Origin of the sequence: Streptomyces albofaciens JCM 4342, from assembly GCF_008634025.1 — a bacterium.
Lineage (GTDB): Bacteria > Actinomycetota > Actinomycetes > Streptomycetales > Streptomycetaceae > Streptomyces > Streptomyces albofaciens.
The window spans coordinates 3,947,501-4,003,601 of sequence record NZ_PDCM01000002.1; the positions used below are offsets into that span (position 1 = coordinate 3,947,501).

51 protein-coding genes (2 of these 51 cut by a window edge) are annotated in these 56,101 nt (G+C 72.8%); 19 read left to right on the top strand and 32 right to left on the bottom strand.

Translation table 11 applies throughout. The features are described 5' to 3' along the window. On the top strand, positions 1–491 hold the final stretch of the coding sequence (trpS, locus tag CP973_RS37220; protein WP_150248842.1) for a tryptophan--tRNA ligase. 508 nt of this gene lie to the left of the window's left edge; the window shows 491 of its 999 coding nt (coding positions 509–999); its start codon lies beyond the left edge, outside the window; the stop codon is at positions 489–491. A gap of 85 nt (positions 492–576) precedes the next feature. On the opposite strand, the gene proC is transcribed toward trpS, so the two are convergent. The 3 genes from proC to CP973_RS37235 all read right to left on the bottom strand — a co-directional run bounded on the left by proC (position 577) and on the right by CP973_RS37235 (position 3,464). Beyond that, positions 577–1,386 carry a pyrroline-5-carboxylate reductase gene (proC, locus tag CP973_RS37225; RefSeq protein ID WP_150248844.1) on the bottom strand — a complete coding sequence of 270 codons (810 nt, stop codon included), beginning with the start codon at positions 1,384–1,386 and terminating at the stop codon, positions 577–579. Between the two features lie 373 nt (positions 1,387–1,759). Then, positions 1,760–2,518 carry an ABC transporter permease gene (locus tag CP973_RS37230; protein ID WP_150248847.1) on the bottom strand — a complete coding sequence of 253 codons (759 nt, stop codon included), beginning with the start codon at positions 2,516–2,518 and terminating at the stop codon, positions 1,760–1,762. A 118-nt stretch (positions 2,519–2,636) separates the two neighbouring features. Next, positions 2,637–3,464: an ABC transporter ATP-binding protein gene (locus CP973_RS37235; RefSeq protein ID WP_150248850.1), complete on the bottom strand. Its 828-nt coding sequence runs from the start codon at positions 3,462–3,464 to the stop codon at positions 2,637–2,639. A gap of 212 nt (positions 3,465–3,676) precedes the next feature. Between CP973_RS37235 and CP973_RS37240 the strand changes: the two genes are divergently transcribed. The 3 genes from CP973_RS37240 (at position 3,677) to CP973_RS37250 (ending at position 7,360) form a co-directional block, all read left to right on the top strand. Then, complete coding sequence (locus CP973_RS37240) at positions 3,677–4,090, top strand: hypothetical protein (protein ID WP_150248853.1); 414 nt, start codon at positions 3,677–3,679, stop codon at positions 4,088–4,090. Between the two features lie 167 nt (positions 4,091–4,257). Continuing rightward, the gene (locus tag CP973_RS37245) at positions 4,258–5,745 is read left to right on the top strand and encodes a SulP family inorganic anion transporter (RefSeq protein WP_150248856.1); all 1,488 of its coding nucleotides are present in this window, start codon (positions 4,258–4,260) and stop codon (positions 5,743–5,745) included. 205 nt (positions 5,746–5,950) lie between these two features. After that, complete coding sequence (locus CP973_RS37250; RefSeq protein WP_150248859.1) at positions 5,951–7,360, top strand: M1 family metallopeptidase; 1,410 nt, start codon at positions 5,951–5,953, stop codon at positions 7,358–7,360. A 91-nt stretch (positions 7,361–7,451) separates the two neighbouring features. On the opposite strand, the gene CP973_RS37255 is transcribed toward CP973_RS37250, so the two are convergent. Next, positions 7,452–8,267 carry a class I SAM-dependent methyltransferase gene (locus CP973_RS37255; RefSeq protein WP_150248863.1) on the bottom strand — a complete coding sequence of 272 codons (816 nt, stop codon included), beginning with the start codon at positions 8,265–8,267 and terminating at the stop codon, positions 7,452–7,454. Between the two features lie 105 nt (positions 8,268–8,372). On the opposite strand from CP973_RS37255, the gene CP973_RS37260 reads away from it, so the two are divergent. Beyond that, entirely contained in the window at positions 8,373–8,894 is a 522-nt protein-coding gene (locus CP973_RS37260) for a nuclear transport factor 2 family protein (protein ID WP_425282059.1), read from the top strand. Between the two features lie 84 nt (positions 8,895–8,978). On the opposite strand, the gene CP973_RS37265 is transcribed toward CP973_RS37260, so the two are convergent. Beyond that, entirely contained in the window at positions 8,979–9,497 is a 519-nt protein-coding gene (locus CP973_RS37265) for a hypothetical protein (RefSeq protein ID WP_150248866.1), read from the bottom strand. A gap of 75 nt (positions 9,498–9,572) precedes the next feature. Then, positions 9,573–9,968 (bottom strand): SH3 domain-containing protein, encoded by a 396-nt coding sequence (locus CP973_RS37270; protein WP_208853373.1) that lies wholly within the window; start codon positions 9,966–9,968, stop codon positions 9,573–9,575. 159 nt (positions 9,969–10,127) lie between these two features. Here CP973_RS37270 and CP973_RS37275 point away from each other — a divergent pair, with 159 nt between their 5' ends. Then, complete coding sequence (locus CP973_RS37275; protein WP_150248869.1) at positions 10,128–12,524, top strand: protein kinase domain-containing protein; 2,397 nt, start codon at positions 10,128–10,130, stop codon at positions 12,522–12,524. 34 nt (positions 12,525–12,558) lie between these two features. On the opposite strand, the gene ilvD is transcribed toward CP973_RS37275, so the two are convergent. The 4 genes from ilvD to CP973_RS37295 all read right to left on the bottom strand — a co-directional run bounded on the left by ilvD (position 12,559) and on the right by CP973_RS37295 (position 17,003). Beyond that, complete coding sequence (gene ilvD, locus CP973_RS37280) at positions 12,559–14,409, bottom strand: dihydroxy-acid dehydratase (protein WP_150248872.1); 1,851 nt, start codon at positions 14,407–14,409, stop codon at positions 12,559–12,561. A 165-nt stretch (positions 14,410–14,574) separates the two neighbouring features. After that, a complete protein-coding gene (locus tag CP973_RS37285; protein ID WP_150250809.1) occupies positions 14,575–15,204 on the bottom strand; it encodes a TetR/AcrR family transcriptional regulator in 630 nt (209 codons plus the stop codon). Next, positions 15,201–16,013 (bottom strand): sugar phosphate isomerase/epimerase family protein, encoded by an 813-nt coding sequence (locus tag CP973_RS37290; RefSeq protein ID WP_150250806.1) that lies wholly within the window; start codon positions 16,011–16,013, stop codon positions 15,201–15,203. Before CP973_RS37290 ends, CP973_RS37285 begins: the two co-directional genes overlap by 4 nt. Before the next feature lie 57 nt (positions 16,014–16,070). Next, entirely contained in the window at positions 16,071–17,003 is a 933-nt protein-coding gene (locus CP973_RS37295; RefSeq protein ID WP_150248875.1) for a Ppx/GppA family phosphatase, read from the bottom strand. 92 nt (positions 17,004–17,095) lie between these two features. Here CP973_RS37295 and CP973_RS37300 point away from each other — a divergent pair, with 92 nt between their 5' ends. Then, positions 17,096–17,929 (top strand): DUF3109 family protein, encoded by an 834-nt coding sequence (locus CP973_RS37300; RefSeq protein WP_150248878.1) that lies wholly within the window; start codon positions 17,096–17,098, stop codon positions 17,927–17,929. A gap of 65 nt (positions 17,930–17,994) precedes the next feature. Here the strand turns inward: CP973_RS37300 and CP973_RS37305 are convergent, their stop codons facing one another. After that, a complete protein-coding gene (locus CP973_RS37305; RefSeq protein ID WP_150248881.1) occupies positions 17,995–19,839 on the bottom strand; it encodes a sigma-70 family RNA polymerase sigma factor in 1,845 nt (614 codons plus the stop codon). A gap of 239 nt (positions 19,840–20,078) precedes the next feature. Here CP973_RS37305 and radA point away from each other — a divergent pair, with 239 nt between their 5' ends. Both radA and disA read left to right on the top strand, forming a co-directional pair. Further along, positions 20,079–21,539 (top strand): DNA repair protein RadA, encoded by a 1,461-nt coding sequence (gene radA / locus CP973_RS37310; RefSeq protein ID WP_150248884.1) that lies wholly within the window; start codon positions 20,079–20,081, stop codon positions 21,537–21,539. A gap of 208 nt (positions 21,540–21,747) precedes the next feature. Next, on the top strand, positions 21,748–22,902 hold the full coding sequence (gene disA, locus CP973_RS37315) for a DNA integrity scanning diadenylate cyclase DisA (RefSeq protein ID WP_425282060.1): 1,155 nt from the start codon (positions 21,748–21,750) through the stop codon (positions 22,900–22,902). A gap of 221 nt (positions 22,903–23,123) precedes the next feature. On the opposite strand, the gene CP973_RS37320 is transcribed toward disA, so the two are convergent. Both CP973_RS37320 and CP973_RS37325 read right to left on the bottom strand, forming a co-directional pair. Further along, complete coding sequence (locus CP973_RS37320; protein WP_150248889.1) at positions 23,124–24,107, bottom strand: NAD-dependent epimerase/dehydratase family protein; 984 nt, start codon at positions 24,105–24,107, stop codon at positions 23,124–23,126. Positions 24,108–24,228: 121 nt separating this feature from the next. Next, positions 24,229–25,056, bottom strand: coding sequence for a hypothetical protein (locus CP973_RS37325; RefSeq protein WP_150248891.1), 828 nt, complete (start codon positions 25,054–25,056; stop codon positions 24,229–24,231). Positions 25,057–25,285: 229 nt separating this feature from the next. Here CP973_RS37325 and CP973_RS37330 point away from each other — a divergent pair, with 229 nt between their 5' ends. Continuing rightward, complete coding sequence (locus CP973_RS37330) at positions 25,286–25,870, top strand: phosphatase PAP2 family protein (RefSeq protein ID WP_150248894.1); 585 nt, start codon at positions 25,286–25,288, stop codon at positions 25,868–25,870. Positions 25,871–25,959: 89 nt separating this feature from the next. Here the strand turns inward: CP973_RS37330 and CP973_RS37335 are convergent, their stop codons facing one another. Further along, a complete protein-coding gene (locus CP973_RS37335) occupies positions 25,960–26,442 on the bottom strand; it encodes a pyridoxamine 5'-phosphate oxidase (protein ID WP_150248897.1) in 483 nt (160 codons plus the stop codon). 205 nt (positions 26,443–26,647) lie between these two features. Here CP973_RS37335 and CP973_RS37340 point away from each other — a divergent pair, with 205 nt between their 5' ends. From CP973_RS37340 to cseC, 5 genes are all read left to right on the top strand, one after another. Further along, positions 26,648–27,595, top strand: a complete 948-nt coding sequence (locus CP973_RS37340; RefSeq protein WP_150248900.1) for an HhH-GPD family protein — start codon at positions 26,648–26,650, stop codon at positions 27,593–27,595. 454 nt (positions 27,596–28,049) lie between these two features. Beyond that, positions 28,050–28,622 carry a SigE family RNA polymerase sigma factor gene (locus tag CP973_RS37345; protein ID WP_234440678.1) on the top strand — a complete coding sequence of 191 codons (573 nt, stop codon included), beginning with the start codon at positions 28,050–28,052 and terminating at the stop codon, positions 28,620–28,622. Between the two features lie 239 nt (positions 28,623–28,861). Beyond that, the gene (locus CP973_RS37350; RefSeq protein ID WP_150248903.1) at positions 28,862–29,467 is read left to right on the top strand and encodes a hypothetical protein; all 606 of its coding nucleotides are present in this window, start codon (positions 28,862–28,864) and stop codon (positions 29,465–29,467) included. A 9-nt stretch (positions 29,468–29,476) separates the two neighbouring features. Then, the gene (gene cseB / locus CP973_RS37355; RefSeq protein ID WP_150248906.1) at positions 29,477–30,187 is read left to right on the top strand and encodes a two-component system response regulator CseB; all 711 of its coding nucleotides are present in this window, start codon (positions 29,477–29,479) and stop codon (positions 30,185–30,187) included. Between the two features lie 8 nt (positions 30,188–30,195). After that, a complete protein-coding gene (cseC, locus tag CP973_RS37360; RefSeq protein WP_150248909.1) occupies positions 30,196–31,497 on the top strand; it encodes a two-component system sensor histidine kinase CseC in 1,302 nt (433 codons plus the stop codon). Between the two features lie 232 nt (positions 31,498–31,729). Here cseC and CP973_RS37365 read toward each other — a convergent pair whose 3' ends face one another. From CP973_RS37365 to CP973_RS37375, 3 genes are all read right to left on the bottom strand, one after another. Continuing rightward, a complete protein-coding gene (locus tag CP973_RS37365) occupies positions 31,730–32,185 on the bottom strand; it encodes a VOC family protein (RefSeq protein WP_150248912.1) in 456 nt (151 codons plus the stop codon). Between the two features lie 69 nt (positions 32,186–32,254). After that, positions 32,255–32,719, bottom strand: a complete 465-nt coding sequence (locus CP973_RS37370) for a helix-turn-helix transcriptional regulator (protein WP_150250811.1) — start codon at positions 32,717–32,719, stop codon at positions 32,255–32,257. Positions 32,720–33,043: 324 nt separating this feature from the next. Further along, the gene (locus tag CP973_RS37375) at positions 33,044–34,657 is read right to left on the bottom strand and encodes an MDR family MFS transporter (protein WP_425282061.1); all 1,614 of its coding nucleotides are present in this window, start codon (positions 34,655–34,657) and stop codon (positions 33,044–33,046) included. A gap of 136 nt (positions 34,658–34,793) precedes the next feature. Between CP973_RS37375 and CP973_RS37380 the strand changes: the two genes are divergently transcribed. Next, positions 34,794–35,372 (top strand): TetR/AcrR family transcriptional regulator, encoded by a 579-nt coding sequence (locus tag CP973_RS37380; protein ID WP_150248917.1) that lies wholly within the window; start codon positions 34,794–34,796, stop codon positions 35,370–35,372. A gap of 29 nt (positions 35,373–35,401) precedes the next feature. On the opposite strand, the gene CP973_RS37385 is transcribed toward CP973_RS37380, so the two are convergent. Continuing rightward, positions 35,402–36,091, bottom strand: a complete 690-nt coding sequence (locus CP973_RS37385; RefSeq protein WP_150248919.1) for a M23 family metallopeptidase — start codon at positions 36,089–36,091, stop codon at positions 35,402–35,404. Positions 36,092–36,724: 633 nt separating this feature from the next. Between CP973_RS37385 and CP973_RS37390 the strand changes: the two genes are divergently transcribed. Beyond that, positions 36,725–39,337, top strand: a complete 2,613-nt coding sequence (locus tag CP973_RS37390) for an NACHT domain-containing protein (protein ID WP_167538588.1) — start codon at positions 36,725–36,727, stop codon at positions 39,335–39,337. A gap of 355 nt (positions 39,338–39,692) precedes the next feature. Here the strand turns inward: CP973_RS37390 and CP973_RS37395 are convergent, their stop codons facing one another. Further along, entirely contained in the window at positions 39,693–42,212 is a 2,520-nt protein-coding gene (locus CP973_RS37395) for an ATP-dependent Clp protease ATP-binding subunit (protein ID WP_003982979.1), read from the bottom strand. A 509-nt stretch (positions 42,213–42,721) separates the two neighbouring features. Here CP973_RS37395 and CP973_RS37405 point away from each other — a divergent pair. Beyond that, positions 42,722–43,420 carry an SCO3374 family protein gene (locus tag CP973_RS37405; protein ID WP_150248920.1) on the top strand — a complete coding sequence of 233 codons (699 nt, stop codon included), beginning with the start codon at positions 42,722–42,724 and terminating at the stop codon, positions 43,418–43,420. Here the strand turns inward: CP973_RS37405 and CP973_RS37410 are convergent. The 11 genes from CP973_RS37410 to CP973_RS37460 all read right to left on the bottom strand — a co-directional run bounded on the left by CP973_RS37410 (position 43,351) and on the right by CP973_RS37460 (position 52,537). Further along, positions 43,351–43,683 carry a histone-like nucleoid-structuring protein Lsr2 gene (locus CP973_RS37410; protein WP_150248923.1) on the bottom strand — a complete coding sequence of 111 codons (333 nt, stop codon included), beginning with the start codon at positions 43,681–43,683 and terminating at the stop codon, positions 43,351–43,353. The two genes, CP973_RS37405 and CP973_RS37410, sit on opposite strands and share 70 nt — an antisense overlap. 156 nt (positions 43,684–43,839) lie before the next feature. Next, positions 43,840–44,358: an amino-acid N-acetyltransferase gene (locus CP973_RS37415; protein ID WP_150248927.1), complete on the bottom strand. Its 519-nt coding sequence runs from the start codon at positions 44,356–44,358 to the stop codon at positions 43,840–43,842. A 9-nt stretch (positions 44,359–44,367) separates the two neighbouring features. Next, positions 44,368–44,820 (bottom strand): BlaI/MecI/CopY family transcriptional regulator, encoded by a 453-nt coding sequence (locus CP973_RS37420; RefSeq protein WP_244410215.1) that lies wholly within the window; start codon positions 44,818–44,820, stop codon positions 44,368–44,370. Between the two features lie 245 nt (positions 44,821–45,065). Next, on the bottom strand, positions 45,066–45,245 hold the full coding sequence (locus CP973_RS37425; RefSeq protein ID WP_003982975.1) for a hypothetical protein: 180 nt from the start codon (positions 45,243–45,245) through the stop codon (positions 45,066–45,068). 46 nt (positions 45,246–45,291) lie between these two features. Next, entirely contained in the window at positions 45,292–45,888 is a 597-nt protein-coding gene (locus CP973_RS37430; protein ID WP_150250814.1) for a hypothetical protein, read from the bottom strand. Positions 45,889–46,125: 237 nt separating this feature from the next. Continuing rightward, complete coding sequence (locus CP973_RS37435) at positions 46,126–46,923, bottom strand: type III pantothenate kinase (protein WP_003982973.1); 798 nt, start codon at positions 46,921–46,923, stop codon at positions 46,126–46,128. Between the two features lie 5 nt (positions 46,924–46,928). Further along, positions 46,929–47,969, bottom strand: a complete 1,041-nt coding sequence (gene nadC / locus CP973_RS37440; protein WP_150248933.1) for a carboxylating nicotinate-nucleotide diphosphorylase — start codon at positions 47,967–47,969, stop codon at positions 46,929–46,931. Continuing rightward, entirely contained in the window at positions 47,966–49,930 is a 1,965-nt protein-coding gene (locus CP973_RS37445) for an L-aspartate oxidase (protein WP_150248936.1), read from the bottom strand. Before CP973_RS37445 ends, nadC begins: the two co-directional genes overlap by 4 nt. Next, the gene (panC, locus tag CP973_RS37450; protein WP_150248938.1) at positions 49,927–50,952 is read right to left on the bottom strand and encodes a pantoate--beta-alanine ligase; all 1,026 of its coding nucleotides are present in this window, start codon (positions 50,950–50,952) and stop codon (positions 49,927–49,929) included. The genes CP973_RS37445 and panC overlap by 4 nt, the downstream gene beginning before the upstream one ends. Further along, a complete protein-coding gene (locus tag CP973_RS37455; protein ID WP_150248943.1) occupies positions 50,949–52,031 on the bottom strand; it encodes a Rossmann-like and DUF2520 domain-containing protein in 1,083 nt (360 codons plus the stop codon). The genes panC and CP973_RS37455 overlap by 4 nt, the downstream gene beginning before the upstream one ends. A 305-nt stretch (positions 52,032–52,336) precedes the next feature. Continuing rightward, positions 52,337–52,537, bottom strand: coding sequence for a hypothetical protein (locus CP973_RS37460; RefSeq protein WP_030653169.1), 201 nt, complete (start codon positions 52,535–52,537; stop codon positions 52,337–52,339). Positions 52,538–53,064: 527 nt separating this feature from the next. On the opposite strand from CP973_RS37460, the gene CP973_RS37475 reads away from it, so the two are divergent. Further along, positions 53,065–54,177, top strand: coding sequence for a DUF5937 family protein (locus CP973_RS37475; protein WP_150250816.1), 1,113 nt, complete (start codon positions 53,065–53,067; stop codon positions 54,175–54,177). Between the two features lie 183 nt (positions 54,178–54,360). On the opposite strand, the gene CP973_RS37480 is transcribed toward CP973_RS37475, so the two are convergent. Further along, positions 54,361–55,068 carry a glycoside hydrolase family 75 protein gene (locus CP973_RS37480; RefSeq protein ID WP_150248946.1) on the bottom strand — a complete coding sequence of 236 codons (708 nt, stop codon included), beginning with the start codon at positions 55,066–55,068 and terminating at the stop codon, positions 54,361–54,363. Between the two features lie 274 nt (positions 55,069–55,342). Further along, on the bottom strand, positions 55,343–56,101 hold the 3' portion of the coding sequence (locus tag CP973_RS37485) for a methyltransferase (RefSeq protein ID WP_150248948.1). Its footprint extends 279 nt past the window's final position; only the last 759 of its 1,038 coding nucleotides appear in the window; the start codon falls outside the window, past its right edge; the stop codon is at positions 55,343–55,345.

Here is a 56,101-nt window from a genome sequence, read left to right on the forward strand (position 1 = left end):
ACGGACGGACCTTCGTGGTGCCGAAGGCGACGCGTCCGGTGGTGGGCGTGCGGGTGCGGGATCTCCAGGATCCGACTTCGGCGATGGGCACGTCGCACGCCCGCGGGGCGGGGGTCGTCCATCTGCTCGACGAGGCGGAAGCGGTGCGCGAGAAGGTCATGGGTGCGGTGGCGGATGCCGGGCCGGACCTCGTGTACGACCCGGCCGGGCGGCCCGGGACGGCGAACCTCCTGGACGTACTGGCGGCGTGCGGTGGGGGCGATCCGGAGAAGCTGGCGGGTGCGTACGACTCGTACGGCGCGCTCAAGAAGGACACGGCCGAGGCGGTGGTGGAGCTGTTGCGGCCGGTGCGGGAGCGGCACGCGGAGCTGGTGGCGGACCCGGGGTACGTGGATTCCGTCCTGCGGGACGGGGCCGGGCGGGCGCGGGAGATGGCGCGGCCGCGGGTGGACGCGGCGTATCGGGGGGTGGGGTTGCTGCCGGTGGGGTGAGCCCGGGTCCCGGTGGGGTGGAGGCCGGCCTTGGGCGTACTGCGCGTAGTAGGCGCAAGGCCGGTTCCCGGGCGTACGGAGTGGGTCAGCCGTTGCCGGAGGCGAGTTCGCGGCTGCGGTCGCGGGCCGCTTCGAGGGCGGCGATCAGGGCGGCCCGTACGCCGTGGTTCTCCAGCTCGCGGATGGCGTTGATGGTGGTGCCGGCGGGCGATGTGACGTTCTCGCGGAGGGTGACCGGGTGCTCGCCGCTGTCCCGGAGCATGGTCGCCGCGCCGATCGCGGCCTGCACGATCAGGTCGTGGGCCTTGTCCCGCGGCAGGCCGAGCAGGATGCCGGCGTCGGTCATCGCCTCGACCAGGAAATAGAAGTACGCCGGGCCCGAGCCGGAGAGGGCGGTCGCGGCGTCCTGCTGGGACTCCGGGACCCGCAGCGTCTTGCCGACGGTGGCGAAGATCTCCTCGGCTCGGGTGAGGTGCGCGGCGGTGGCATGGGTGCCGGCCGAGATGACGGACATGGCCTCGTCGACGAGGGCGGGGGTGTTCGTCATGACGCGTACGACGGGGGTGGCCGCGGGCAGCCGCTCCTCGAAGAAGGCGGTCGGGATGCCGGCGGCGCCGCTGATGACGAGGCGGTCGGCCGGGACGTGCGGGGCCAGCTCGGTGAGGAGGGCGCCCATGTCCTGCGGCTTCACGGTCAGGATGAGGGTGTCCGCGGACTTGGCCGCCTCGGCGTTGGTCACGGGGGTGACGCCGTAGCGGGTACGGAGCTGGTCGGCGCGTTCGGGGCGGCGGGCGGTGACCATGAGGTCGGTGGGGGCCCAGCCGCCACGGATCATGCCGCTGAGGAGGGCTTCGCCGATTTTTCCGGTGCCTAGTACGGCGACCTTCTGGGTCATGTTGCGGTTCACCTCGCCGGTGGGGCTTCGGGGGTCTGGTGGCCGCGGGGCGGCCGGCCTTCTGTTGGTGCTCGGTCATCGTCGCATCGTGGGGGTTTGCTGGGCGGGGGTGTTCACGTTGTGGGCACGGTGGAGCGGGGGTGGGATTGAACGCCGTGATCGCCCGGCGGGCTCGTCCTCAAACGCCGGACGGGCTGGTTTTGGCTGGGATGGCCCCCAACCGCAGCGGGTTTTGGCTGGGGTGGTCCCCAAACCGCGGCTTGATCTGACTGAGGGCCCCCGAGCCGCAGCTTGATGTGGCCGGGATGATTCCCCCCCCCGGCGAATTCCGACCGGATGAGCCCGGGCGGTCCGTACCTCGTACGGACCGCCCTCACCCCGTACGCCGCCGCAACGTAGTCGTCCCCAAAGCCAGGATCGCGAATGTGCAGGCGGTGACGATGGTGATGTCGCGGAGGAATGTGGTGGTGATGGTGGGGTGGGTGAGGAGTTCGGTCATGCCGTCCACCGCGTAGGACATCGGGAGGATGTCCGAGAGGGTTTTGAGGGCCGGCTGCATCGTGTCGCGTGGGGTGAACAGGCCGCACAAAAGGAGCTGCGGCATCAGGATGGCGGGCATGAACTGGACGGCCTGGAATTCGGACGAGGCGAAGGCCGAGACGAAGAGGCCGAGGGCGGTGCCGAGGAGGGCGTCCAGGACGGCGACCAGGAGGAGCAGCCAGGGGGAACCGCTGACGTCCAGGTCCAGCAGCCATATCGACAGGGCGGTGGCGAGGGCGGACTGGACGACGGCGAGGGCGCCGAAGGCCAGGGCGTAGCCGCCGAGGAGGTCGGCCTTGCCGAGGGGCATGGCGAGGAGGCGTTCGAGGGTGCCCGAGGTGCGTTCGCGGAGGGTGGCGATGGAGGTCACCAGGAACATCGTGATCATCGGGAAGACGCCGAGCAGCGAGGCGCCGACGCTGTCGAACGTCCGGGGACGCGCGTCGAAGACGTAGCGCAGCAGGGCGATCATCACGCAGGGGACGATCAGCATCAGGGCGATGGTGCGCGGGTCGTGGCGCAGCTGGCGCAGCACGCGGGCGGCGGTGGCCAGGGCGCGGGCCCCGGAGAAGGGCGGCGCTGCCGTGGTCATGCGGGCGCTCCTCGGGTGGTCATGCCGGGCGGTCGTACGGGGTGGCCGTGTGGGGTGGTCATGCGGGCCGGTCCCCGGTGTGGGGCGGCCATGAGAGCCGGTCCTCGGTGTGGGGTGGTCATGCGGGCCGGTCCCCGGTGTGGGCGGTGGCGTGTTCGGCCGCGGTGGCCGCGTCGACCAGGTGGAGGAAGGCCGCCTCGACGGTGTCCGTACGGGTACGGGCCCGCAGCGCGTCGGGGGTGTCCTCGGCGAGGATGCGGCCCTCGCGCATCAGGAGGAGCCGGTCGCAGCGCTCGGCCTCGTCCATGACGTGGGAGGAGACCAGGAGCGTGGCGCCGCGTTCGGTGGCGAGGCGGTGGAAGAGCTGCCACAGGTCACGGCGGAGCACCGGGTCCAGGCCGACGGTGGGTTCGTCGAGGACGAGGAGTTCCGGCGTGCCGAGGAGGGCGACGGCGAGGGAGACGCGGCTGCGCTGGCCGCCGGAGAGGTTGCCGGCCAGGGCGTCGGCGTGCCGTGTCAGGGCGACGTCCTCGATGGCGCGGCGCACCTGCTCCCGGCGGGTGGCGCGGGCGGCCCGTCCCGGGTGCAGGACGGCGGCGAAGTAGTCGAGGTTCTGGCGGACGGTGAGGTCGCCGTATACGGACGGGGCCTGGGTGACGTAGCCGATGCGGGGGCGCAGACCGGCGTGCCCCGCGGGGCGGCCGAGTACGTCGAGGGTGCCGCCGACCTTGGCCTGGGTGCCGACGACGGCGCGCATCAGGGTGGTTTTGCCGCAGCCGGAGGGGCCGAGGAGCCCGGTGATCAGGCCGTGCGGGACGTCGAAGGCGAGGTCGTCCAGGACGGTGCGGCGGCCGCGTACGACGGTGAGGGCGCGGGCCCGGACGGCGGCGGGGGCGGTCGGGGCGGCGGAGGCCGTACCGGCCGGGGCACGACCGTAATTCATCATGTGTTGAATATTGCGCGGACGGCCCGGGGCGTCAAGGTGTCCGCGCGGCGGGCGCACTCCGGCGGGCGCCGTAGCGATCGGAATCGACCGCTCCTTATCGCTGACTCAGCGTTTACATGACGGTTACACAGCGACTCGCGCAAAGTCATGACCCCCTGGACAGAATGAAGTTGACCGCCCAACCATCCGTGCCGGAAGAGAGGGCTGACGCCATGCGCCGCGTGCTGCTGTTCGTCGTGGCAGCGCTGCTGGCGTTCCCGGTCGGTGGCGAGTGGGTGTACGGGCGGATGGCCGAGAGCCGGACCACGGTGACGGCCGGGGGCGCGGAGGCTGTCCGGGGCGGCGTACGGGCGGCTGTGGCGTCGTACGCGTACGAAGACGGCGGCCCGGCGGACCCGGAGGACCCGGCGGCCGAGCGCTGCCCGACCGGACGCGCCGCCCGCACCGCCCGCTCCACAGCCGGCGTACCGGTCTCCCGGCCCGGCGGCCGGACCAGGTGCACGAGCGACCCGACGGTTCCGCCCGCCGAGCGGCCGTCGCCGACCGCGCCGGTCACCGGCAACCGCGCCGTCCCCCTGACGAGGTCGGGCCAACTGCCCGTCAGTCACCACGCCTTCCGCTGCTGAGCGCACCCGCCGGCCGCCGGACACCGGCTCGCCAGGCACCCCACGGGCCGTCCCCCTGCCCGCACGCGCAGCACACAGTTCACGGACCGATCCGGACACCCGTCCCTTTCCCCGCACGGCGCACGTCCGCGCCGTGCGGTCCACCGCAACGCGCTGGAGGCAGCAGCATGCGAAAAATCATGGCCATACGCCCCGACTTCACCGCTTCCCTCGTCGTCTTCCTGGTCGCCGTGCCGCTGTGCGTCGGCGTGGCCGTCGCCTCCGGCGTCCCGGCCGAACTCGGACTCGTCACCGGCATCGTCGGCGGGCTGCTCACCGGCCTCCTGCCCGGCAGCAGCCTTCAGGTGAGCGGTCCGGCGGCCGGTCTGACCGTCCTCGTGTACGAGGCGGTGCGGGAGTTCGGGCTGAGCGCGCTGGGCGCGCTGGTGCTGGCGGCCGGGGTGCTGCAGCTCGTCATGGGGGCGCTGCGGCTGGGGCGGTGGTTCCGCGCGATCTCCGTGGCCGTCGTGCAGGGCATGCTCGCGGGCATCGGGCTGGTGCTGATCGCCGGTCAGCTGTACGCGCTCACCGACGCCGAGGCGCCCGGCAGCGGCCTGGCCAACCTCGGGGGCCTGCCGGAGCTGGCGGCCGACACGATCTGGTCGGACCAGGCGCTGACCGCGGCGGCGATCGGCGTCGGCACCATCGCCGTACTGGCACTGTGGCCGCGCTGGCGGCGGGCGGCCCGTGTCCTGCCCGCGCCGCTCGCGGCCGTGCTCCTGGCCACCGTCGCCGTCGCCGTGCTCCGGCTGCCGGTGGCGCGGGTGGAGGTCGCGGGGCTGCTGTCCGCCGTACAGCCGCCGGGCGGTGCGGACTTCGCCCGGCTGGCGGAGGTGGGCGCGGTCGGCACCGTGCTGGCCTTCGCGCTCATCGCGTCCGCCGAGTCGCTGTTCAGCGCGGCGGCCGTGGACCGGCTGCACGACGGGCCGCGTACGGACTACGACAAGGAGCTGATGGCGCAGGGGGCGGGCAACGCGGCGTGCGGGCTGCTCGGCGCGCTGCCGATGACCGCGGTCATCGTGCGCAGTTCCGCGAACGTGCGGGCAGGCGCGCGCACCAAGGCTTCGCGGGTGCTGCACGGCGTGTGGCTGCTGCTGTTCGCGGCGGCGTTCCCGGCGGCGCTGGGCGTCGTGCCGCTGGCTGCGCTGGCGGGGGTGCTCGTGCACGCGGGCTGGAAGCTCGTTCCCGTACGGGATTTCGTGCCGCTGTGGCGGGAGCACCGGGGCGAGGCCGTCGTGCTCGTGGGAACGGCGGTGGCGATCGTGGTGACCAACATGTTCGAGGGTGTCGTCATCGGGCTGCTGATGGCGGTCGCGAAGACCGCCTGGGAGACCTCGCACGCGCACCTGGAGGTGTCCGGGCTGGAGGACCGCGGGCCCGGGGCGGGGCCCATCCGTGTGCGCGCCCTGGGTAACGCCACGTTCCTGCGCCTACCCAGGCTGCTGGACCAGTTGGAGGCGCTGCCGCGCGATCGTGCCGTGGTGCTGGACCTCTCCGGGCTGCGCCATCTGGACCGTGCCTGCGCGGCGGCGCTCGGCAGCTGGGCGGAGCGGCGGCGGCCGGGGGACGGGCCGGAAACGGTGGACGCCGGAACCGGCACCGACATCCGAACATAAGGCATCCGGACATAAGGCATCCGGACATAAGCCATCGGACATAAGCCGTTCGGACATAAGCCGTTCGGACACAAGGCATCCGGACATAAGGCATCCGAAACACCAGCGCGGACAATCATCGTCAAGCGGAAGGGGGCGGCGTTGCGGGGCCAAAAAGCCTAAGGTCGGAGAGCTTGATCCATCGTCCGACGACCTGAGGAGCCCCGTGATCCGCCGGCCTCTCCGCTCCTGCGGTGCGACCGCAGCGCTCTCCGTCGCCCTGCTGCTGTCCTCCTGTACGAGCGCGTCCCGGCTGGACGGCACGGAGGGCGCGGGCAGCGTGCACGACCCGCTCTTCCCCGCCCTCGGCAACAGCGGGTACGACGTCGGCCACTACGGGCTCGACCTGGCCTACGACGTACGCGGCGGCACCCTCGACGCCACCGCCGAGATCGGCGCCACCGCACAGGCCGACCTCGCCTCCTTCAAGCTGGACCTCCAGGGGATGAAGGTGCGGGGCGTGCGGGTGGACGGCAAGGACGCCGAGTTCTCGCGCAAGGGCCACAAGCTGACCGTCCGGCCGCCGAAGACGGTGAAGAAGGGCGCCGCGTTCCGTACGACCGTCGAGTACGACGGCACGCCGGAGGAGATGACGGACGAGGACGGCGCCACCGAGGGCTGGGTGCGCACGGAGGACGGGGCGTTCGTGGCGGGCCAGCCGGCCGGGTCCATGACGTGGTTCCCCGGCAACAACCACCCGGGCGACAAGGCGGCGTACGACTTCCGGATCACCGTGCCGGACGGGTACACCGCCGTCGCCAACGGCGAGCTGCGCGGCCGGAAGTCCGCGAAGGGGCGGACGACCTTCGAGTGGCACAACGGCGAGCCGATGGCCTCCTACCTCGCCACCGCGACCATCGGGAAGTTCACCGTCAAGGAGTCGCGGACGAAGAGCGGGCTGCCCGTGTACACGGCGGTGGACCCGGCGGAGGCCAAGGAGAGCGCGGGGCCGCTGGAGCGGCTGGACGCGATCCTGGACTGGTCGGTGAAACGGTTCGGCCCGTATCCGTTCTCCAGCGCCGGGGCGATCGTCGACCACACGCCCGAACGGGTCGACTGGGGCGCGCTGGAGACCCAGACCAAGCCGGTCTACGCCGGGGCGCCGGACGAGGGCACGCTCGTGCACGAGACCGCGCACCAGTGGTTCGGCGATTCGGTGACGCCGAAGACCTGGCGGGACATCTGGCTCAATGAGGGGTTCGCGCAGTACGCGGAGTGGCTGTGGGAGGAGGACAAGGGCGGTCGTACGGCACAGCAGCAGTTCGACGCGCTGTACGAGACGGACGAGGACGACGAGAAGGTCTGGGGCTTCCCGCCCGGCGACCCCGGCGGCCCGGAGAACGTGACCGGCGACCCCGTCTACAAGCGCGGGGGCATGGTCCTCCAGCAGCTCCGCAAGGCCGTCGGCGACAAGGTCTTCTTCTCGATCCTGAAGGACTGGCCGGCGGAGCACCGGCACGGCAGCGCCGACACCCAGCAGTTCATCGACTTCTGCGCGGACCGTACGGACGTCGACCTGACGGACCTCTTCGACGACTGGCTGTACGGGGACGGGAAGCCGGACTGGGAGTACTGAGGTGGGCGGGGCGGCCTTACGGGAGGCAGCCCTACGGTGGCGGCCCTACGGGGCTCGGCCTTAGGGGGGACGGCCTTACGGGGGGACGGCCTTACGGGAGGGGCCGTCCGCCGGGCTGTCCGGCGGGCCGGAGCGTGACGGTCACATCGAGGGCGTACCGTTCCTCGACCGTTCCGTCGGGGAACACCCGGAGCAGTTCGGCGCGCTCGGCCGCCAGGATGGGCCGGGCGGCCTCGGGGCCGATCGCCGCGAAGTAGGAGCGGCTGCCGAGCATCCGGAGGTGGGTCTCCAGCGGCACCCGGCGGCTCCAGCTCAGCTCGCGCAGTACGGGTTCGAGGCCCAGGCCGAGGCCGGTGATCAGGCCCGGGGCCTCGGGGGCGACGCTGTGCGCGTGGTAGCCGGGCAGTGCGCGCTTGAGCCGGGCCTCCTGCTCCCCGACCCACTCCACGCGCGGGTCCGGCACGTTCCACCAGACGGCGAGCGCGCCACCGGGCCGCAGCACCCGCATCGCCTCGGGGACGGAGCGGGCCGGGTCGGTCCAGTGCCAGGACTGGGCGTACGTGACGAGGTCGAATCCCGCGTCGTCCGCGAACGGCAGGGCGTCGCCGAGGGCGCGGACGAGAGGCGTGCCGGGGCGTGCGGAGCGCAGTTCGCGGGCCATCGCGGCCCCCGGCTCCACCGCCGTGACACGGGCGCCGCGCGCCGCCAGCAGCCGGGTCGCGATGCCCGTACCGGCGCCCACGTCCAGGACCCGGGAGCCGGAGAGCGGGTGGCCGGTCAGTTCTTCGAGGGCGTCGAACAGGGCGGGCGGGTAGCCGGGGCGGGCGGCGGCGTACTGCGCGGCGACGGTGTCGAAGGACCGGGCCAGATCCGGGTGCGCCGGAGGGCGGGACGTCGGCTGAGGCATACGGGCATGGTGCCGGGCCGGGCGGAGCCATGGCCATGACCATGACCTGCCGCATTACCTGTGACGTAATCGACGGGGAGCCGGGCGGGCGGCAGCATCGCCCGCATGAACAGCACTGAAGCCCCGGAAACCACAGAAACCGGCGTCCCGGCGGGAACGATGAACACGGGAACGAAGAACGCGGCAACAGAGCACGCCGGAACGGAGCACGAGAGCGCCGCGACGCGCGCCGCCGTCGACGCCTATCTCGCCACGGTCGCCGACTCCGGAGCGACACCCGAGCGCATCGCCGCGCACTACGCGGAGCAGGTCGACTGGATGTGTGCCGACAACCCGGTGGTGCCGTGGCTGCGGCCGCGCGCGACGCGGGACGACGTCGCCGCGCACTGGCGTGAACTGCGCGAGCACACCGTGCCGGGCGCGGGCGGCGCGTCCGTCGACGCGCTCGTGGTCTCGGGGCCGGAGGCGGTGCTGACCGGACACCTGTGGGGGACGGTCCGGGCCACCGGCAAGGCCTTCCGGTCGCCGTTCGCGCTGCGTTTCACCGTGCGGGACGGGGCGATCGTGCGGCATCACGTCTACGAGGACAGCCTGGCCATCGCCGCGGCCTGCACTCCCGGGAGCTGAGCCGGGCGCGCACTGCCCTGGTCGCGGCCCACCCTGGCCCCGCCCTGGCCGCCCGCCGTCCCGGCCGCGCCGTCCCGGCCGCGACTAGCCGCGCTTCTTCTTCGTCTTCTTGGCCGCCGGGTTGCCCGTACGCGCTTTCTGGCGGCGCTCGTAACGCGCGCGTTCCTCCTCGTACTCGGCGCGCCGTACCTTCTCCCCCGGCGCCTCGACGAGGGCGCGGCAGAAGTAGGCGAGCAGCGAGCCGATGAAACCGATGAGCTGCAGGCTCTGCGCGGAGCGGTCGGCCGGGCGGTTGGCGGCCACCTCGGCGGCGGGGCGGGTCAGGCGCTCCCACGTACGGCGGAAGGCGACCGTGCTGCACACCGCGAAGCAGGCCACGACCAGGGCGTTCAGGAACGAGCCGACCTCGGCGATCTCCAGGCCCTGGAAGGCGAAGCGCAGCACCGCGGCGCCGGCGGCGGCGAGCACCAGGGAGCCCGCGGCGACCCCGGCCCGGCGCAGGCCGTAGCCGCCGTCGTGGTGCACCCAGGTCGTCCCGAAGAAGCGGATCGGGGCCGGCTCGGGGCCGGACCGGTCCGGGGCGGGCCGTGTGTCGTCGCTCATGGGGTCGATTATCCCTGGTGGACCGGGGTGCCCGGGGAGGCGGTGGGCCGGGCGGTCGCCGCCCGGCCCGGGCGCTCAGTTCGCGCAGTTCGGCGCCACGAAGCCGTCGCTGCCGGTGTGCACGTAGCTGTCCGAGACGTACTGGCCGGGCGCGATGCAGTCCCAGATGTCGGTGGTGCCGTACGGGCCGCTGACGCGCTGGCCGCGGCGCTGGCAGCGGATGGCGACCCGTGCGCCGTACGGGAGCTGCCGTACGAGGGAGGCGCCGGTGCTCGGGCCGCTGCGGACGTTGACACGGTGGCCGGGCGCGACCTGGTAGGTGGCCGCGGTCGCCGCCATCGCCTCGGCGGCCACGCCCTCGGCCTCGGTGACCGCCTCCGCCTCCGCGACCACCGCGGCCCCGTCCGCGCCGGTGCCGACGCCGCCGGTGCCGCCTGCCGTGCCGACGGTGTTCTCCTGTGTGCCGCTCATGCGTGCTCCCCCGTTGGATGCTCTGGTTCCGGTGTCGCGGACCGGGCCGCGGGCCGCGGCCGGTGCAACGCGCACGCTAGCAAGCCTCACCTGTCCCGTACGCACCATCGACTAGGCTCCGTGCGTCGCATCCGCGGCTCATGGACACGGGGGTGGAAGATGCCGCCGCTGCGCGGTTCCGAGGCGGACCCGGAAGCGGAACGTCCGCAGTACGCCGGCCGGTACCGCCTGGACGCGCGCCTGGGCTCCGGCGGGATGGGCGTGGTGCACCTGGCGCGGTCGTCGTCGGGGCTGCGCCTGGCGGTGAAGGTCGTGCACGCCGAGTTCGCCCAGGACCCCGAGTTCCGCGGCCGGTTCCGGCAGGAGGTGGCGGCGGCGCGGCGGGTGAGCGGCGCGTTCACCGCGCCGGTCGTGGACGCCGACCCGGACGCCGAGCGCCCCTGGATGGCCACCCTCTACATCCCCGGCCCGACCCTCGGCGAGCACGTCAAGCGCAACGGGCCGCTGGCGCCCGCCGAGGTGCGGCGGCTGGCCGCGGGCCTGGCCGAGGCGCTGCGCGACATCCACCGGGCGGGCGTGGTGCACCGCGACCTCAAGCCCGGCAACGTGCTGCTCGCCGCGGACGGCCCCAAGGTCATCGACTTCGGTATCTCGCGCCCCTCGGACAGCGAGATGCGCACCGAGACCGGCAAGCTCATCGGTACGCCGCCGTTCATGGCGCCCGAGCAGTTCCAGCGCCCGCGCGAGGTGGGCCCGGCGGCGGATGTCTTCGCGCTGGGGTCGGTGCTGGTGCACGCGGCGACCGGGCGGGGGCCGTTCGACTCGGAGAGTCCGTACATCGTCGCGTACCAGGTGGTGCACGACGAGGCGGATCTGACGGGTGTTCCGGAGGATCTGGCGCCGCTGATCCGCACGTGCCTGGCGAAGCGGCCGTCCGACCGGCCGACGCCGGACGTGCTGATGCGGATGCTGCACACCGAGGTGCCCACGGAGATCCACGACGATCTGGGCGTTCTGTTCGCGGACGCCGCCGCTCCGGAGGGCGTGCGCGTACCGGCTCAGCGGGAGTCCGTGGGCGGGGCCGCGCCGGAGTCCGTGGGCGGGGCCGCACAGGAGCCGGTACGGGTCGTCCCGGCGCCCGTGCCGTCCGCCGCGCCGGAGCGGGATGAGGCGACGCACGTACGGGGCCGGAAGCCGCCAGCGGAACCCGAAGCGCCGGAAGCGGAATCCGAAGCGGAGGCGGGGAAGACGGCGGACGCGGGGGCCGCGCAGCCGGTCGCCGCCGCCCCTCCGGAGGACGAGGACGCGGGCCGCGCCGGGCGTGGCGTCCGCCGCCGCTGGGCCGCCTGGGCCGCCGTGGCGGCGGTGCTGGCCGGTGCGGGGATCTTCGCGGGCGTGCGGATGCTGGGCCCCGACGACGAGCCGGCCCTCCAGACGCACACCACCGGCGGCACCGCCGCGGCCTTCCGCCCCTGGCACACTCCACTGGTCCAGCGGCCCGCCGGCCACCCGGCCGAGATGCCCTTCTGCGCGTACGGCGCCTCCGCCGACACCTCCGCCCTCTTCTGTGTCGAGCGGGGCCTGAAGGCCGCGCGGGTCGATCCGGGGAACGGCACCGTGACATGGCGCCGCGCGAGCGAGCCGGTGCGCGAGAGCGACACCCCGCCGAGCGCCCCGGTCCTCTCCGGCGGGCTGCTCTACGTACGGTCCCCCGACGGCAAGCGGCTGGAAGCGCTCGATCCGTCGCCCGGCGGGCGGGGCGCGACGCGCTGGAGCAAGGGGCTGGCCGGGTACGACCCCGAAGTCCGGTTCGTGGGCGGCGCGGTGCTGCTGACGTCGGCGGACGGCATGGTCACCGCCCTGGACAGCGCCACGCACCGGGAGCTGTGGCACCAGCGCTTCCCGGCGCAGCCGCTGGGGCAGTTCACCGCGTACGGGGACGGCCGTACCGCCTACGCGGCCACCGTCGCGGCCGACGGCGCCACCACCATGGTCACCGCGATCGACCCGGCGCACGGCACGGTCCGCTGGGAGCGGCGGCTGCCCGGCTCGCTCACCGTGGTGGGCTCGGGCGCGTCCGGCTCGGTGTACCTGACCGCCGCCGACCCGCTGATCGTCACCCGTACCGCGGCCGTCGTCCGCTACGACCCCGGTACGCACCGGGTACGGCGGCTGCCGCTGGCCGCCCCGGTGGACGACGCGGCGGCCGTGGTGCGCGGCGAGACGGCGTACGTGCTCGCGGCCGGCGGCACCCTCCAGGCGGTCGGCGACCGGCACTGGACCATGGAGACCTCGGTCAGCCGGGCCTCCGCGCCGGTGCTCGCCCCGCGGGGCGACCGGCTGTACTTCACCGGCGCCGACGGCCGGCTGCTGGCCGTGGACACCCGGCGCGGCGCGCTGCTCGGCCAGACGCCGCCCCGGCTGGCCACCGGACGCAGCGGCTACCTGGAGAAGCTGCCCGCGCCGCTGCCGGACCCGCGGCACGGCCGGATCTACGCGGCCGCGCCGGACGGCTCGGTGTTCGCCGCGGACGCGGAGAACCCCGCCCGCTGGTGAGGCGGACGGGGCTCCCGACGCGTCGTTACGCCGGTCAGCCCAGCTTCGTCACGTCGCGCACCGCGCCCTTGTCGGCGCTGGTGGCCATCGCCGCGTAGGCGCGCAGCGCCTGCGAGACCTTGCGCTCGCGCTGCTTCGGCGCGTACACCCCGCCGAGCGCCTCCCGGCGGGCCGTCAGCTCGGCCTCCGGGACGAGGAGTTCGATGGCGCGGTTCGGGATGTCGATACGGATCCGGTCGCCGTCCTCGACCAGGGCGATGGTGCCCCCGGAGGCCGCCTCGGGCGAGGCGTGGCCGATGGACAGGCCGGAGGTGCCGCCGGAGAACCGGCCGTCGGTGACCAGCGCGCACACCTTGCCCAGGCCGCGGCCCTTGAGGAAGGACGTCGGGTAGAGCATCTCCTGCATGCCGGGGCCGCCCTTGGGGCCCTCGTAGCGGATGACGACCACGTCACCCGGCCGGACCTGCTTGCCGAGGATCTTCTCGACGGCCTCCTCCTGCGACTCGCAGACCACGGCCGGGCCCTCGAACGTCCAGATCGACTCGTCGACGCCCGCGGTCTTCACCACGCAGCCGTCCTCGGCGAGGTTGCCCTTGAGGACCGCCAGGCCGCCGTCGGCGGAGTAGGCGTGGGCGAAGTCGCGGATGCAGCCGCCCTCGGCGTCCAGGTCGAGGCTGTCCCAGCGCTCGGACTGGGAGAAGGCGGTGGCGGAGCGCTTGCAGCCGGGGGCCGCGTGCCACAGCTCGACGGCCTCGGGGGACGGCGAGCCGCCGCGCACGTCCCAGGTCTTGAGCCAGTCGGCGAGCGAGGCGCTGTGCACGGTGTGCACGTCCTCGTTGAGCAGCCCGGCCCGGTACAGCTCGCCCAGGATGGCGGGGATGCCGCCGGCCCGGTGCACGTCCTCCATGTAGTACGTGCCGCCCGGCGCGACGTTCGGCGCGACCTTGGCCAGGCAGGGCACCCGGCGCGAGACCGCGTTGATGTCCTCCAGGCCGTAGTCGAGACCGGCCTCCTGGGCGGCGGCCAGCAGGTGCAGGATCGTGTTGGTGGAGCCGCCCATGGCGATGTCCAGGGCCATGGCGTTCTCGAAGGAGGCGCGGGAGCCGATGCTGCGGGGCAGCACGGTCGCGTCGTCCTGGTCGTAGTACCGCTTGGTGATCTCCACGACCGTACGGCCGGCGTTCTCGTACAGCGCCCGGCGGGCGGTGTGGGTGGCCAGCACCGTGCCGTTGCCGGGCAGCGACAGGCCGATGGCCTCGGTCAGGCAGTTCATCGAGTTGGCGGTGAACATGCCGGAACAGGAGCCGCAGGTCGGGCAGGCGTTGTCCTCGATACGGAGGATGTCCTCGTCCGAGACGTTCTCGTCGACCGCGTCGGCGATGGCGTTGACCAGGTCCAGCTTGCGGACCGTGCCGTCGACGAGGGTGGCGCGGCCGGCCTCCATGGGCCCGCCGGAGACGAAGACGGTGGGGATGTTCAGCCGCATCGCGGCCATCAGCATCCCCGGGGTGATCTTGTCGCAGTTGGAGATGCAGATCAGCGCGTCCGCGCAGTGCGCCTCGACCATGTACTCGACGGAGTCGGCGATCAGGTCGCGGGACGGCAGCGAGTAGAGCATGCCGCCGTGGCCCATGGCGATGCCGTCGTCCACCGCGATGGTGTTGAACTCGCGGGCGATGCCGCCGGCCTCCTTGATCGCCTCGCTGACGATCCGGCCGACCGGCTGGAGGTGGGTGTGGCCCGGCACGAACTCGGTGAAGCTGTTGGCCACCGCGATCACGGGCTTGCCGAAGTCCTCGCGCGCTACGCCCGACGCCTGCATGAGCGCGCGGGCGCCGGCCATGTTGCGGCCATGGGTGACGGTGCGGGACCTCAGCTCGGGCACGTGGATCCACTCCCTCGGGTGCGTGTACGTCTCTCGTACGCCCAGTGCGCGTACGTACGTGAATCAGTCGAGACTACGCCCCGGCTCCAAGATCTGGACAGTGAATCCGGCATGTGAGACGGATGACCGCTGTGCGGACAGTTCGCGCGCGGTGGGACCGTACGGTCAGGGGCCGGTCAGATGGGCCTGCACCACGGGGGCGACCCGGGCGATGATCCGTTCCGGGTCCGCCGACGCCAGCGGCTCCAGCTTGATCACGTACCGCAGCAGGGCCGTGCCGACCAGCTGCGCGGCCGCCAGCTCGGCCCGCAGGGCGGGGTCCGGGACGGTCAGCTCGCCGGCGATCCGGCGCAGCAGCTGGCGGGCGATGAGCTTGCGGAAGACCGCGGCGGCCACGTCGTTGGTCAGGGCGCTGCGCACGATCGCCAGCAGGGGTTCGCGGGTGATCGGGTTCTCCCAGACGCCGAAGACGAAGCGGGTCAGCCGCTCGCCCACACCGTCCAGGCCGCCGTCGAGCACGGCCTCGGGCGCGTTCAGGGCGGGCGCGAAGGACAGCTCGACCGCCGCCTCGAAGACCCGCTCCTTGGTGCCGTAGTAGTGGTGGACCAGGGCCGGGTCCACGTCCGCGGCCTTGGCGATGCCGCGGATCGAGGCCTTCTCGTAGCCGCGCGCGGCGAACTCGGCGCGGGCCGCCGCCAGGATGCGCTCACGCGCCCCGGGGCCGTCCACGGAGTCCGTACGGGAAGGGCGGCCGCGCCGCCGGGTCCCCCCGGTCCCGGCCGGGACGCCCGTCACGACCCCGGCACCCACGTCGGCGACGCCAGGTGGAGCCGCGTGAAGGCCAGCGCCTCCGCGAGATCGGCCTCGCGCTCGGCGCCGGACATCGCCCGCCGGGTGTTGACCTCGACCACGATGTGCCCGCCGAAGCCGGTGGCGGCCAGCCGCTCCAGCAGCTCGGCGCAGGGCTGCGAGCCGCGCCCCGGCACCAGGTGCTCGTCCTTATTGGAGCCGTTGCCGTCGGCGAGGTGGATGTGCGCCAGGCGCTCGCCCATCCGGTCGACCATGTGCAGCGCGTCGCTGCGGGAGGTGGCGGTGTGCGACAGGTCGACGGTGAAGTGCCGGTAGTCGTCCTTGGTCGGGTCCCAGTCCGGCGCGTACGCCAGCATCTCGCGGTCCCGGTAGCGCCACGGGTACATGTTCTCGACGGCGAATCTGACGTCCGTCTCGCTCTCCATCCGCCACACTCCGCGGACGAACTCGCGGGCGTAACTGCGCTGCCACCGGAAGGGCGGATGGACGACCACCGTCGACGCGCCGAGCTTCTCCGCGGCGTTGCGAGCGCGCTGCAGCTTCACCCAGGGGTCCGTGGACCACACCCGCTGCGTGATCAGCAGGCACGGCGCGTGCACGGCCAGGATCGGCACCCCGTGGTAGTCGGAGAGCCGGCGCAGCGCCTCGATGTCCTGGCTGACCGGGTCGGTCCACACCATGACCTCGACGCCGTCGTAGCCCAGGCGCGCGGCGATCTCGAAGGCCGTCGCCGTCGACTCCGGATACACCGAGGCCGTGGACAGGGCGACCTTCGCATCCGGGATGCGCACCACTGGCTCCGTCACGAGGGACAGGGTACGGGCCGCCGCCCCCGGGCGGGGGCCGCGCCCCTACGCCGGAGGCAGGTGGTCCAGATGGCGCAGGATCACGCCTTCGCGCAGCGCCCACGGGCAGATCTCCAGCGTGCGCACGCCGAACAGGTCCATCGCGCCCTCCGCCACCAGCGCCCCGGCCACCAGCTGGCGCGAGCGTCCCTCGGAGACGCCGGGCAGCTTGGCGCGCTCCGCGCCGGTCATCGCGGCCAGCTTCGGCACCCACTCCTCCAGCGCCTTGCGGTCCAGCTCACGCTGGGCGTAGAGGCCCTCGGCGGACCGGGCGGCGCCGGCGATGCGGGCCAGCTGCTTGAAGGTCTTGGAGGTGCCGACGACGTGGTCGGGCGTACCGAAGCGCGTGAAATCGCTCACCACCCGTCCGATTTCGGCCCGTACGCGCTTGCGCAGCGCCCGTATGTCCTCCGGCTCCGGCGGGTCGCCCGGCAGGTCGGCCGCGGTCAGCCGGCCCGCGCCGAGCGGCAGCGAGACCGCCGCGTCCGGCTCCTCGTCCAGCCCGTACGCGATCTCCAGCGAGCCGCCGCCGATGTCCAGCACCAGCAGCCGCCCCGCCGACCAGCCGAACCAGCGGCGGGCCGCGAGGAACGTCAGCCGGGCCTCGTCCTCACCGGACAGCACCCGCAGCCGTACGCCGGTCTCCCGCTCGACCCGGCCCAGTACGTCCTCCCCGTTGGCCGCCTCGCGGACCGCGGAGGTGGCGAACGGCAGCACGTCCTCGACGCCCTTGTCCTCCGCGACCTGCACCGCCGAGCGGACCGTGGCCACCAGCCGCTCCACGCCCGCCTCACCGACCGTGCCGTCCTCGTCGAGGAGTTCGGCCAGCCGCAGCTCCGCCTTGTGGGAGTAGGCGGGCAGCGGGCGCGCGCCCGGGTGCGCGTCCATCACCAGCAGATGAACCGTGTTCGAACCCACATCGAGGACACCGAGTCTCATACGTTGAACCTACTGCGCGTGGCCGGGAACCGACGGCGGGGCCCCGGCCCCGGGAGGGCCGATCCGCGTACCGGCCGTCTTACGCTGGAGCAGTGGCTAAGACGAACAAGGCGAAGCAGAACAAAGCCCTGAAGAAAGCGGAAAAGCAGCGCGCGGCACTGGAGGCGCAAGGGGCTCGGGCCGACGAGGTCGGCGGTCTGGACTTCGCCCGCGCCTGGGTCACCTTCCCCGACCCCGCCGACGACGAGCAGGTCTTCCGCTGTGACCTGACCTGGCTCACCTCCCGCTGGACGTGCATCTTCGGCAGCGGCTGCAAGGGCATCGAGGCGGGGCGCGCGGACGACGGGTGCTGCACGCTCGGCGCGCACTTCTCGGACGAGGAGGACGAGCAGCGGGTCGCGGAGCACGTGGCGCGGCTCACACCCGACCTGTGGCAGTTCCACGATGTCGGCACCTCCACCGGCTGGACCCAGGAGGACGAGGACGGCGACCGCCAGACCCGGCGCTGGAAGGGCTCGTGCATCTTCCAGAACCGCCCCGGATTCCCGGCCGGCGCCGGCTGCTCGCTGCACATCCTCGCGCTGCGCGAGGGCCGCGAGCCGCTGGAGACCAAGCCGGACGTGTGCTGGCAGCTGCCGGTCCGGCGCACCTACGACTGGATCGACCGCCCCGACGACACCCGCGTCCTCCAGGTCACCATCGGCGAGTACGACCGCCGCGGCTGGGGCCCCGGCGGCCACGACCTGCACTGGTGGTGCACGTCGGCGACCTCGGCACACGGCGCCGGCGAGCCGGTGTACGTGTCCTACGGGCCGGAGCTCACCGAGCTGATGGGCAAGGAGGGCTACGACCGGCTCGTGGAACTCTGCGAGGAGCGCCTGGCGGCGACCCTGCCGATGGCGCCGCATCCGGCGGATCCGAAGTAACGGGCGCGTGGGGGCCGGACCCGGGGTGTACGCGCCGGTCTTTTGATCAGCCCGTCGATCGACGATCAGCCCGCCGGCCCGGCCGTACCGGACGGTGACGGGCTCGGTCCCGTCGTCGGCTCCCCCGCCGTGGGCGCCGGCGTCGGTGCGGAACTGGGTGTGGGCGACGCGGTCGGGTGGTGCGTCGGGTCCGGCGCCGGTGAGGCCGGCCTCGGGCCGGGGTGGTGTCCGGGGCCGGGCTCCGGGGGGTGCCCGCCGGGCCCCGGCCGGTGGTCGCCGCCCGCGCCCCACCCCTCCAGCGTCACCGTCGTGCCGCCGGGCGCGAGCGTGATCCGCGCGTTCCAGTAGCCGTCCGGTTCGCGGCCGTGGTCCACGGTCACCACGAGCGTGCCGGACTCTCCGGGGACGAGCACCCCGGCCGTGCCGCTCAGCCGCAGCCACGGCGCGCCCGACCGCGCCGTCCAGTGCACCGGCTCGCCGCCGGACGCGGTGAGCGTGATGACCGTACCGGCGCCGCTCGGCCGGGCCGTGACGGTCAGCCGTCCGGGGCCGGTGCGGGAGCGGTCCGGCTCGCCGGGGCGCAGCGGCATCCCGTCAGCACCGACGACCTGCACCGACACGGCGGGCAGACCGCTCGCGGCGGGCGGCCCGGCGGAGGTCCGCGCGCTGCCCGCGTTCTCGTACGGGGCGCCGTCGAGCGCGCCGGAGCCGTCCGCCTCGCCGGCCGTCACCGCCGGTCCCTCCCCCTCTCCGGTCGACGGCGCGCCCCGGTAGGCGGCCCACAGGGCGAGCACCGGCGCCACCAGCACGGTGGCGAGCACGGTCGTGGTCACGGCCCGGGTCCGCGCCCGGCGGCGGGTCGCCGGATCCTTGGGGCGGACGGGGAAGCCACGCCGGTCGTAGCGAGGAGAACCGTTTACGCCCGCGGAGCGGCCCGTGCGCCCCGAGCGCGGCGGGACGCCCGCGCCCGCCACGCCCTCGGCACGCCCCGAACGCGAGCCGCGCGCCGCCGCCATGGCCGTGCACACGGCCGTACGGGGAGCGGTGACCATCGGCAGCGCGCCGTGGCCGAGGGGCGCGGTGCCCGGCCAGGGGCCGTGCGCGGTGGCCCGCTCGGCCGTACGGCGGCACTCGGCACAGTCGTCCACGTGCCGGACCAGCTCCCGGCGCAGCGCGCCCCCCAGCAGCATCTGGTGGTCGCCGGCGAGCTGGGCGACGTCCGGGCAGCGGCCGAACTCGACGACGGCGAGCGCGGCGCGGGTGCGCTCGACCTCGCAGGAGGCGGCCGCCAGGAGGGTGCGGGTGGCGGTGAGGTCGCCGCCGAGGACGGCGGCGACCTCTTCCGTGGACAGGCGGTGGCGTACCGACAGCTCCAGCGCCTCGCGCTGCTCGGGGGTCGTGCCGGCGGCCTCCGGCCAGGCCAGGGAGGCCAGTTCGCGGCGGCGGCGCGCCGCGTCGGGGGTGCCGCCGGGAGCGGCCGGGGCTCCGAAGGCGGCGGACGCGCCCATGCCGAAGGTGGTGACGCCTTGGTTCGTGGCGGGGGCCGTACCGGCCCCGGCGGGCGGGGCCGCCGGTTCCGCGGGAACTCCGGTACCGTGGTCCGTTCCGCCGTCCGGGGCCCGGTCCGAGAGCCGCCGCAGGCAGGCCCACCGGGCCAGCGCGTACAGCCAGGAGCGGTAGAGGGCGGCGTCGGGGGGCCGCCGGCCGTGGTGCCGCTCGGCGACGGCGAGCACCTCGCCGAGGACGGCGGTGGCCGCGTCGTGCTCGCACAGGACGGACAGGCAGTAGGTGAACAGGCCGTCCAGGTGGGGTGCGTAGCGCTCGGGGAGGCTCGGCACGACGCGGCGGCCGTCGTCGTGCGCCTGATGTGCGCCGGTGGCGTGCGTGGGGTGATCGGACCTGCTGCTCATCACCCGGCGACGGTAGGCGGGGGATGCGGGGCCTATCGCGCCGCATGGCCTCTTTTAATCCGTACGGGTGGTCTTCTCCCTCGAAAGGGGACCCAAGGCCCTGGTTTCCCACTCGACGACCGTGTGCACATCCCGTACCGGCCGCCCGCACGCGCCCCACCGGCCCCCGCCCGTTCACCTCGAAACTGATCGGCGGCCGCCCGCCCGCGTTGTCACACCCCACGGCTACGGTGAACCCCATGGCGACTCGTAAATCCTCGGCCAAGGAGCGGCCCTCGTACCGCTGCACCGAATGCGGCTGGACCACCGCGAAGTGGCTCGGCCGCTGCCCGGAGTGCCAGGCGTGGGGCACGGTCGAGGAGTTCGGCGGCGCCCCCGCCGTCCGGACGACCGCGCCCGGCCGCGTCACGACGGCCGCGCTGCCCATCGGCCAGGTGGACGGCCGCCAGGCCACCGCCCGCTCCACGGGCGTGGACGAGCTGGACCGGGTGCTCGGCGGCGGCCTGGTCCCCGGCGCCGTGGTGCTGCTCGCCGGCGAGCCCGGCGTCGGCAAGTCCACCCTGCTGCTGGACGTGGCCGCCAAGGCCGCGAGCGACGACCATCGCACGCTGTATGTGACGGGCGAGGAGTCCGCGAGCCAGGTGCGGCTGCGCGCCGACCGCATCGGCGCCATCGACGACCACCTCTACCTCGCCGCCGAGACCGACCTGTCCGCCGTCCTGGGCCACCTGGACTCGGTCAAGCCGTCCCTGCTGATCGTGGACTCCGTCCAGACCGTCGCCTCCCCCGAGATCGACGGCGCGCCCGGCGGCATGGCGCAGGTCCGCGAGGTGGCCGGCGCCCTGATCCGCGCGTCCAAGGAGCGCGGCATGGCCACCCTGCTGGTCGGCCACGTCACCAAGGACGGCGCCATCGCGGGCCCCCGCCTCCTGGAGCACCTGGTCGATGTCGTACTGAATTTCGAAGGGGACCGGCACGCCCGCCTGCGCCTGGTGCGCGGTGTGAAGAACCGCTACGGCACCACCGACGAGGTCGGCTGCTTCGAGCTGCACGACGAGGGCATCACCGGCCTCGCCGACCCGTCCGGCCTCTTCCTCACCCGCCGCGACGAGCCCGTGCCCGGCACGTGCCTCACGGTCACCCTGGAGGGCCGCCGCCCGCTGGTCGCCGAGGTGCAGGCGCTGACCGTCGACACCCAGATCCCGTCCCCCCGCCGCACCACCTCCGGCCTGGAGACCTCCCGCGTCTCGATGATGCTGGCCGTGCTGGAGCAGCGCGGGCGCATCGCCGCCCTGGGCAAGCGCGACATCTACAGCGCCACGGTCGGCGGTGTGAAGCTGACCGAGCCGGCCGCGGACCTCGCCGTGGCGCTCGCGCTGGCCAGCGCCGCCAGCGACACCCCGCTGCCGAAGAACCTGGTCGCGATCGGCGAGGTGGGCCTGGCGGGCGAGGTCCGGCGGGTGACGGGCGTGCAGCGCCGACTGGCCGAAGCGGCCCGCCTCGGCTTCACCCACGCCCTGGTCCCGGCCGACCCGGGCAGGATCCCGGCGGGCATGCGGGTGCTGGAGGTGGCCGATGTGGGCGAGGCGCTGCGCGTGCTGCCCAGGCGCCCGCGCCGCGAGGCGCCGCGCGAGAAGGCCTCCGCCGGGAAGTCCCCGGCCGGGCAGGCGGGTCCGGGTGGTGACGCCCCTGCCTCGTGAGGCGGTGCCCGCCGCGCGGGCGGCAGCCCGTCCCCGGGCGGACGGCGGGCTTTTACAGACAGCCTCTAGCCTGGGCGCCGGTAGACTTTGCCCCGGTCTCGCCTGTCAATGAAGTCATGCCGTCGGCCCACGCAGCCCGTGAGCTGCGTGACCAAGGCATCTGCCGGGCGGCCTGCGGCACCGACAGACCTTGCGACGGAGGAGTGCAGTGGCAGCCAACGACCGGGCATCGTCGTCTGGTGGCAGGTCCGGTTGGGGGCCGCCCACCCGGAGGTCGGGCGACGGCGGCGGTACGGACGGCCTGATGCGGGCCTCGCTGAGCGCCGTCGCGCCCGGTACGGCGCTGCGCGACGGCCTGGAGCGCATTCTGCGCGGCAACACCGGCGGTCTGATCGTCCTGGGCTTCGACAAGACCGTCGAGTCGATGTGCACCGGCGGCTTCGTGCTGGACGTGGAGTTCTCCGCGACCCGGCTGCGCGAGCTGTGCAAGCTGGACGGCGCCCTGGTCCTGGACAAGGACATCACCAAGATCCTGCGGGCCGGTGTGCAGCTGGTCCCGGACGCCTCCATCCCCACCGAGGAGACCGGCACCCGCCACCGCACCGCCCAGCGCGTCTCGATACAGGCCGGTTTCCCGGTCGTCTCGGTCAGCCAGTCGATGCGCCTGATCGCGCTGTACGTGGACGGTGAGCGCCGCGTCCTGGAGGAGTCGGCGGCCATCCTCTCCCGCGCCAACCAGGCCCTGGCCACCCTGGAGCGCTACAAGCTCCGCCTGGACGAGGTCGCCGGCACGCTGTCCGCGCTGGAGATCGAGGACCTGGTCACGGTCCGGGACGTCACCGCGGTCGCGCAGCGCCTGGAGATGGTGCGCCGCATCGCGACCGAGATCGCCGAGTACGTGGTCGAGCTGGGCACCGACGGCCGGCTGCTCTCCCTCCAGCTGGACGAGCTGATCGCGGGCGTCGAGCCGGAGCGCGAGCTGGTCGCCCGCGACTACGTCCCCGAGCCGACGGCCAAGCGCTCCCGTACGGTGCCCGAGGCACTGTCCGAGCTGGACGCGCTCAGCCACGCCGAGCTGCTGGAACTGCCCATCGTGGCACGCGCCCTGGGCTACAGCGGCTCGCCCGAGACGCTGGACTCGGCGGTCTCGCCGCGCGGCTTCCGGCTGCTGGCGAAGGTGCCGCGGCTGCCGGGCGCCGTCATCGACCGGCTGGTCGACCACTTCGGCGGCCTCCAGAAGCTGCTCGCGGCCAGCGTGGACGACCTCCAGGCGGTGGACGGGGTCGGCGAGGCCCGCGCCCGGTCCGTCCGGGAAGGCCTGTCCCGGCTGGCGGAGTCGTCGATCCTCGAACGGTACGTGTAAGGCTCCCGGCCCTCGGACCGTACGCGCGGCCCGAAACGGCGTACACGCGCGGGCGTCCACCCCGCGTTCGGGCACCCGTGCCACATGTGGGCGCCCGTGCCACGTGCGGGCACCCGTGCCACGTGCGGGCACCCGTGCCACGTGCGGGCACCCGTGCCACGTGCAGGCGTCCAATGCCGGGTGCGGGCGTCCGTACGCCCGCACGCCGCCGACCGCTCACCTCACCCGCGCAGGAACGCCTCCTCCTTCTCCGGCGCCAGCCCGATCGGCTGCCGGGGCCGCGTCGGGGGCGGCCCGTCCAGCTTCCGGAGCCACTCCCAGGTGTCGGCCACCGTCCGGGCCACCGGCCGGCAGCGCAGCCCGGCCCCGTGCGCCTTGGCCGGGTTGCCGCGGTGGATGGCGTCGTACAGCTCGCCCGGCGGCAGCCAGACGGGCAGTTCCGTCCAGGGGGTCAGGCCCGCCGCCAGGATCTCTTCCGGCCCGCTCCAGCGCAGTTCCGCGTCCGACCCGGTGACCTCCACACACGCCTCCAGCAGCTCGCCCATCGTGGCGTGCCCGGGCTCGCTGATGAGGTTGTACGGGCCGGACAGCCCGGTCTCGGCGGCGTGCAGGACCCACTCGGCCAGGTCGCGGACGTCGATGTACTGAAGGCCCAGGTCCCGCGGGCCCGGCGCGAGCACCGGGCCGCCGCGGGCGATGCGCGTCAGCCACCAGGGGAGCCGGCCGATGTTCTCCCACGGGCCGAGGATCAGTCCGGCGCGCGCCAGTACCGTACGGTCCTCGCCGAAGGCCGCCAGCGCGGCCAGTTCCCCGCCGCGCTTGTCCTCCGCGTACGCCACCGCGTCGGCGTCCGGGGAGCCCTCCACCAGCGGGCTGGCCTCGGTGTGCCCGGGTCCGGCCGGGTGCCGGTACACCGAGCCGGTGGACACGTACACATACCGCCCGGCCCGGTCCGCCAGCAGCCGGGCCGCGTCGCGCACCGCGGTCGGCGCCCAGGCCCAGGTGTCCACGACGACGTCCCAGGTGCCGTCGGCGAGCGCGGCGAGGGTGGCCGCGTCGGTGCGGTCGCCGTGCACGACGGCCGTTCCCGGGACCGGTGCGTGCTGCCCCCGGTGGAAGACCGTGACCTGCCAGCCGCGGGCCAGCGCGGCCTCGGTGACCGCGCGCCCCACGAACTCCGTTCCGCCCAGCATCAAAAGCTTCATGACACCGACTGTGCCGGATCATGGCGGGGCGGGGCCATGGATGCACGCTCTCGGCGCAATCGCCGTCGGCGCGGGGGGCGTTGTCCGGCCACGTTCGAACGCCCGTCTTCGGGGTGGCGGTTCAGTCCTTGGCCAGTACGAACGACGTCCGTACCGCGGCCAGCCCGCCCACCTTGGCCTCGACCCGGTACTCACCGGGCCCGACCGGATCGGCCTGCGGTGTCGCGCACTCCGAGGTGCTGGGCCTGCGGTCCCACTCCACGGTCCGGGTGACCGAGCCGCCCGCCGGCACCTGTACGGGCGCGCTGCCGCCGCTGCCGGGCGGGCAGTCGCCGGAGGACCAGACCCGCTCGTCCTCGGAGGTCCCGGTTATGGTCAGCGCCGCGTAACCGCGGCCGAGGTCGACCTTGCAGGCGCTGTCGGCCGTGTTCTCGACGGTGACCTCGAACTTGGGCTTCTCGCCGGGCCCATAGGTGTCCTTCAGGCTGCGCAGCTTCAACTTGGTGTCGTCCTGCGCGCAGTTCGGGAGCGCGGAGCCGGCCGGTACGGTGACGGCGCCGCCGCCCTCTCCTATGGGACCGCCGCCGGAGCCCGAGGTGCCGCCGCTGCCGCCCGTGCCACCGCCGGAACCGGCGGCACCGCCGCCCGAGTCGCCGGCGCCGCCGGAGCCCGGTCCGGACCCGCCGCTGCCACCGCCCGACTCGTCGCGGCCGCCCGGCTTTTGGCTGATCCCGGAATCCGTGGCGTTCGGACCCGGTGTGATGGACGTGGCGGGCCCCGGCGCACCCTGGCCCTTGCCCTCGCCGCCGGTCTTCCCGTCGTCGCCGCTCCAGTTGAGGGCCCACACCACCAACAGGACGAGCAGGGCGAGGATGGCCAGCGCAACGGCCCTCCGCCGCCAGTAGATGGAGGAGGGAAGCGGCCCGATCGGATTGCGCAGAGATCCCACGCGGAAACTCTACGAGAGATCAGCTGTCACACCGGCCAGTACCCGCCGCACGAAGCTGCAACTTTTCAGATCATCGGCACGGAAGCGGGGTGCGGCGGCGTCCCCGGCCATGATCCCTTCGTGCTCGCCGGCCGCCCGCACCCCTCGCCGGCCACCCACTTTCGTCGGGGGGACCCCTTGACGTTCGCCAGATGCGGCTTTGACGTAACAGTCCGTACCGTATGCGTTCATGTACAGCACCGATCTCTATCGCGTCGTCACCGACTTCGCGCACGACACCCCTGGCTGGATTCATTCGCTGGCCGCCGGCGGCACGGAAGGCGGCATCCTGCTGCTCATGGCTCTGGCCGTGTTCGGCTGGTGGCGGTCCAGGAAGGGCGAGGAGCGGCTGGTCGCGCTGGCGATCCTGGTACCGATCGGCACGGCCGTCGCCTATCTGGTGAGTGAGATCGTCAAGAGCCTGGTGGACGAGGAGCGGCCCTGCCGGGCCGTGGCCGGCGCCGCCACGTCCATCGTCCAGTGCCCGCCCCAGGGCGACTGGTCCTTCCCCAGCAACCACTCGACGATCGCGGCGGCACTGGCCGTCGGCATCGTGTTCGCCTGGCGCGCGGCGGCCTGGCTGGTGCTGCCGATCGCGCTGCTGACCGGCTTCTCCCGGGTGTTCGTCGGCGTCCACTACCCGCACGACGTGGTGGCCGGTCTGGCCCTCGGCACCCTGACCGCCACGCTGTGCGTGACGCTGTTCGCCGGGCCGCTGACCTCGCTGGTCGTCCGGCTGGGGGCGGGGCGCTGGAAGATATTGGTGCGGGCGTAGCCCGCTGTCCGGCCGCTCACCGGCCCGGGGGCGTCTCCCTGGACGCCCCCGCCGGCCCCATGATCACGGACGCCCCGCCGGCCCCGTGGTCACGGCGCGTGCCACTCCTCCTTGTGCCCGAAGCCGCGCCCGTTGTCGATCAACCGCAGCCAGTCCGGGCGGACTTCCCAAAGTGCGGTACGTTCCAGCGCCCCCGCGAGCCGGTCGTCGGCCGCGACGAAGGGGAAGCGCTCCAGGTACGTACGCCACCCGGCCGCGCGGTCCGCGCCCGTCAGCCGGCGGCAGACGCCCCGGCCCTGCACCCCGGTCAGCCCGGTCCACTCCTGTCCGTCGCGCTGGGCCGTGAAGGCGACGCGGGCGCCGGGGCCCGTCTCGGCGGCCCGCGCGAAGGCGCGGCCGTGCCGGGTGGACTCGGCGGTGACGAGGACGAGCGAGGGCGCCGGCCCGTCGGCGGTGGCGTAGAGCACGGCGCACGCCTGCGGCCCCTCGTCGTCGGCGTAGGCCAGCGTCAGCGTCGTGTGCGCGGCCAGCGCCCGGCGGATCGTGGCCGGGCAGTCGCTTGCGGTGGTCATCGCGGCTCTCCCGCCGGTCCGGTCGGCATCCACATCATGTGGACATCCTCACCCCGCGCGCCCTACGGGCCGCGCACCGGGCCCCATCGCGCCTCGTGGGAGGGGGCGGGTCCGGCCGGGCGTTCCGGCGAGCGGGTGGGCGCATCGTGGCGCGCGCCCGGTGCGTTTCACGGCGGAGCGCCGTCGTGCCAGGATCGGCAGTGCCATGACTTCCACTCCCGCCGCCACCGGCGCCGCCCCTGCCACCGCCGCCGACGAAGCCGCCGAAGGGGCCCGGCTGCACGGCCCCGTCACCGACTGGTTCGACGAGCACGCCCGCGATCTGCCCTGGCGCCGCCCCGAGGCGGGCGCCTGGGGCGTGATGGTGAGCGAGTTCATGCTGCAGCAGACGCCAGTCAGCAGAGTGCTGCCGGTGTACGAACAGTGGCTGGCGCGCTGGCCGCGCCCCGCCGACCTGGCGGCCGAGCCGCCCGGCGAGGCGGTGCGCGCCTGGGGCCGCCTGGGCTACCCGCGCCGCGCGCTGCGCCTGCACGCCGCCGCCTCCGCTATACAGGAGCGCCACGGAGGCGACGTACCGCGCGAGCACGCCCAGCTCCTCGCGCTGCCCGGCGTCGGCGAGTACACGGCGGCGGCCGTGGCCTCCTTCGCGTACGGGCAGCGGCACGCCGTACTGGACACCAACGTCCGCCGGGTCTTCGCGCGCGCCGTCACCGGCCGGCAGTACCCGCCGAACGCCACCACCGCCGCCGAACGCAAGCTGGCCCGCGCGCTGCTGCCCGAGGACGAGCCGCTGGCGGCGAAGTGGGCCGCCGCCACGATGGAGCTGGGCGCGCTGGTGTGCACCGCCCGCGGCCCGGAGTGTGTGCGCTGCCCGATCTCGTCGCAGTGCGCGTGGCGGCTGGCGGGTTCACCGGCGCACGACGGCCCCCCGCGCCGCGGCCAGACGTACGCCGGTACGGACCGCCAGGTGCGCGGCAAGCTCCTCGCCGTCCTCCGCGAAGCCGTCGGCCCCGTGCCGCAGGCCGTACTGGACGCGGTGTGGGACGAGCCGGTGCAGCGCGCGCGGGCACTGGACGGCCTGGTGGCGGACGGCCTCGTGGAACCGCTGGCGGGCGGCCTGTACCGCCTGCCGCTCGGGCCCGGCGCATCGTGATGACGGCTGTGTGACCACCGGCTGCCGAGTAACGGGGGCTGCTGGGTGACGGCCGTGTGACGGCCGACTGCCGCGTAACGGGTGGCTGCTGTGTGACAGCCGCTGGCTGTGCGGCAGGTGACAACCGCGTGACAGCCGCTGGCTGTGTGACGGATGACGGCTTTGTGACAGCCGGCTGCCGTGCGGCGGATGACGGCTCCGTGACGCCCGGTGCCCTGCCGCCCGTGCGGCCCGCGGCCCATGGCTCTTCCGGCCGCCCCCGCCGTCCCTCGCAAGAATGACGCGCCCCGGTCCACGGTCCGTCGCAGGTATGACGCCCGTCCCGCTGTTACACAACCGACGGTTTTCCGTGCACTGCCTGTGGGGCCGACGCACATTACGCCGCAACACCCCCTCCGTAGCGTCTTCCTCGTGCTGGAGGTGACCACCAGCGCGGACAACGTGGGGAATCGCAATGCGGATCGGAGGCGTCGGGATGGCGACCAGCGGCGGCAAGGTACTGGACTTCGAAGAGTACGTGCGTACGCGGCAGGAGGCCCTGCTGCGCAGCGCCCGGCGCCTGGTGCCCGACCCCGTGGACGCCCAGGACCTGCTCCAGACGGCCCTGGTCCGCACCTACGGGCGCTGGGACGGCATCGCCGACAAGTCGCTCGCCGACGCGTATCTGCGCCGGGTCATGATCAACACCCGTACGGAGTGGTGGCGCGCCCGCAAGCTGGAGGAGGTGCCCACCGAGCAGCTCCCGGACGCCAGCGTCGACGACGGCACCGAGCAGCGCGCCGACCGGGCCCTGCTGATGGACATCCTCGGGGTGCTCGCGCCCAAGCAGCGCAGCGTCGTCGTGCTGCGACACTGGGAGCAGATGAGCACCGAGGAGACCGCGGCGGCGCTGGGCATGTCCACCGGTACGGTCAAGAGCACGCTGCACCGGGCCCTGGCCCGGCTGCGCCAGGAACTGGAGAATCGCGACATCGACGCGCGGATGCTGGAGCGCGGCGAGCAGGAGCGGGAGCGGTGCGCGGCCTGACCGGCTGCGACACCGGCGGCTTGGTCAGAGGGACTGTGAGCGGGAGCGGTTTGACCAGGAAAAGGTTGGCCGGAGGCGGGACGGCCGGGAGCGCGCCGGCCGCCCGACTCCGGCCCAAAGGGCCGGGACCGGGCCCGGGATGCCCGGCCCCGGCACGGCTCCGCCCGAAACACACGGCACGGCTCCGGTCCCGGCGGACCGGAGCCTTCCGCACGAGCACCGGAGCGGCCATCGCGTCGATGGCCGCCCTCTCGCTGTTGCTGGCCGGGTGCAATCCGGGCGGCGAGGGCGTACGGACCGAGGGCACGGCCAGCAGCACCCCGGCGCCCAAGGACCGCTCCGCCCAGGCGGCGTCCCCCTCCCCCTCGGCCTCGGTCGCGTACCAGAAGGTCGACGCGGTGAACCTGATGAAGCACGACCCCAAGGTCGGCGCGGACGTCAAGAAGTCCCTCGCCAAGCCCTGCGCGGCGGACGAGTACCCGGTCGAGGTGACCTACGCCAAGCTCACCGGCGGCAAGGACCCCGACGTGGTGGTCAACGTGATGACCTGCGCGGACTCGGTCGGCATCGGCAGTTACGTCTACCGCAGGAACGGCGGGGGCTACGACAATGTCTTCGCCAACGAGCAGCCCTCGGTCTACGCCGGCGTCAACAAGGGCGAGCTGGAGGTCTCCAAGCAGACCTACAACTCGGACGACAACCTGTGCTGCGCTTCCGGCGAGGATGTGATGACCTACCGCTGGACGGGTAGCCGCTTCGTCGAGTACGCCCGGTACCACACTGATTACAGCAAGACCGGGGGCACGGAGCCCGCGCCCGCGGACCCGACGGGACCGGAGGATTGAGAACACCGCATGGCCGATACGCATGTCCTGTTCGTCGAGGACGACGATGTCATCCGCGAGGCGACACAGCTCGCCCTGGAGCGGGACGGCTTCGTGGTCACCGCCATGCCCGACGGCCTGGCGGGGCTGGAGGCGTTCCGCGCCAACCGGCCGGACATCGCCCTGCTGGACGTGATGGTGCCGGGCCTGGACGGGGTCAGCCTGTGCCGCCGCATCCGTGACGAGTCGACCGTGCCGGTGATCATGCTGTCGGCGCGCGCCGACTCCATCGACGTGGTGCTCGGCCTGGAGGCCGGCGCCGACGACTATGTGACCAAGCCGTTCGACGGCGCCGTACTGGTGGCCCGGATCCGCGCGGTGCTGCGCCGCTTCGGTCACGCCTCCGGGCCGGACGGCTCGAACGCCGCCGCGTCGGACGCGGCCGAGCCCGCCGAGGCCGTGCTGCGCTTCGGTGACCTGGAGGTCGACACGGAGGGCATGGAGGTGCGCAAAGGCGGCCGGCCGGTCGCGCTGACGCCCACCGAGATGCGGCTGCTGCTGGAGTTCTCGAACTCGCCCGGCACGGTCCTCTCCCGCGACCGGCTGCTGGAGCGGGTGTGGGACTACGGCTGGGGCGGTGACACCCGGGTCGTGGACGTCCATGTGCAGCGGCTGCGCGGCAAGATCGGCCAGGACCGGATCGAGACCGTCCGCGGCTTCGGTTACAAGCTGAGAGGCTGACTCCTGCGGTGGTCAGGCTCGCCCTGCGGACGGGGCTGAGGTGGAAGCTCAGCGCCGCGATCGCGCTCGTCGGAGCGCTGGTCGCGATCGCGCTGAGCCTCGTCGTGCACAACGCGGCCCGCGGCTCGATGCTGGACAACAGCCGCGATGTGCAGACCGAACGCCTCAACTTCACGCAGAAGATCTACGAAACCACGCACCAGCTGCGCTTCGGCGCCAAGCTGGACGACCCGGCACTGCCGAAGGCGCTGCGTGACGAGGTCGCCAGGGGAAAGCGGGCGACCTATCTGGAGGACACCGGCCAGACCACGCCCAAGGTGTGGGCGGCGGCGCCGGTCGCGGGCGGCCGGGTGCTGTCCATCCAGGGCTACTTCCCCGACCGGTTCGCCGTGCTGGACGATCTCGACCAGGCGCTGCTGATCGGTTCGACGGCGGTCGTGGTCGGCGGCTGCGCGCTCGGCGTGCTGATCGGCGGGCGGCTGTCCAAGCGGCTGCGCAAGGCCGCGGCGGCGGCCGGCAAGCTGGCCGACGGCGACACCTCCGTACGGATCCGGGACGAGGTCGGCGGGCGCATCCGGGACGAGACGGACGACCTGGCCTGGGCGGTGGACGCGATGTCCGACGCGCTCCAGAAGCGCATCGAGGCGGAGCGCCGGGTGACCGCCGACATCGCCCACGAGCTGCGCACCCCGGTGACCGGGCTGCTCACCGCGGCCGAGCTGCTGCCGCCGGGCCGCCCCTCGGAGCTGGTACGGGACCGGGCGCAGGCGATGCGCACGCTCGTCGAGGACGTGCTGGAGGTGGCCCGGCTGGACGGCTACGCGGAGCGGGCCGAACTCCAGGACGTGGCGCTGGGCGAGTTCGTCACCCGGCGGGTGCGGGCGCTGAACCCCGACATCAAGATCGAGATCCTGCGGGACGCGGAGGTCTCCACCGACCCGCGGCGCCTGGAACGCATCCTGGGCAACCTGATCGCCAACGCGGCCCGGCACGGCAAGCCGCCGATCGAGGTGACCGTCGAGGGGCGTGTGGTGCGCGTGCGCGACCACGGCACCGGCTTCCCGGAGGCGCTGCTGCGCGAGGGCCCGAGCCGGTTCCGTACGGGCAGCAGCGACCGGGCCGGGCGCGGCCACGGGCTCGGCCTGACCATCGCGGCGGGCCAGGCACGGGTGCTGGGCGCCCGGCTGACCTTCCGCAACGCGGACGAGCTGACGGACGGCTCGACCGGCGCGGTGTCCGTGCTGTGGCTGCCGGAGAACGCGCCGACGAGCACCGGCAGCTTCCCGGTCATCCAGCTGCCGGACCGGTGACCGGCGGCCACCCCGTGCGGCCGGGTCCGCCGTTCTGGCCCGATCCGCTGTCCGGCCCGACCCGCCGTCCTGGCCCGATCCGCCGTTCTCACCCCATCCGCCGACCGCCCGATCCGCCGTCCGGCCCGATCCACCGTCCAGCCAGGTTCACCGCCCGGCCCGATCCGCCGACCTGGCCAGGTCCGCCGTCCTGATCCGGTGGCCGCTCCGCGCGGCCCTGTCGCCCTGTCGGCTACTCCACGCAGTCCCCCCACCCCTTGCTCATGTCGAGCTGTTCGCTGGGCTGGGTCAGCGAGAACCAGTTGCCGGAGTCGTCGCGGAAGATCGCTTCGGTGCCGTACGGGCGCTCCTGCGGCTCCTGGAGGAACTCCACGCCCTTGGCCTTCAGCGCCGCGTAGTCGCCCTTGACGTCGTCCGTCCGGAGCACCCCGGCGCCCATCAGCCCCTTGCTCACCAGCTGCTTCAGGCTTTCCCCGGCCTCCGGGTCCATGCCGGGCGGGCCGGGGACCATCAGCGTCAGCTCCACCTCCGGCTGGTCCTTGGCGCCGACGGTCAGCCAGCGCATGCCGTCCTCGCCGCCCATCCGCATGTCCGTCCGGACCTCCATGCCGAGCTTCTCGGTGTAGAACTCCTTCGCCCGGTCCTGGTCGAGGACCCATACGGTCGTGATGGCCAAACCCTTGATCATGACGTTGCCTCTCGCTCTTCGCGCGCGGTGGCCCGCGCGGTCTCGGCTTCACCGTAGGCAGCCCGCCGGCTACCCGCCTTCTCCGGAATTGCGGTGTCCCGGCCCGGCCCCGGCCGCCTTTCCGTCCCCCTGCTCGTCCCCCCGCTCGTCCCCCTTCGCGTCGCCTTCCCCCGCCCGGTTCCCGAAGGACTTGAAGCCGCCGGACCACAGCAGGGCATAGCAGCCCGGTATCAGCCCGGCGCCCTGCCCGACGTGCCGTTCCCGATAGGCGCTCGGTGTCAGGCCGGTCTGCTTCTTGAAGCGCGCGGAGAAGGTGCCCAGGCTGCCGAAACCGACCAGCCAGCAGATCTCCGTGACGGAGAGATCGGCCGTACGCAGCAGTTCCTCGGCGCGCTCGATCCGGCGGCGGCTCAGATACTGGCCGGGGGTCAGGCCGTAGACCTGCTTGAAGGCGCGGATGAAGTGGAAGCGGGAATACCCGGCGTGCGCCGCGACCGCGTCAAGATCCAGCGGGGAGGCCCAGTCGCGGTCCATCGCGTCCTTCGCCCGCCGCAGCTGCCGGAGCCGGGCGAGCGGGACCGGGACGGTGGCGCCGCCCGCCGCGCGCCCGTCCGTCCGCCCGTCCCCCGCCCGCATGGCCTCGTCGGCGTCCCCCGCTCCGTTGACGTCCTTCGCCCCGTTGACGTCCTTCGCCCCGTCGCCGTTCACATTCCGATGCTGGCACGCACCACTGACAACGGCCCGGCGGCGACCCGGCGGCGACCCGGCAGCGGCCCGCCCGCGGAGACGCCGCAGACATGCCGACGGCCCCCGGCGTGTCCGCCGAGGGCCGCTGGCCAGGGGTGAATCAGTGCCGGATCAGACGGGCTCCGCCATCGCGGCGGCGACCGGGGCGTCGCCGCCCTCCGCCTTGTCGGCCGGCTTGGCGGGGCCGCCGCGCAGCGGGACCTCCTTGAGGAACCACGCCGCGGCGAAACCGATGACGCTGATCAGCGCGCCCCAGACGAAGACCTGGTGGGTGCCGCCGGCGACCGCGTGCATGTAGGCGTCCTTGATCGCGGCCGGCAGCTGCTCCAGCTTCTTCGGGTCCATCTGGGCCCCACCCGCGGTCGCCTTCGCGCCCGCGGCGCCGAGCCGCTCCTTCATCACGTCCTGCACCTGGTTGTTGAAGATCGCCCCGAAGATCGCGACGCCGAAGGAGCCGCCGATCGTACGGAAGAGGGTGGCGGACGAGGAGCCGACGCCCATGTCCTTCATCTCGACGCTGTTCTGCGCGATCAGCATGGTGGTCTGCATCAGGAAGCCCATGCCGGCGCCCAGCACCGCCATGTACAGGCCCGAGGTGAAGCGGGTGGTGCCGGTGTCCATCAGGGACAGCAGCGCCAGTCCGGCGGTGATCAGCGCGCCGCCGCCCACCACGAAGATCTTGTACTTGCCGGTGTTGGTGGTGACCCGGCCCGCGACCAGCGAGACGGCCATCATCGCCAGCAGCATCGGCAGGAGCAGCAGCCCGGAGTTGGTGGCCGAGGCGCCCTGCACGGTCTGCTGGAACAGCGGCAGGAAGGTCATCGACCCGAACATCACGAAGCCGACGAGGAAGCCGATCACCGTGACGAGGCTGAAGTTGCCGTTGCGGAAGATGTGCAGCGGCAGGACGGGCTCGCGGACCTTGGTCTCCACGAGGACGAAGGCCAGCAGCGCCACGACGCCGACCGCGCCGAGCCCGATGATCTGGCTGGACAGCCAGTCGTACTCGGTGCCGCCCCAGGTGGTGATCAGCACCAGCGAGGTGATGCCGACGGTCAGCAGCACGGCGCCCACGTAGTCGATGCGCGCCTGCGAGCGCTTCTTCGGCAGGTGCAGCACGGCGGTGATCATGACCAGGGCGATCGCGCCGAGCGGCAGGTTGATGTAGAAGCTCCAGCGCCAGCCGAGGTGGTCGGTGATGGTGCCGCCGACCAGCGGGCCGCCGATCATCGCGACGGCCATGACGCCGGCCATCATGCCCTGGTACTTGCCGCGCTCGCGCGGCGGGATCAGGTCACCGATGATCGCCATGACGCCGACCATCAGACCGCCCGCGCCCAGGCCCTGCACGGCGCGGAAGCCGATCAGCTGGCCCATGTCCTGGGCCATGCCGGACAGCGCGGAGCCGATCAGGAAGATCACGATGGACGTCAGGAAGACGCCCTTACGGCCGTACAGGTCGCCCAGTTTGCCCCAGATCGGGGTGGACGCGGCGGTCGCGAGCGTATACGCGGTCACCACCCAGGACAGGTGGCTCAGCCCGCCCAGCTCGCCCACGATGGTGGGCATGGCGGTGCCCACGATCATGTTGTCCAGCATCGCCAGCAGCATGGCGATCATCAGCGCGAACAGCACCACGCGGACGCTGGCCGGCTGCTTCCCCCCGCCGTCCGCCGGTTTCGGTATATCCCCCGCTGGGGTCGCTTTCGACTGCGACATCCCCATTTTCGCTTCTCCCACTTACTTGCCGCCCGGCTAGTTCAGTACAGTGAAGAAGGTAAGGAACAACTAGCCGGGCGTCAAGTAAGTTTTCGCATGGCCCCTGGCCCCGGCCCGGCCGATCACGCAGGAGAACAGCAGCATGGGCACACCGCACCCGCGCAGGGGCAACACCCGCCAGCGCATCCAGGACGTCGCCCTGGAGCTGTTCGCCGAGCAGGGGTACGAGAAGACCTCGCTGCGCGAGATCGCCGAACGGCTCGACGTCACCAAGGCGGCGCTCTACTACCACTTCAAGACCAAGGAAGACATCGTCATCGGCCTCTTCCAGGACCTGGCCCGGCCGATCGACGAGCTGATCGAATGGGCCGGCGCGCAGCCGCGCACCCTGGAGACCAAGCAGGAGATCCTGCGCCGCTACAGCGAGGCACTGCGCTCCGCCGAGCCGCTGTTCCGCTTCATGCAGGAGAACCAGGCGGCCGTACGGGACCTGAGCATCGGGGAGACCTTCAAGCAGCGGATGATCCGGCTCACCGGGCTGCTCCGGGAGCCGGAGGCGGAGCTGACCGACCAGGTGCGCTGCATCACCGCGATCTTCTCGATGCACGCGGGCCTGTTCGCGATGCAGACACTCGAAGGCGACCCCGAGGACAAGCGCAAGGCCATCCTGGAGGTCGCCACCGAACTGGTCACCGCGGCCCAGCCGGGGAGCCGTGGCTAGAGCCCGTCACCAGGCTCCCGCGGCGTGGCTCACACGCCGTCGCCGCGCGCCTTCAGGAAGGCGGTCGGCTCGATGCCGGAGCCGTAGTTCGGGCCGGTACGGACCTCGAAGTGCAGGTGCGGGCCGGTCGAGTTGCCGGTGCTGCCGGACTTCGCGATCTCCTGGCCGGTCTCCACGGTCTGGCCGACCTTGACCTCGGTGCTGGTCAGGTGCGCGTACTGGGTGTACGTACCGCTGTCGTGCTTGATCACGATCGCATTGCCGTAGGCGGGGCCGTCGCCGCCGCCGTTCGGACCGGCCTTGACCACGGTGCCCCCGTGGACGGCGTGCACGGCCGTACCGCTGGGCACCACGAAGTCCTGGCCGCTGTGGTTGTGGGCCCAGTGCTTGCCGGCCAGCCCGAAGGTCATGCCCAGCGTGTAGTCGTCCACCGGCTTGACCCAGGAGCGGGCCTTCTCCTCGGCGGCCTTCCTGGCCTTCTCGGCCGCCTGCTTCTCCGCCTCGGCGGCCTTCTGCTGGGCGTCGGCCTGCGCGCTCACCGAGGAGCGGATGTCGGACGTGAGCCCGTTCAGCGCGATCGCCTGCGCGTCGCCGCCGGCCGCCATCGCCACCCCGGCGCCCATGGCGACGGAGACGCCCAGGCCCGCCGCGAGCACGGAGGTGCGGGTACGGAGAACGGACTTCGTCGTCGGGCGGTGCAGGGGGTGGTGCTTCGACATGCGGGAACTACCTCCGGAAAAGACGGGGTCCCGGCCGTCGACCGGGATCGCTCATCCTTGGTAACCGGAATCCGACATGTTGCCAATAGGCGCTTCTACTACCGCATCCCGTAGCAAAAGGCGGGGAAATAAATCCCCGCCCCTACCCTCCGCCTCAGGTCTCAAACACGTCGGTCCCGTCCCTCTTCCGGCCGCTACCCCTCTCCGCCTCCTGGGGTCTGACCTGCGGGTTCACCCGGCCGTACGAAGCCGTCGGGCACCCCGGCCGCCCTCCGCTCCGCCCGCCGCGGCCACCCCGTCCGAACCGCCCCGCCGTACCGCGGAAAGCGCCCGCTATTCCGCGTAGTAGGCCGCCGGGGGCCTGTGCGGCATGTCACCGCGCCCGTGGTTTTCCCGGCTGCGCCGCGGGCCTTTCGCATGTCCGTATCGGGACCAAAGGCCCCGCACGGAAACTCCCCGTGCGCCCCCGCCCGCCCGTACGCGGACTCCCCGTACGCCCGTACGGGAACTCCTGGCGCGCCCCGCCCGCCCGTACGGCCCCACCCGGCCGAGCGGCCTCCCGGGAACCGCCGTCTCCTCTAGGCTGGAAGCCCGGCGGCGCCCGGCGCCGCACAGGTGATGGGGGATCACCGCATGGATCCAGTGATCATCATGGCCCGGCTGGCACCCAAGATCGTGGGCCCGATCGTCAGAAGACTCCTCGTCCGGCCGGGTCCCGGCGCCTTCCTCGTGGACCGGCCGTTACGGATCGCCCGCCTGGTCTCCTTCCGGGGCGAGCAGCGCGTCCTCGGGGAGCGCGAGGTGCGGCGGATCGCCGCCAAACTGGTCGACCGCGCCGTGACCCCGCTGCCCGGCGCCACCGGCGCGGCCCGCGAGCGGCCGGTGGCCCCCGACGAGGACCGGGCCGTCACGGACGCCCTCTCCCGTACGCTCTGGGCGCTCGGCGACCTGGACACGGAGATCGCGCAGGACACCCGGCTGGAGGCGGCCGAACTGGCCCGGCAGCTGCGCCGGGCCGCCCCGGACGCCACCCGCGGGCTGACCGGTGACGGCACCGAGCTGCACACCGTCCTCGTGGACACCGCGGCGCTGCACATCCTGAATCACTTCACCCAGCTGACCGGCTTCATCGCCCGCACCGTCGTCGAGAACCGGCGCACCCTCGGCCGGATCGACGACACGGTCGGCGTGCTGGCCGCCCGCCTGCCGTCCCGGTCCGCCGAGGACGCCGCCTTCGAGACGCGGTACGCCCAGGACACCGCCGTCCTGCACAGCCACCTCACGATCTTCGGCCTGGACCTCGTGCACTCCCCCGACAGCTGGCCGCTGGACGCCGCCTACCTGGGCCTGCGCTGCGAGCCGGAACCACCCGCCGCGGACCACGGCAGCACGCCCGAACCGGCCGTCCCCGCCGAACACGCCCTGTCCGGCCTGTGCCGCGTCCTTGTCCGGGGCGTGGCCGGATCCGGCAAGACCACACTGCTCCAGTGGCTGGCCGTCGCCACAGCGCGCGGCGAGCTGCCCCCGACGCTCCGCCGCGCGCTGTACGGCCGTGTCCCCTTCCTCCTCCCGGTACGCCGCCTCGCCCGCCACGGCATGCCCTCCCCCGGCACCTTCCTGACGGCCGTCGGCTATCCGGGCGCCGAGGCCCAGCCGCCGGGCTGGGCCGACCGCGTCCTACGGGCCGGGCGCGCCCTCCTGCTGATCGACGGCGTGGACGAGGCCCCCGAGGACGAGCGCGAGGCGCTGCGCCGCAAGCTCCGCGACTGGACCGCCCTGTATCCGGGCAACGTCTGGATCGTCACCTCCCGCCCCTCCGCCGTCCGCGCCGACTGGCTGACGGCCGACGGCTTCACCGAACTGTCACTGGCCCCGATGAGCCGCGAGGACATCGCCGCGTTCATCCAGCGCTGGCACCGCGCCGCGGCCCAGCAGGTCCCCGACGACCTGGACCGCCTGCCGCACTACGAACGGACGCTGCTCAACGCCGTACGCATCACCCGCGACCTGGGCCGGCTGGCCACCAACCCGCTGATGTGCGGCATGATCTGCGCCCTGCACCGCGACCGCCGCGGCTATCTGCCCAACGGCCGCAAGGAGTTGTACGAGGCCGCCCTGTCGATGCTGCTGGAGCGGCGGGACCGGGAACGGGCCATGGGCACCACCGACGGCATCGACCTGCCGCGCCAGCCCAAGATCCAGCTGTTGCAGAAGCTGGCCCACTGGATGCTGGTCAACGGGCGCTCGGAGATGGACCGCGAGATCGCCGTGGACACACTCGCGCAGCACCTGCCGGCCATCCCCGACGCCGCGCGCCAGGGCGGCCCCGAGGAGATATACCGCCACCTGCTGAACCGCACCGGGCTGCTGCGCGAACCGGCCCCGGGCACCGTCGACTTCGTGCACCGCACCTTCCAGGACTTCCTGGCCGCCCGCGCCACCGTGCAGCGGCACGACTTCGGGCTGCTGCTGAACCACGCCCACCTGTGCGAGTGGGAGGACGTGATCCGGATGGCCGTGGCGCTGGCCCGCCCCGACGAGTGCGCGGCGCTGCTGAACGGCCTGCTGGCCCCGCGTCCCGGCATCCGGGCCGCGGAGGCCCGGCACCGCAAGCTGCTCGCCGCGGCCTGTGTGGAGCACGCCGCCGAACTCGACCCGGAGGTGCGCCACCGGGTGCGGCGCTTCACCCGCGACATGGTCCGCCCCAGCACCGTGGCCGGGGCCCGCGCGCTGGGCTGGATCGGCCCGATCGTGCTGGAGATGCTGCCGGAGCCGGCCGAGGTCTCGGACGGTGAGGCGTATCTGCTCGCGGTCACCGCCACGTCCATCGCCGACGACATGGCGATCGACTATCTGGCCGGGCTGCGCAAGCGGACGTATCCGGATGTGCGGGCACAGCTGGCCGGTGCCTGGCGGCGGTACGACACCGCGCGCTACGCCCGGGAGATCATCGCCCACCTGGACCCGGACGAGCTGTTCTTCCCCGTGACGGACGTGGAGGAGCTGCGCGCCCTGCGGGGGCTCGGCGGCCGGCCGTGCCTGCAGATCGCCGGGGAGTTCACCGTGGCCGAGCTGATCGACGGCATCGTCCCGGCGGACGGCCTGGTCCGGCTCTGGCTGGCGTACGGCGTGGGGACCTCGATGGCGTGGCTGGCCGCGTTCCCCCGGCTGGAAGAGCTGCGGATCAGCCGCCGGCTGCCGCCGGTGACCGGCGTACCGGACGGGATCCGCGTCATCGAGCTGTGAAATCGCGGTCCTATAGGGCCGTATGCCTGCGAGGGCGGGAGCGGATCGCGGCCGTCGCCTTGGAGACTCCGGGTTGCGGAATACTTCCTTCCGCATTTACCGGGCCTGCGGCGGGCAATCCGGAATGGCGATTTCCTTTTGCACCCCGTGCAATAACCGCGCCCGCTCCGGTACCGGCCGGGAAGGTTCGCGTCCGTGGTTGCGGATATAGGTACGCGGCCGCCGCGGAATTGCGCTTCCACGCGGACACGGCGCGGGCCGGCACCCGGACACGACAACGCCGCGGCCCGGAACCTGGAGCAGGTTCCGGGCCGCGGCGTGTGCCGTAGCGCTCAGACGCCGGGCGCCCGGGGCGTCACGCGTCCTTCGACAGGTCCGGGCCGCCGGCCGCGGACTCGACGGGCGGGGCGTCCGGCAGGGCCGACTTCTCCTCGCCGCGGAAGGTGAACTTGGCGTTCTCCCCCTCGCCCTCGATGTCCACGACCACGATGTGGCCGGGGCGCAGCTCGCTGAAGAGGATCTTCTCCGAGAGAGCGTCCTCGATCTCGCGCTGGATGGTCCGGCGCAGCGGGCGGGCGCCCAGCACCGGGTCGTAGCCGCGCTTGGCGAGCAGCTTCTTGGCCTCACCGCTGAGCTCGATGCCCATGTCGCGGTCCTTCAGGCGCTCGTCCACCTTGGCGATCATGAGGTCGACGATCTGGATGATGTCTTCCTCGGTGAGCTGGTGGAAGACCACCGTGTCGTCCACACGGTTGAGGAACTCGGGCCGGAAGTGCTGCTTGAGCTCTTCGTTGACCTTGTTCTTCATCCGCTCGTAGCTGCTCTTGGTGTCGCCCTGGGCGGCGAAGCCCAGGTTGAAGCCCTTGGAGATGTCCCGGGTCCCGAGGTTGGTCGTCATGATGATGACCGTGTTCTTGAAGTCCACCACCCGGCCCTGGGAGTCGGTCAGCCGACCGTCCTCCAGGATCTGCAGCAGGGAGTTGAAGATGTCGGGGTGGGCCTTCTCCACCTCGTCGAACAGCACGACCGAGAACGGCTTGCGGCGCACCTTCTCGGTGAGCTGGCCGCCCTCTTCGTAGCCGACGTAGCCGGGAGGCGAACCGAAGAGCCGGGAGACCGTGTGCTTCTCGCTGAACTCCGACATGTCGAGGGAGATCATCGCGTCCTCGTCGCCGAAGAGGAACTCGGCGAGCGTCTTGGACAGCTCGGTCTTACCGACACCGGACGGACCGGCGAAGATGAACGAGCCACCGGGGCGCTTGGGGTCCTTCAGACCGGCCCGCGTACGGCGGATGGCCTGCGAGAGCGCCTTGATGGCGTCCTTCTGGCCGATGACGCGCTTGTGGAGCTCGTCCTCCATCCGCAGCAGCCGCGAGGACTCCTCCTCGGTGAGCTTGAAGACCGGGATGCCGGTGGCCGTGGCCAGGACCTCGGCGATCAGCTCGCCGTCGACCTCGGCGACGACATCCATGTCGCCGGCCTTCCACTCCTTCTCCCGCTTCGCCTTGGCGGCCAGGAGCTGCTTCTCCTTGTCGCGCAGGCCCGCGGCCATCTCGAAGTCCTGCGAGTCGATCGCGGACTCCTTCTCCCGGCGCACGTCGGCGATCTTCTCGTCGAACTCGCGGAGGTCCGGCGGCGCGGTCATCCGGCGGATGCGCATCCGGGAGCCGGCCTCGTCGATCAGGTCGATCGCCTTGTCCGGCAGGAAGCGGTCGGAGATGTAGCGGTCGGCCAGCTGGGCGGCCTGCACCAGGGCCTCGTCCGTGATGGAGACGCGGTGGTGCGCCTCGTAACGGTCGCGCAGGCCCTTCAGGATCTCGATGGTGTGCGGCAGCGACGGCTCCGCGACCTGGATGGGCTGGAAGCGGCGCTCCAGGGCCGCGTCCTTCTCCAGGTACTTGCGGTACTCGTCGAGCGTGGTCGCACCGATGGTCTGCAGCTCACCGCGCGCCAGCATCGGCTTGAGGATGCTCGCGGCGTCGATCGCGCCCTCGGCGGCACCCGCACCCACCAGGGTGTGGAGCTCGTCGATGAACAGGATGATGTCGCCGCGGGTGCGGATCTCCTTGAGCACCTTCTTCAGGCGCTCCTCGAAGTCACCGCGGTAGCGGGAGCCGGCGACCAGGGCGCCCAGGTCCAGGGTGTAGAGGTGCTTGTCCTTGAGGGTCTCGGGCACCTCGCCCTTGACGATGGCCTGGGCCAGGCCCTCGACGACCGCCGTCTTGCCGACGCCGGGCTCGCCGATGAGGACCGGGTTGTTCTTGGTACGGCGGGACAGCACCTGCATGACCCGCTCGATCTCCTTCTCGCGCCCGATGACCGGGTCGAGCTTGGTCTCGCGGGCGGCCTGCGTCAGGTTGCGGCCGAACTGGTCCAGGACCAGCGAGGTCGAGGGCGTGCCCTCGGCCGGGCCGCCGGCGGTGGCGGCCTCCTTGCCCTGGTAGCCGGAGAGCAGCTGGATGACCTGCTGCCGCACCCGGTTCAGATCGGCGCCCAGCTTCACGAGGACCTGGGCGGCGACGCCCTCGCCCTCGCGGATCAGGCCGAGCAGGATGTGCTCCGTACCGATGTAGTTGTGGCCGAGCTGAAGGGCCTCGCGGAGCGACAGCTCCAGGACCTTCTTCGCACGGGGGGTGAAGGGGATGTGGCCGGACGGGGCCTGCTGCCCCTGGCCGATGATCTCCTCCACCTGCTGGCGGACCGCCTCGAGCGAAATCCCGAGGCTCTCCAGGGCCTTAGCGGCGACACCCTCACCCTCGTGGATCAGGCCCAGGAGGATGTGCTCGGTGCCGATGTAGTTGTGGTTGAGCATCCGGGCTTCTTCCTGAGCCAGGACGACAACCCGCCGCGCACGGTCGGTGAACCTCTCGAACATCGTTAATCGCTCCTCAGAGCGGTCAGGCAGTTAGGGGTCGGTCCCCTCCCTGTCCTTCCGCATGCTAGTCCCGTGGGACGGGACAGCTCATTCCAACTGCCGACATCCGTCCGGATCACCCCCGCGTCGGCGGGGAAATCTGCTGCCGAACAGCCGACATCTGCTCCAACCCGATGGTGCGAGACGATGTTCCCGCAGGCCAGGCATATACGCCCCGGGTCAGTACGCCCGTGGCGAACGCACCCGTCACCGACACGCCCGCCCGGAGCCCGCCGCCGCTCCGGAAAAAGCGCTGCGCACACCGCTGCACCGTCTCTTCCCACCGGTAATGTCTTACCCGCCGCCACTGACACTCCATGCGGCGCGGGCTCCTTCCCTCCGCTACGGGCGAACACCCGAGCGCCGTTCAATGCGCCGTCACGCCCCCGCACACCCCCTTCCCTGGCGACAGTACGTACCCGCACGTCAACCCAGCGTAACTTCTCGGGGCTTGGTGAGTTGCTCCGGGTATGCCCGTCGCGATCCCGCGATCCCGTCCCTCCCTCGCCGCCGTACGGCAGTGGTACGAGGACGAGCTGCGCTGGCCGACCACCGGCACGGAACCGGTGCAGCTGCTGACCGGGGTGCGCTTCGACGCCCTGGACCTGCCCGCCGACGCGGGCCGCGCCGTGCTGGGGCGGGTGGGCCGCACGGGGCCCGTGGCGATCGACCGGGGCGGCGCCGCCGGCCCCAGGATGCTCATGCTCGTGGCCGCCGGTGCGGCCGAGGAGCTGGCCGGTCTCCTGGAATGGCTGGAATGGGGCTCGCTTGGGCTGGATCTGACCGCACGCGGCACCGGGGACCGGATGCCCGCGCCGTCACCGCCGCCGGCTCCGTACGCGCCATGGCCGTACGGACCCGGTCCGCGGGAGGCCGCGGGGTGGGTGCGGCCTCCCGAGCCGGGGTACGAGATCGAGGCTTGCCTGCCCACCACGGGGTCCGGGGCAGGGCGCGGGGGCCGCGGTATTCCCCTCGCTGATCGCCAGGGGCGCGCCCCCGACCTCGTACGACTCGTGAGCGCGGCGGCCACGGAATGCCACCGGGCCCGTTTGCTGCGCGGTCGTCAAGCTCGAAGACAAACAGATCGCGGGTACGGCGATCAGCCGTTCGCCTTCTCGAACGCCTCACGGATCTCCGCGGGCACCCGGCCGCGGTCATTGACGTTGTAGCCGTTCTCCTTGGCCCACGCGCGGATCTTCGCGGTGTCCTGGCTGCCGCCGGAAGACGCCCGTGCCTTGCCGCGGCCACCGGAACGGCCACCGGTCTTCCGGCCGGCCTTCACGAACTCGGCGAGCGACTCGCGCAGCTTCCGCGCGTTGTCGTCGGACAGGTCGATCTCGTAGGACTTGCCGTCGAGGGCGAACGTCACGGTCTCATGGGCCTCGCCGCCGTTGAGGTCGTCGACAAGAAGAACCTGAACCTTCTGTGCCACCGGTTTCCCTTTCATCGAATGTGGATTACGACGGAAAGCAAACCGCTTTTCCGGGAAAAACACAAACCCCTGGGTAGGGTTCAGTTGCCCGGCAGTCGGGGAACGCTTGCTTCCACAGCTATGAGATAGGGGCGCGATTCGGACATAGAACGCTGATCACAGGTGCAGAAGCATGCGGCTGTTGCCCAGGGTGTTGGGCTTCACTCGTTCGAGACCGAGGAACTCGGCAACGCCCTCGTCATAGGAACGCAGCAGCTCGCTGTAGACATCGCCGTCGACGGGCGTCTCACCGATCTCCACGAAGCCGTGCTTGGCGAAGAAGTCCACTTCGAAGGTGAGGCAGAAAATGCGCCGCACTCCGAGCCAGCCCGCGGTGCGCAGCAGCTTGTCGAGGACTTGGTGTCCGACTCCGGTGCCCTTCAGGGCCGGGTCCACGGCCAATGTGCGCACTTCGGCCAGGTCTTCCCACATGACGTGCAGGGCTCCGCAGGCCACGACCGCGGCGTCCTCGTCCCGCTCGGCCACCCAGAACTCCTGGATGTCCTCGTAAAGCGTCACGGTGGCTTTGTCGAGGAGGATGCCGTCCGGCGAGTAGGCGTCGATGAGGCGGCGTACGGCCGGTACATCGCTGGTCCTGGCGCGGCGGACGGTGACTCCATTAGATAGCGGCGGCATGCGCCGACGCTATCGCCCCGAGTCGCCGGAACCCGTCGCGGGTACTTCCCCCGCATCCGCTTCGCCCGCGCCCGCGGGTGCGGCGGCTTCGTCCGCGCGTTCCGCCTGCGGCGCGGCCGGTGCGGGTTCCGCGGGTTCGTCGCCCTGCACCATCCGTACGGCATCCCGTAGCGCGTGGCGCTGTTCCGGCGACATCATGCCGAAGAAGGCCACCAGAGCCGCCGCGGGGTTGTCACTCGCGGACCACGCTTCGTTCATCAGTGCGGCCGCGTAGGCGGCACGAGTGGAGACCGCCTCATATCGATAGGCGCGCCCTTCGGCTTCCCTGCGCACCCAGCCCTTCTGATGGAGGTTGTCCAATACGGTCATCACCGTCGTGTAGGCGATCGACCGTTCCTTCTGCAGGTCTTCCAGGACTTCCCGAACGGTGACCGGGCGGTTCCACTCCCACACCCGCGTCATGACCGCGTCTTCCAGATCACCCAAGCGTCGTGGCACACCAGCACAATAGTGGGAGATGTCGCGAATGCCGGTTCTAACCCGATTGATTTGCGCCGGAAAAAGGCCGTACGGCCCGAGACGCGCGATCTCGGGCCGTACGGGACGGGTGCGGCGGGCAAGGCCGGGCAGGCCACCGAACGGACGGACGTGTTCCGTCGGCGGCCCGGGACGGGCGACGGCGGCCGGAACGGTCCGGCCGGCGCCGGTCAGGCGCCGTGGGCCTTGGGCTCCTGGCGGGCGCCCTCGGCGCGGGCCAGCGCGGCGTCGACCGCCGCGTCCTCCTTGGACTTGTTCTCGCCACCCTGGCTCTTCACGATCGTCACGATGAGCGCGACGAACGCCACGGCCATCACCACGGGCGGAACCAGCGCTGCGACGTAATCCATGACCAGGGGCCTCCTTCGGGAGTGAGGCTTCCAGGGTACGCAGCGTTCAGGCGGTCCGGGCCGCGGGGGGCGGCGTCGGCTTGCGGCGTGGCGGGAACACCTCGCCCGGCGTGGGGACGGGACGGCCGGGGCGCGGCGCCTTCGGCTGCGGGCGCACCGGCGCGGGCCGCGGCGCGTGCTCGGGTTTCTCCGCGCCCCGGCCGCCCGGGAGCGCGCGCAGCCGGGCCCGTACGAACTGTTCGGCCAGACTTTCGCAGCGGCGCAGCAGGGCGGTGCGGCGCGCGCTTTCGTCCGGCCCCCGGGCACCCACGACCAGCGAGCGCAGGGCGGCGAGGTCGGCGGGGGCGGGGTCGTAGCCGGCCGCCAGGGCCTCCTGGAGCTGCGCCAGGTAGCCGCCGGCGGAGCCGGGCAGGGCTTCGCGGTAGCGGGCGAGGTCGGCGAGGAGGAAAGCGCGCAGCCGCCCGCCCTCGCGCGCCGCCTCGTCCACGGCCTCGGCCAGCCGCAGATATTCCTGGACCTCCTGGGCGCCCTCGGCGTCGTAGCCCGCCGGGGCGTCCGGGGCGCCGGTCGTGTCGCGCGTCGGCCGGAGGGCGGCGGCGAGCGCGCGCCGCAGCACGCGCAACTCGTCGGCGCTGAAGGCCATACCGCCGCGGGTTCCGTATGGCATAGGCATGAGTTGACCTTACGTCCCCGGCGGACAAAATCCGCTTAATGGGATTAGAAAGGTGCAAGTGTCGCGGAGCTTGATTTGACCGGCAAAAGCCGCTTCTAGCTACACAAGGGGCCAAGTGGGCAATTCACCCGGCCAGTCGGGGCGGGGCGGGCGGCCCTGTACGGGGCGGTGGGTCCGCGATGACCGGGCCCTTCCGCCCCGTAAGGATCAGCTCCGCGGAACGTTGCGCTCGTACACCAGGCGCAGCCCGATCAGCGTCAGCCACGGCTCGTGCTCGTCGATGACCGAGGACTCGCCGAGCACCATGGGCGCCAGGCCGCCGGTGGCGATCACCGTCACGTCGTCCGGGTCGTCGGCGAGTTCCCGGGCCATCCGCTGGACCACGCCGTCCACCTGTCCGGCGAAGCCGTACAGGATGCCGGACTGCATGGCCTCGACGGTGTTCTTGCCGATGACGCTGCGCGGCCGGGCCAGTTCGATCTTGCGGAGCTGGGCGCCCTTCACACCGAGCGCGTCCACCGAGATCTCGATGCCGGGGGCGATCACGCCGCCGACGTACTCGCCGCGCGCGCTGACCGCGTCGAACGTGGTGGCCGTACCGAAGTCGACCACGACCGCCGGGCCGCCGTAGAGCTCCACCGCCGCCAGCGCGTTGATGATCCGGTCGGCACCGACCTCCTTGGGGTTGTCCATGAGGATCGGCACGCCCGTCTTGACGCCCGGCTCGACCAGGACGGCCGGCACGTCCCCGTAGTAGCGCCGGGTGACCTCGCGCAGCTCGTGCAGGACGGAGGGGACCGTGGAGCAGATGGCGATGCCCTCGATGCCGTCGCCCAGTTCCTCGCCCAGCAGCGGGTGCATGCCCATCAGGCCTTGGAGGAGCACCGCCAGTTCGTCGGCGGTGCGGCGGGCGTCGGTGGAGATGCGCCAGTGTTCGACGATCTCCTCGCCGTCGAACAGGCCGAGGACGGTGTGGGTGTTGCCCACGTCGATGGTCAGCAGCATGTCCGTCAGCGCTCCTCGCGCAGGTCGAGGCCGATGTCGAGGACCGGGGAGGAGTGCGTGAGCGCGCCCACGGCCAGGTAGTCCACGCCGGTCTCGGCGTAGGCGCGGGCGTTGTCCAGGGTGAGCCCGCCGGACGACTCCAGGGCCGCCCGCCCCGCCACCAGCGCCACGGCCTCGCGCGTCTGCTCGGGGGTGAAGTTGTCCAGCAGGATCAGGTCGGCGCCCTCGGCGAGGATCGGCGGGATCTGGTCCAGCCGGTCCACCTCCACCTCGATCGGCACTCCGGGGAAGCCGCTGCGCACGGCCTTGAACGCCTCGGCCACGCCGCCCGCCGCGACCACGTGGTTGTCCTTGATCAGGGCCGCGTCCGACAGCGACATCCGGTGGTTGACGCCGCCGCCGCAGCGCACCGCGAACTTCTCCAGTGCGCGCAGGCCGGGCGTCGTCTTACGGGTGTCGCGGACCTTGGCACCGGTGCCCTCCAGGGCGTCGGCCCAGGCGCGGGTGGCGGTGGCGATGCCGGACAGGCGGCCCAGCAGGTTCAGGGCGCTGCGCTCGGCGGTCAGCAGGTCGCGGGTACGGGCGGTGACGCTGAGCAGCTTCTGCCCGGCCGCGACGCGGTCGCCGTCCTCGACGTGCCGCTCCACCTCGAACTCGGTGGTGCACACCAGGGACAGCACGGCCTCGGCGACCCGCAGGCCGGCCACGGTGCCCGCCTGGCGGGCGGCGAAGTCGGCGGTGGCGACGGCCTCTTCGGGCACGGTCGCGACGGTGGTCACGTCCACGCCCTGATCGAGGTCCTCCGCGAGGGCCACGTGGGCGATGTCCTCGACCTGTACGGGGTCCAGTCCGGCCTCGACCAGGAGGGCGGCGAGGGAGGGGTCCAGCCCGCAGGCCGTCGGGTCGAGTTCGTACGTTTCGTCGTTCTCCTCACCGCCGGCGCAGCCGCAGGAGCCGCCGCAGCCGCCTTGGGGGGCCGGGGCCTGGTTCGGGGCCTGGTCCGGACGGCCGATCTGGTGCGGGGGGAGGTCGTCGGGGGTGCTCACTGGGTCGGCTCCGTTTCGGGCGCGGGTGCGGCGGTCGTCGCGGGGAACGCGGCGGTGTCGGTCGTACGGGTGTGCAGGGTGTGCGGCGGGCGGTGGGTGACCAGGAAGTGCCGCTGCCACTGGGGATCGTCCCGGTCGGCGTGGTCCTCGCGCCAGTGGCAGCCGCGGGTCTCCTCGCGGCGCATCGCACTGGCGACCAGCACCCGGGCGACCAGGAGGAGGTTGGTGACCTCCCACGCCTCGACACCGGGCTCGGCGGGTTTGGGGCGGTCGGTGGGGGATGGGGTGGTTTCGGTGGGCAGCGGGGTGGTTCCGGCGGAGGCTGGGGTGGTTCCGGCGTTCCGGTCCGGGGCGGTGGCCGCTTCGGCCGCGGCGCGCTGGAGGCGGGCGAGGGCGGTGGCGGCCTCGGCGAGGCTGGTGGCGGAGCGCAGGACTCCGGCGCCCGCGGTCATGGTCCGCTGGATCGCGGTGCGTGCCTCGGGGGCGAGCAGCGGTACGGGAGCGGCGGCGGGCTCGACGGCCGGTCCCGGGTGGCGGGCGGGGGCGGACGTGATGTCGTCCGCGATGCGCTCCGCGAAGACCAGGCCTTCCAGGAGGGAGTTGGAGGCGAGCCGGTTGGCGCCGTGCACGCCGGTGCACGCGACCTCGCCGCACGCGTACAGGCCCGGCACGGTCGTACGGCCGTACAGGTCGGTCCGTACGCCGCCGGAGGCGTAGTGCGCGGCGGGCGCGACCGGGATCGGCTCGGTGACCGGGTCGATGCCGTGGGCGCGGCAGGCGGCGAGGATGGTCGGGAAGCGCTCCTCCCACATCCGCGCGCCGAAGTGCCGGGCGTCCAGGTACATGTGCTCGGTGCCCCGCTCCTGGGCACGGCGCATGATCGCCTTGGCGACGATGTCGCGCGGGGCCAGTTCGGCCAGTTCGTGCTGCCCGGTCATGAAGCGGATGCCGTCGGCGTCCACCAGGTGGGCGCCCTCGCCGCGTACCGCTTCCGAGATGAGCGGCTGCTGGCCTTCCGCGTCCGGGCCGAGGTAGAGGACCGTCGGATGGAACTGGACGAATTCGAGGTCGGAGACCTCGGCTCCGGCGCGCAGCGCGAGGGCGACGCCGTCGCCCGTGGAGACGGCCGGGTTGGTGGTCGCGGAGAAGACCTGGCCCATGCCGCCGGTCGCGAGGACGACCGCGGGGGCGTGCACGGCGCCCACGCCGTCGTGCTGGCCCTCGCCCATCACGTGCAGGGTGACGCCGGCGGTGCGGCCGTCGGCGTCGGTGAGCAGGTCGAGGACGAGCGCGTTCTCGATGGTGCGCAGGCCCTGGGCGCGCACGGCGTCGACCAGGGCGCGGGAGATCTCGGCGCCGGTCGCGTCGCCGCCCGCGTGCGCTATGCGGCGGCGGTGGTGCCCGCCTTCGCGGGTGAGGGCTATCTCGTCGCCGCCCGGCGCGGTGTCGAAGCGCGCCCCGGTGGCGATCAGGCGGCGGACGGCGTCCGGGCCTTCGGTGACCAGGGTGCGTACGGCGTCCTCGTCACACAGCCCGGCGCCCGCCACGAGCGTGTCGGTCAGGTGCTGCTCGGGGGTGTCGCCCTCACCGAGCGCGGCCGCGATACCGCCCTGGGCCCAGCGCGTGGAGCCGTCGTCCAGGCGGGCCTTGGTCACCACGACGGTACGGCGGCCCGCGGCGGCGCAGCGCAGGGCGGCGGTCAGACCCGCGACTCCCGAACCGACCACGACGACATCGGCCTCGATGGACCAGCCGGGGGCGGGGGCCTGGAGGCGGAGGGTGGGGGTGTCGGGGGGTGTGGGGGTGCCGTGGGATGTGAGGGGGCCGTGGGGTGTGGGGGCGCTGTGGGGTGTGGGGGCACTGTGGTCAGTAGCTGTGCCGTGGACGGCGGAGGCGCCGTGGACGGCGGGGTTGTCGTGACCGATGGGGTCGTGGTGGCTGGTGGGGCCGGTGCCGGTCATCGGGGCGCTCCGAACGTGAGGCGGATGTTGTCGATGAGGCGGGTGGTGCCGACCTTGGCAGCCACCGCGAGGACGGCCTCGCCCTCGTAGGTGTCCGGGACCTCGGTGAAGTCGGCCGGGTCGACGAGCGCCACGTAGTCCAGCGCGAGCGGCGGGTCGAGGCGAGCGGCGTCCTCCAGGACGGCGTGTGCCGCGGCACGGGCCACCGCGGGGGCGCGCAGCGGGGTGGCGACGGCGTGCGCGAGGGCGTGCGCGTCGGCTGCCGCGCGGTCCTCGCCGAGGGCGGCGAGCGCCGCGGAGCGGTCGTGTGCGCGGTGGGCCGTCCGTGCCGTACAGGAGGCGCGGTCGCGCAGCGCTTCTTCGGCGGCGAGCCGGTCGCGGGCCGCGAACAGGGCCCGGGACAGTGCCAGGGCGGTGCGGCGTTCGGCGGCCGAGAGGTAGCGGTTACGGCTGGAGAGCGCCAGCCCGTCGTCCTCGCGGACGGTGGGGACGCCGACGATCCGTACACCGAAGTTCAGGTCGGTCACCATGCGCTCTATGACGGCCAGTTGCTGGGCGTCCTTCTGGCCGAACAGGGCCACGTCCGGGCGGGTGAGGTGCAGCAGCTTGCCGACGACGGTCAGGACGCCGTCGAAGTGGCCGGGCCGGCTGGCGCCCTCCAGGAGGTCCCCCATGGGGCCGGCGGCTATCCGTATCCGCGGCGCCCCGCCCGGGTAGACCTCGTCGACGCCCGGCGCGAACACCACGTCCGCACCGGCCGCGCCGGCCAGCACGAGGTCCGCCTCCAGGGTGCGCGGATAGCGGTCGAGGTCCTCGCCGGCGCCGAACTGGAGGGGGTTGACGAAGACGGTGACGACGACGAGCCCGTCCGGCCCGGCCTGGTCGCGGGCGGCGCGGATGAGCGTCGCGTGGCCCTCGTGGAGAGCGCCCATGGTCATGACGACGGCCCGCTGCCCGGGGCGGTCCGGCAGGGCGCGCAGCTCGGCCGCGGTGTGCACGAGGCGGGGGCGCGGGGCGGTCATCGGTCGCCTTCTTCGGGGTGGTCGGGGTGGTCGGGGTGGTCGGGGTGACCGGGGTGATCGGGGTGATCGCGGTGACCAGGGTGATCGGGGTGATCGGGGTGACCAGGGTGATCGGGGTGGCCGGAGGAGGGGGTGTCGGGTCCCTGGCCGTCCTGCCGGCCGCTCGCGGCGGTGGTGCCGGTGTTCGCCAGGACGCCCAGCAGGTCCTCGGCCAGCTCCGGCTTCAGCAGGCCGTGCGCCAGGGCGCGGTCGGCGGTCGTACGGGCCATGGCGAGGTAGCCCTCGACGCTCTGCGGCGCGTGTTTGCGCAGCTCGGAGACGTGCGCGGCGACGGTACCGGCGTCGCCGCGGGCGACCGGGCCGGTCAGCGCGGCGTCCCCCGAGCGCAGCGCGTTGTCGAGGGCCGCGCCCAGCAGCGGGCCGAGCATGCGGTCCGGCGCGCCGACCCCGGCGTTCCGGAGCAGTTCCATGGCCTGCGCCACCAGGGTGACCAGGTGGTTCGCGCCGATCGCGAGGGCCGCGTGGTAGAGCGGACGGGCGTCCTCCTCGATCCACTCCGGTTCCCCGCCCATCTCGATGACCAGCGCCTCTGCGGCCATCCGCAGCGGCTCGGGCGCGGTGACCCCGAAGGAGCAGCCGGCCAGCCGCTGTACGTCCACGCGCGTACCGGTGAAGGTCATCGCCGGGTGGAGGGCCAGCGGCAGCGCGCCGGCGCGGGTGGCCGGGTCGAGGACGGCCGTACCGAACCGGCCCGAGGTGTGTACGAGCAGCTGTCCCGGCCGTACGGCACCGGTCTCGGCGAGGCCCGCGACGAGCCCGGGCAGGGCGTCGTCGGGCACGGTGAGCAGCACCAGCTCGGCGCGTTCCAGCACCTCGGCCGGGGAGACGATCGGGACGTCGGGCAGCAGCGCCGCGGCGCGCCGTACGGAGGCGTCGGAGACGCCGGACACGGCGACCGGCCGGTGCCCGGCGAGCTGGAGCGACGCGGCGAGGGCAGGGCCGACACGGCCGGCGCCGACGACTCCGACGGTCAGCCGGGCGGGTCGGTCCTGGGCCTCGGTGGGTGGGATTGTGTTCACGCGGCGATGGCCTTCCGTTCCAGTCCGCGGGGGGTACCGGACGATTCGCTGGCCATGCTACGCGAGTGTTTCCGGCGGTCTTCAGAGCCGTACGCAGGGTGAGACGGCCGTCTCGTACCGCGTCCCCGAAGGTTTTCCACAGGGCTGGCGGGCCGCCGGGGACGGGTTGTCCACAGGGGTGGCAGGGCGGGTCGGAACCCGTCATGGTTGGGGCGGAAGCGGGGCCGGAGCAGGACAGGAATCGAAGGAAATCGAGGGCTGGGGAGGGATGGGGATGGCCGAGGTGACGGGCGACGCGCGAGCCTTCAGGTCAGGGCCTGGCGTACGGCCCGCCGGAAGCGGGCCAGCGGGCGGTCCGCGGGCGGGGTGACGACGGCCCGGAAGCGGAGCCACTGGCGGATCTCACGCAGCGCCTGGAGGTCACCGGTGCCGGGCGGCGGGGGCGGGAGCTCGCCGCGCTGGGCGGCACGGTAGGCGTCGAGCATGTGCTGCTGGGATGCGTTCATGGACACCACAGTGGGGCTGCCCGACGGCCGGCGGCTCGTCGTTTGACGAGAGACGTCAAACGACGGCGACGCAGGTCAGGGGGTTGCGCATCATGGGTGTGGGCGGCTTGAGCTGCGTGGGCGGCGTGCGCAGTACGGGCGGTGCGCGCAGTACGGGCGGCGTGAACTGCGCGGGCCGCGTGAACTGCGCGGGCCGCGTGAACTGCGCGGGCCGCGTGAACTGCGCGGGCCGCGTGAAGACATTGAGTGGGGGTGGGTGGGCGGGGGGGGAGGCCCCCAGGGGGAGGCCCCCCAGAGGCCCCCAGGGGCCCGGTGAGCGCAGCGCTGCCGATACGCGCCCTGCACAAAGCCCCACGAACACACCGCACAAACAACCCCGCACCGCCATCTGCACCGACCACCCGCACCCGTCCCGCACCCGCACCCGCACCCGCACCAACATCGGCACCGGCACCGGCACCGGCACCGGCACCGGCACCGGCACCAACCCCCAGCACCCACCCCCAGAAACGAAGCAGCCCATGACAATCTGGATCGATATCGCAGGCCTGCCTGTCGAGCGTTTGGTGTTCAGTCCCTCGCCGCTCGCTGAGCTGGGGTCCGCGCTGCACGCGCTTGCCGAGCCCGGTCACCATCCGGGGCTGCACGGCTGGACGACCGCGACGGCCAGCGCGCTCAAGGCCGATCTGGCGGACCGGCTGCGGGAGGCGGACTTCTTGTGGGGGCCGACGTTCTCGGATGTGACGATGGCGTTCGCCGCGGTCGCGGACGCGGCCGGGCAGCCCGGCGCGACGCTGGCCGAGGATCTGGACCTGCTCGACCGGCTCGACGACGAGCTCTACGTGGACGCCGCGCTGGAGATCACCTGCTCCAGCGTGTACACCCGCGGCAGGCGCTCGCCGCTGGTGGACGCGGAGAGCCGCCGGATGGCGCTGGAGCGGGCCGCGGCGCGTGGCCCCCGGCAGTCCGACTTCGCGCGGCGGCTGCTCGCCGACCCGCCTGCCGTACGGGCCTGGATCCGCCGGCTGTTCGAGGACTGTGACCAGGCCTTCTTCGCGGACGTCTGGCAGCGGGTGCGCTTCCAGCTCGCCGCGGACGCGCGCCACAAGGCCGAGGTGCTGCGCCGTAAGGGCCTGGCCGATGCGTTGGCCGAGGTGTCGCCCGCGGTGTCGCTGGACGAGGAACGTTCCCGCATCGTCATCGACAAGCTCAGCCACGGCCACACGACGGCCACCGACCCGGCTGTCGGCGCGGGCGTCACCTTTGTGCCGTCCTCGTTCGGCTGGCCGCACATGATGGTGCTGCATGCGCCGGGCTGGCGACCGGTGATCCACTACCCGGTCGCGGCGCCGGAACTGGCCGGCCCCGCCTCGGTCGCCCTGCTCGAATCCCGGCTCGACGCGCTGGCCCACCCGATGCGTCTGCGGATGTGCCGCAACCTGGCCCGTACGGCCTACACCACCGGCGAACTCGCCGCCGTGCACGAGATATCCGCGCCGGAGGTGTCCCGGCACCTGGCCGTCCTCAGGAAGGCCGGGCTGCTCCAGACGCGCCGCCGTGGCCGGTATGTGCAGCACCAGTTGGACGTACAGGTGGTGGCGCGCCTGGGCAGCGACTTCCTGGAGGGGGTGCTGCGCTGAGAGAGCCGGTTCGGCGACCGCCCCGGGCGGGCCGCCAGACAGCCCCTCGGGCAGGACCCCGAACAGGCTCCCAGACAGGCCCCGGGGCAAGCCTCCGGCCAGGCCACCGGGCAAGCCTCCGGTCCGCCCCCTTCCGGCTTCCTTTCGGCTTCCTTCCGGCTTCCCTTCCCGCCCCCCACCCCGTCAGTTCTCCTGAAGGAACTTCTTGGCGAGCGCGTCACCGCGGGTCACGGCCTCGCTGTGACTCTCGATGGGGGACGCCTTGGAGTTCTTGAACAGGATGTAAGTGACGCCGGATTCGGCCCCGCCGGTGGCCGGGTCGGGGTCGATGCCGAGGCCCTTGGCCGCCGCGTACGACGCCTCACCGATGATCTTCTCGGGCCCGGTGTCGCCGACGACCGCGTACTCGACCTTGTTGTTGTAGATGATGGCGACCACGCCGCCGCCCTTGATGCCCGCCGATTCGTAGTTCCAGATGCCGCTGACCGAGGGGACGACGACGTACGGCAGCTTCTCGGCGTTCAGCGGCTTGCCGTCGGACTGGTGGAAGCGGGTGTCCGGCTGGAACCAGGGGTCGGTGTTCTTGTTGCATTTGGCGGTGACCTGGCCGTCGCAGTCGATGTCCATGTCCGCCTTCCAGAACACGGCGTTCTTCTTGCCGCAGACCGGGACGGTCGCCGATGTCTCCTCGTCGGTGCGGTACTTGCCGTTGGAGATCTGCGAACAGTTCTTGACCTTGGCGAGCAGGTCGGCCGCGCTGACCGACCCCTCGGTCACGCCCGGCCGGCTCGCGGCGGGGGCGGCGGGCGGCTGGGCGGTGGCGGGCAGCGCCGCGGCGGTGAGCAGCGCGGTTCCGGCGGCGGTGGCGAGGGCGACGGTACGTATGCGCACGGGAGGACCCCTCTGTTAGGAAAGTTTCCTTACGGAGCCCGCCCAATCTCCTCCCCTCCCCCACCCCCGTCAACCCCGCGCCACCCTCAACTCACGCCTCACCAGCCCTCGTTCACCTCTGGAACACCGACTACCCCAATACTGGACACACCCCCGTACTCCGCATCAGACCTTCGACCTCGGCCTCAACCTCGACCCCGCCCTCGGCCCCGGATCAAACCGCCTCACATCAATCCACCTCGCACCAAACCGGCTCGCACCCAACCGCCCCACATCAAACCGCCTCGGCCTCGACAATCGAGGTCAGCGCCGGGGTCGATACGACGCGCCGGAGCCGGAACCCCGACCGGTCCAGCAAGCCCTCGAACTCGACAGCCGTACGCTCCCGCCCCTGGAGCATCATGAGCATCACGATGTCCAGCGCGAAGGCCGGATGCGGCGCGCCGTCGGCGGGCAGTACCGCGTCGATCACGAGCAGCCGGGTGCCGGGCGTCATGGCCCGGCGGACGGTGCCGAGGACGCGCAGGCAGTCGTCGTCGGGCCAGTCGTGCAGGATGTTCTTGAGCAGGTACAGATCGCCGCCCTCGGGTACGGCCGTGAAAAGGTCCCCGCCCTCTGTACGCCAGCGGCCCGCCAGCCCGGGGATGTCGAGCAGGTGGTCGGCGACCGTTTCGGGCCGGTCGAAGAGCACCCCGGCCAGGCCCGGCGAGCGGGTGAGGATCTCGCGGAGCAGGCCGCCCCGGCCGCCCGCCACGTCCACCACAGTCCCGCTGTCGGGGAACGGGTAGCTGCCGGCGAGCAGTTCGTTCACACCGCCGGTGAGCGAGGTCATCCCGGTGTCGAAGAGGCGGCTCGCGTCGGGGGTCTCCGCAAGGTGGGTGAAGAACGGGACCCCGTAGGCGGCGTCGAACCCCGGCCGTCCCGTACGGAGGGTGTCCACGAGGCCGTCGGCGGACCGCTGGTACATCTCGTCGGTGAACAGCAGGACACCGGCGTGCCGGGAGCCCGGCACGCCGGTCCGCAGGGTCGCGCC

What these genes read in the sequence shown, in the direction of transcription:
- CP973_RS37330 (WP_150248894.1), top strand. Translation starts at nt 25,286, where the DNA reads ATGTACAGCACCGATCTCTATCGCGTCGTCACCGACTTCGCGCACGAC.
- cseB (WP_150248906.1), top strand. Translation starts at nt 29,477, where the DNA reads ATGGCCGATACGCATGTCCTGTTCGTCGAGGACGACGATGTCATCCGC.
- CP973_RS37445 (WP_150248936.1), bottom strand. Translation starts at nt 49,930, where the DNA reads ATGACCGGCACCGGCCCCACCAGCCACCACGACCCCATCGGTCACGAC.
- CP973_RS37340 (WP_150248900.1), top strand. Translation starts at nt 26,648, where the DNA reads ATGACTTCCACTCCCGCCGCCACCGGCGCCGCCCCTGCCACCGCCGCC.
- CP973_RS37405 (WP_150248920.1), top strand. Translation starts at nt 42,722, where the DNA reads ATGCCCGTCGCGATCCCGCGATCCCGTCCCTCCCTCGCCGCCGTACGG.
- CP973_RS37275 (WP_150248869.1), top strand. Translation starts at nt 10,128, where the DNA reads ATGCCGCCGCTGCGCGGTTCCGAGGCGGACCCGGAAGCGGAACGTCCG.
- CP973_RS37335 (WP_150248897.1), bottom strand. Translation starts at nt 26,442, where the DNA reads ATGACCACCGCAAGCGACTGCCCGGCCACGATCCGCCGGGCGCTGGCC.
- CP973_RS37430 (WP_150250814.1), bottom strand. Translation starts at nt 45,888, where the DNA reads ATGGCCTTCAGCGCCGACGAGTTGCGCGTGCTGCGGCGCGCGCTCGCC.
- CP973_RS37420 (WP_244410215.1), bottom strand. Translation starts at nt 44,820, where the DNA reads ATGACGCGGGTGTGGGAGTGGAACCGCCCGGTCACCGTTCGGGAAGTC.
- CP973_RS37425 (WP_003982975.1), bottom strand. Translation starts at nt 45,245, where the DNA reads ATGGATTACGTCGCAGCGCTGGTTCCGCCCGTGGTGATGGCCGTGGCG.
- CP973_RS37385 (WP_150248919.1), bottom strand. Translation starts at nt 36,091, where the DNA reads ATGTCGAAGCACCACCCCCTGCACCGCCCGACGACGAAGTCCGTTCTC.
- radA (WP_150248884.1), top strand. Translation starts at nt 20,079, where the DNA reads ATGGCGACTCGTAAATCCTCGGCCAAGGAGCGGCCCTCGTACCGCTGC.
- CP973_RS37270 (WP_208853373.1), bottom strand. Translation starts at nt 9,968, where the DNA reads ATGAGCGGCACACAGGAGAACACCGTCGGCACGGCAGGCGGCACCGGC.
- CP973_RS37320 (WP_150248889.1), bottom strand. Translation starts at nt 24,107, where the DNA reads ATGAAGCTTTTGATGCTGGGCGGAACGGAGTTCGTGGGGCGCGCGGTC.
- CP973_RS37260 (WP_425282059.1), top strand. Translation starts at nt 8,373, where the DNA reads ATGAACAGCACTGAAGCCCCGGAAACCACAGAAACCGGCGTCCCGGCG.
- CP973_RS37235 (WP_150248850.1), bottom strand. Translation starts at nt 3,464, where the DNA reads ATGATGAATTACGGTCGTGCCCCGGCCGGTACGGCCTCCGCCGCCCCG.
- CP973_RS37240 (WP_150248853.1), top strand. Translation starts at nt 3,677, where the DNA reads ATGCGCCGCGTGCTGCTGTTCGTCGTGGCAGCGCTGCTGGCGTTCCCG.
- CP973_RS37370 (WP_150250811.1), bottom strand. Translation starts at nt 32,719, where the DNA reads ATGGACCGCGACTGGGCCTCCCCGCTGGATCTTGACGCGGTCGCGGCG.
- CP973_RS37350 (WP_150248903.1), top strand. Translation starts at nt 28,862, where the DNA reads ATGGCCGCCCTCTCGCTGTTGCTGGCCGGGTGCAATCCGGGCGGCGAG.
- CP973_RS37295 (WP_150248875.1), bottom strand. Translation starts at nt 17,003, where the DNA reads ATGAGACTCGGTGTCCTCGATGTGGGTTCGAACACGGTTCATCTGCTG.
- proC (WP_150248844.1), bottom strand. Translation starts at nt 1,386, where the DNA reads ATGACCCAGAAGGTCGCCGTACTAGGCACCGGAAAAATCGGCGAAGCC.
- CP973_RS37265 (WP_150248866.1), bottom strand. Translation starts at nt 9,497, where the DNA reads ATGAGCGACGACACACGGCCCGCCCCGGACCGGTCCGGCCCCGAGCCG.
- CP973_RS37365 (WP_150248912.1), bottom strand. Translation starts at nt 32,185, where the DNA reads ATGATCAAGGGTTTGGCCATCACGACCGTATGGGTCCTCGACCAGGAC.
- CP973_RS37395 (WP_003982979.1), bottom strand. Translation starts at nt 42,212, where the DNA reads ATGTTCGAGAGGTTCACCGACCGTGCGCGGCGGGTTGTCGTCCTGGCT.
- CP973_RS37415 (WP_150248927.1), bottom strand. Translation starts at nt 44,358, where the DNA reads ATGCCGCCGCTATCTAATGGAGTCACCGTCCGCCGCGCCAGGACCAGC.
- CP973_RS37435 (WP_003982973.1), bottom strand. Translation starts at nt 46,923, where the DNA reads ATGCTGCTGACCATCGACGTGGGCAACACCCACACCGTCCTCGGCCTG.
- CP973_RS37345 (WP_234440678.1), top strand. Translation starts at nt 28,050, where the DNA reads ATGCGGATCGGAGGCGTCGGGATGGCGACCAGCGGCGGCAAGGTACTG.
- CP973_RS37375 (WP_425282061.1), bottom strand. Translation starts at nt 34,657, where the DNA reads ATGGGGATGTCGCAGTCGAAAGCGACCCCAGCGGGGGATATACCGAAA.
- CP973_RS37255 (WP_150248863.1), bottom strand. Translation starts at nt 8,267, where the DNA reads ATGCCTCAGCCGACGTCCCGCCCTCCGGCGCACCCGGATCTGGCCCGG.
- panC (WP_150248938.1), bottom strand. Translation starts at nt 50,952, where the DNA reads ATGACCGCCCCGCGCCCCCGCCTCGTGCACACCGCGGCCGAGCTGCGC.
- CP973_RS37380 (WP_150248917.1), top strand. Translation starts at nt 34,794, where the DNA reads ATGGGCACACCGCACCCGCGCAGGGGCAACACCCGCCAGCGCATCCAG.
- CP973_RS37230 (WP_150248847.1), bottom strand. Translation starts at nt 2,518, where the DNA reads ATGACCACGGCAGCGCCGCCCTTCTCCGGGGCCCGCGCCCTGGCCACC.
- CP973_RS37460 (WP_030653169.1), bottom strand. Translation starts at nt 52,537, where the DNA reads ATGAACGCATCCCAGCAGCACATGCTCGACGCCTACCGTGCCGCCCAG.
- CP973_RS37305 (WP_150248881.1), bottom strand. Translation starts at nt 19,839, where the DNA reads ATGAGCAGCAGGTCCGATCACCCCACGCACGCCACCGGCGCACATCAG.
- CP973_RS37390 (WP_167538588.1), top strand. Translation starts at nt 36,725, where the DNA reads ATGGATCCAGTGATCATCATGGCCCGGCTGGCACCCAAGATCGTGGGC.
- CP973_RS37245 (WP_150248856.1), top strand. Translation starts at nt 4,258, where the DNA reads ATGCGAAAAATCATGGCCATACGCCCCGACTTCACCGCTTCCCTCGTC.